Below are 57,515 nucleotides of genomic sequence, written 5' to 3' on the forward strand. Positions count from 1 at the left end.
CCGGCGTCACCGCGGAGGATGTGGCCAAGCGCCTTATCGACTACGGCTTCCACGCCCCCACCCTCGCCTTCCCGGTTGCGGGCACGCTGATGGTGGAACCGACGGAGTCCGAGGATCTGGTGGAGATCGACCGGTTCATCGACGCGATGATCACCATCCGCCAGGAAATCGACCAGGTGGCCAACGGCGACTTCACCGTGGAGAACAGCCCGCTGCGCCACGCACCCCACACCGCGTCCGCCGTCGTCTCCTCCGACTGGACCCGCCAGTACCCGCGGGAGCAGGCCGCCTTCCCGATCGCCTCGCTCAAGCAGGACAAGTACTTCCCGCCCGTAGGCCGCATCGNACCCATCGAAGAATTCGCGAACTAGTTTCCTCGTGGTTGAGCTTGTCGAAACCGATCTGACAAGCTCGATCACCAGGGACAGGCGCGACCACCGGGGATGTCGCCCGGCCACGAGGATGCCGGGGACCTACCGCCCTAACCGGAGGCTTTAGACTTGTGGCTACATGTCCGCCCGTAGCCACGAGTACAGAACCGCGCACAAACCCCTGAGATTGGACACGGCCCACTTGCGAGAATTCACCGCCCGCTTTGCCACAGCGGAGGAAATTGAGAACTGGGACAAGCACGTCACGGCCAACCCGAACGGCGGCAACATGTTGCAGTCTGCCGCCTACGCGTCCGTAAAGAACGGCAGTGGCTGGACCGCCCGCTTCCTGGTCCTGGAGTCTGCCGGGACCGCCAGCTACAACCTGGTGCTGGAAAAGAAATTCCCCTTGCTGGGCCGCCTGTGGTACCTGATCAAAGGCCCTGACTTGGGTGCTGTCGAGGACCTGAAGCCGGTGTTGGACGCGTGCGCTGCATTCGCCCGGAGCCGGAAGCTCAATGTCTTCACCATCAAGATTGAGCCTGACATCGTGTCCAACCCGGAAGCCCCGGCACAGCTCGCCGCCGTCGGACTGGTGAAGGCCCCGAACATCCAATCCAATGACTCCACCGCGCTGCTGGACATCGCGGCACCGGATAACCAGGTGTTCCGGTCCGTCTCCTCCCGCGCCCGCAACGCGATCCGCCGGGCAGAACGCGAAGGCTGCGCAGTGGTGCAGCAGGAGCCAAGCCCGGACACGTACCGGGCGCTGTATGACCTGATGGCGGACACCGTCAACGCCAAGGGCTCCATGCCGTTGCGCAGCCTCGAGTACTACACCCGGTTCTGGGACGAATTCTGCACCCGCGGCCAAGGCAGCTTCTTCTTTGTTTATGAGGACGGCAAACCCAGTGTGGGCGCCTTTGTGATCAACTACGGATCCAAGGCAACCTACAAGGACGGCGGCTCCACCCAGAACCGGAAGCAGTACGGCGATTCGCACCTGGTCCAGTGGTCGGCCATCCGGAAAATGCAGGAACTCGGCTGCACCGAGTACGACTTCTGCGGCACGCCGCCATCCGGCCTGATCAAGGACAAGTCCCACCACCTGTACGGCATGGGCATGTTCAAGACAAGCTTCACGAAGACGGTTACGGACTTCGTCGGCTGCTACGACTACGTGCTGTCGCCCGTCAGGCACGCCCTTTGGGTCAAGGGCGCGGAACGGATCTTCCGCCGGCTCGAAACCGCACGCACCGGCCAGCAGTTCTACTGACAGCCCACCCGCCACGCTCACCATCCACACCACGAAGGCCAGCGCATGCCCCAGGCGGCAGCGCAGCCATAGATGAGGTTACTTCTGTGAATCCAACCAAGGCCGGAGCCGGCCTCGAGCTCAGCGTCCTCAGCGATGCCGAGTTTGAGTCCTTCTCCCTCAAGCACCAGCAAAACAACTTCATCCAGTCCGCTGACTTCACCCGCTTCCAGCGTGCCCGCGGTCAGGCAGTGGAGCTGTTCGGTGTCAGGCGCGACGGCGACCTGGTCGCCGCCGGCAAGCTCAACTACACCACCAACCGCTGGGGCTACAAGGTTTGCGAGTGCGCCAAGGGCCCCCTCATGGACTACACGGACCCCGCACTGGTGCGTGACGTCGTCGGACTCCTCAAGGAGCGTGCCGCGGAACGCAAGGCTGCCGAACTGCGGATTTCCCCGAACCTGACGTACATCGCCCGCGATGCCGACGGCGCCGAACACCCCGAGATCGTGGACAACAGGCCGCTCGTGGCGGAACTGGCGGGCCTGGGTCTTGAACACCAGGGCTCGGACATGAACTTCGCCAACGTGAACTGGATGTTCATCAAGCAGCTCGACGGCATCACGGACGCCGAGGAGCTCATCATGGGCACCAGCTACCGGACACGGAAGGCCATCCGGAAGGCTGAAAAGAACGGCGTGTTCCTGGAGCAGGCCACCCTTGAAACCCTCGACGAGTTCTACGATTCGCTGAGCACGGCGGGGGACGAGAAGGGCTTTTTCTACCGGGAACGCGAATACTACGAACAGCTCCTGCGGACCACCTCGGCCGAGTTCACCAGACTCATGATGGCCAAGATCGACATCCCCGAGTACCGGAAGTCCATCACCGAACGCCTGGAAGCGGAATCCGCGTCCGCAGCCGAACTCCGCCGTGAAGTGGAAGAGACCGGCAGCAAAAAGAAGGCCAACCGCCTCAAAGTAGTCCAGGATCTCGTGGACAGCTACGAACGCAGCCTCAAGGACATCGAGCGGTTTCCGGACTCGGTGGGCGTGGCAACAGTGGCCGCCATCCACTTCGTCTGCTTCGGGGACGAGGTGGTCTGCGTTATCGGGGGGACCAAGCAGGACTACATCTACTTCAACGGCGCCACGTCCCTGTACTGGGGGATGCTGCTGCACGCGCTGGACAAGGGCTACTCGCGCTACAACTTCTACGGCACTTTCGGCATCCAGGGACAGGACGAAGAAGGCCACGGCGGCTACGAGTTCAAGAAGGGCTTCGGCGGCGACGTGGTCCAGCTGCTGGGAGACTTCGTGATGCCGGTGCGGCCCGTAGCCTTCCAGGCCAACCGGCTGGTCCGTGCGGCCATCGGCGCGGCCCGCACGCTGCTGGGCAAACTGCCACTGAAACGTCAGGCCTAGCACCAACCCACGAAGTGCAAGAAAGGGATCAGCACCAAGGTGACCGATCGACCTGAAAATCCAAGGCGCAGGCCACCCACCGACGGCCTGCCCAAAACAGAGCCGCTTACAGCGTCCCAGCTTCGCCAGGACGCGGCGGCCACGCGGATGCTGCGGCGCCTGGTCCGGGGGGAAAACCCGCCGACGGCGCCGATGAGCATTGTGGACAGGCTCGCCGGAAGCCCCTACGCCAACCCCATGATCCAGGTGGGAGGCGTGGACACCTCCGCACGCAAGACCCTGGACTTTGCCCTGCACCTGGCCGAGACCATGTTCCGGTACGGGGCAGGCGCTTTGGAGGTGGAGACGAGCATCATTGCCGTCACAGCGGCGCTGGGGCTGAAAAACATCGAAGTGGACATCACCAACCAGTCGGTGGCCATCAACTATGCGCCCAAGGACCAGACGCCCATCTCGCTGCTTCGGGTGGTGCGGTCCTGGACGAACAACTATGCCGGGCTGGCCAAGGTACACCGGCTGGTGACTGACATCGTGGCCGGGGGAGTGGGCCGCGATGAGGCCATCCGCCGGCTGGACGAGGCCATCACCAGCCCCAAGCCCTTCCCGCGCTGGATGGTCACCATAGCCTTCGGCGTGTTCGCCGCGGTCTTTGTGGGCGTGCTCGGCGGAGACCCGGTGTCCTCGGGTATCGCCTTCGTAGCCAACATCGGCGTCAGCCTGCTCGCCCGCCAATTGGGCCGGTGGCGGGTTCCGGACTTCTTCACGACGGCGGCATGCTCCTTCGGCGTTACGCTCTCCGCGTTGCTGTTGTGGCGCTTTGACCTCACCAATGCACCGGCGATTGTGGTGGTGGGCGGCATCCTCCTGCTGCTGCCCACCGGACGCCTCGTCTCCTCGGTCCAGGACGCGATCAACGGTTTTCCCGTGACCGCAGCGGGACGGTTCCTGTCCACCCTGCTGACGTTCGGCGCGATTGTGGCCGGGATTGCGGTGGCCTTTGTGGTGGGCGCGATGACCGGAATGCAGCCCATCAGTGTCACGCAGACGTTCCCGCCTTCCTACGACCTTTGGGTCCTGGTGATCTTTATCGCCGTCGCCGTGATGGCCATCGGCGTGACGGAGCAGACCTCGTGGGAGCTGCTGCTCCCTACCGCAGGCGTGGGCGTGGTGGGCTATTTTGTGCTGCTGGGTGCTGCGTCCCTCGGCGTCGGTGACAGGTTCTCCCCGGCGCTCGCCGCAGTCGTCATTGGCCTGCTGGCGCGGGTGGTGGCGCTGAAGATGGGGGCACCCCAGCTGGTGGTGGCCGTCCCGGCGGCCCTGATCCTGCTGCCCGGGCTGACCATTTTCCGGTCCATGTATGTGCTGACCATCGAGGAATCCGAGATCCTCCTCGGCGCCGGCGGCATGCTCAACGCCGGCGCGATCGTCCTGGGCACCGCAGCCGGCATTGTCCTCGGCGACACCCTGGCCCGGCCCCTGACACGCAGCCTGGCCAGCAACGAACGCCGCCGCGCCCGGCGCCGCTAACGCTCAATCGCGAAGGCATCGGTGAAGGTGAACCCGGCGGCCGGCACAAAACGTGCGTCCAGGCGTGAGTCCGTCACCATCACGTCCAACGTTCCCAGGGCCCGATCGTCGTTTTTTCCTGACCAGACAGCAAACAGGCCGGCCTCAGGATCGTCCGCCTGGACGTCGTGAAGCCCGGCGCCGCCCACACCGACCGTGACAAAGACCGTGCCCCGCCCTTGGGCAAGTCTGTTGTCGGCGTCGGCAACGCAATCGTCCCGGGCCGCTCCGGGCACCAGCACGGGGCAACGTGCAGTCAGGCTGAGCTGACGGGTTCGCTGATAGACATGTTCGTGGCCGGTGAGCACAAGGTCCACGTTCTTGCTGACCAGCATGTTCGTCAGTTGCTCCCCTGGCTGGCAGCCGTAGTGTCCCATGCTGAAGCACGGCGTGTGCATGCCCACCACCGTCCACGGGATATCGGCGGCACGGGCTCCATCAATGGCGGATTCGGTCCAGCCCCAGCGGTCACTGCCTGGGGAATAATCCAGGGGCTCTCCACCGGGGAAATCAATGCCGGGAGAAATAAGGATGAACCTCACCAGGGGCCGTTCCTGGGGGACGTCCACGTACCACTGGGTTCCGTACGCTCCCTGCAGCCCCGGGAGTCTGTTGGGCAGGCATTCGGCGAACTTGCCGATGTCGCCGTCGTGCCCGTCGCTTTCGTGGTTGCCCGTGATCAGCTCGTACGGAAAATCCTTGCCAAGTTTCCGCGTGACCATGTCGCAGAAGGCTTGCTCAGCGCCGGCCTGATAGGAAAGGTCGCCCAGCACTATGTTGAGATCCGGCTTCAACCCGGCGATCACATCGAGCACTGCCCTGGCTCCGCCGCCCATGCCGATGTCCCCGGCTGCGGTGAAGTGAACCGACCTCGAGTCGGAGGCTGGCTGTTCCTGTGGCGCGGGTGGGCCTTCTGATGCCGGCTGGCACGCTGAGCCGGCTAGGCAAATGAGGGTGGCCCAGGCCAAGGCCTCCCAGGTCCGGGCCGCCGCGGATGCTGCCCTGGCGGAATGGTTCCGGGCCGCCATGTCAGCCGGCAGGCTTCAGCGCGGCGCGCCAGGCGCCACTTGCCTTCACCGTGCTGAAAGTCCAGGTTGCGGTGCCCGTGGCGCCCGCTGTGGCCTGGGGCCGGTCTGCTGCTTGGGCTATCTGCCCGCCGGTGGCTTCCCAACGCTCGGTCCAGCCGCTGGGCGGGGTGGTTCCGGGCGTGCCGCTGTCGTAGCCGATGCCTCCGATGAGCATGGCGCCGTTGCTCGCCGTCGTGATGCTTGGAAGGGTGATGCTGGTGGCCGAATAGCTGGTGTCGACGGCGGTCGCCACCGGGCTGTCCAGCGGCGTGGCCTGGTTGACGCCGCGGTAGGCGGTGATGCCTCCACCCCATTTGGCGGCCGTGCCAAGGCTCCAGGTGTACGATGCAGGATCCGACGCACCCACGACGTGGTAATAGGCGAAGATCCGGGCGCCAGAGGTGGCGGAGCTGTTTACTGACAGGCCGTTCACCATGGCCGTCCAGCCCGCCGGAGCGGTGACGGCCGGATTCAGATCCGTCGTGATGGACGCGACCAGGACGTCGCCGGCCGCCGCCGCCGTCGGCCGTATGAGCGTCACGGATGGTGTGGCGGTGGTCGAGGAGTTGGTGGAGGTCCCGACGGCGGTAACGGCACCTGAACCTCCTCCTCCCGCGGTGACGGTGATCGTCGCGCTCGCCGACGTCGACCCTGCGCTGTTGGCCGCGGTCAAAGTCGCCGTGTAGGTGCCCGCGGCGGAGTACTGGTGTGAAGGCGACTGTGAAGTCGACGTACCGCCGTCGCCGAACGTCCAGGACCACGACGTCGGCGAACCGGTGGACGTATCCGTGAAGCTCACCGGCAGAGGTGCCGTTCCCGATGTGGGTGACGCCGTGAAGGCGGCTACCGGGGCGGTCGGTACGGGGGCGGTACCGAGCGGCCGGTCGGAGTACCAGTAGCGCTTGGTGACGTTGTTGGTTGCCATGACCACGACGCCGGTGGAGCTGTTGACGGCCTGCTTGGTGGAGGTGACGTCATTGATGTAGGCCGACGAGCCGTCCTGGATCACCGGTGTCCCGCGGCCGGCGCCAAAGACCGGCTTGTCCATCGATGCTATCTTCTCGTAGATGCTGCCTGCTGCCCCGGAAAAAGCGCAGCCGCTGGTGGACGGTGCCGTGTGGAATGCATGAACAGTGTTGTTCTGCGTGTCCAGAACTATCTGGGGGCGCGTCACACAATCCCCCACGGTCGCGATGGTGGACCTGGTGAACGAGCCGGTACCGGGTTTGAAGACGAGCAGCTGCAGCTGTGGCCGTGTCGGGTCCGAGGAGGTGACGTCCATGCTGGTTTTAGTTGCGGCGTAAACCCTCCCGGAAGGGTCTGCCAGCAGTGCCTTGAGGTTCAGGTGATCCTCGGCCTGCCCGGTGCCCTTGACTGCCGGCTGGACCCTCCAGGACGAGGTCGCCGTCGGTGCGGTGCCATCGGTACGCGTGGCCCACCACATGGCCCCGTTGAGTTGGTCACTCCACATCACGCCGATCTTGTTGTTCCCATAGGACACCACGGCCGAGATGTCGTCGGGGCCAGGGCGGGGGTTTACCACCGGCAACACGAAGGGTGTTGACCAGCTGGTCCCGCCGGGGGCGGAAACGTTCATGTAGACCGTATTGGTATACCCGGACGAGGAATTTCCTGCCACCTGCGTCCACGTGGCCCAGATCGCCCCGGTCGAATCCCGGTCGATCGTCATGGATTCGGTGCTGTTGTTGGAGATGGTGGTCGGGAAACCTGCGTCCAGTGTGTACTCGCCGGCGGCGTAGCTGTAGCGGTACAGCTTGGCTGGCTGCCCCGAAACCGAGGGCTTGGGCGCGGCATCCCCGGATACGGTCACGACGTGGGACGCGATGTAGAGGTGGGAGCCGTCCCACAAGGTGTCGGCCAGGGTATTTGCACGGCTATCGTTCCGCAACCCGGTGTCCACCCACTTCTTGGCCCCGCGGTCCAGGCGGTAGATGTGCCACCCACTGCCTGTGGTCCACATGTCGGCCCACCACGAACCGTCGTTCCACCAGAGTTTGCTCTGCGGCTTGTCGGAGGTGGGTGGGTTGGCTACACCGGAGTAGCTGATGCTTTGAGTGCCGTAGGTGGTCGCGCCCTGGGCCGCTGTCGAGGTGAACACCGCAGTTCCAGCCAGTGCGAGGCAGAAGGCAAAAACCTGGGTGAGGAAACGTTTGGTCGTTGAATTCATGACGGCTCCCAGAGACGCTCGAACGGCGTAACCGGCAGCCTGATCAGCGGTTGCCAGAGTGCCATCTAGGGTGAGCGTAGGCCGCTGTGAGCCGCTCCGCAAGGTTCCGGACCATCAATTAGGAGATGGCTTAGGGGTTAGGGGTTAGGGTGCGGGGCCGGCCAGGCCTGCGTGGTCAGATCTTCCCGACCGGGAGTTTCTTCTCGGCCTGGAAGTCGTCCTCCACTCGGCCCTGGGCCCAGTAGCCGGACAGCGATACCTGGCTCCGTTCAAGGCCGCGCTGGACGAAAAACACATCCCGCAGGCCCTTCATATAGCCGCGCTCGCCATGGGCAAAAACGCCAACCCGGCCGGTGGGCCACTCGGCGTCGGCCACCGCTGAGACCAGGAGGTCCCCGGCTCCGGCCGGAGCGCCGTTGCGGCGGAGCCAGGTAACCTGAACCCCCGCCGGGGACGCAAGGGGCTGGATGTCGGCATCGCCATCCACCTCGATAAACGCCAGGCCGGTCGCTTCCGCCGGCAACGATTCGATGGCGGCGGCGATCGCGGGCAGTGCGGCTTCATCGCCGGCAAAGAGGTACCAGTCAGCGTCGGGCGCCGGGTTGTAGGCACCGCCCGGGCCGGTGAAGGTGAAGGTGTCGCCCGGCCTGGCGGCAGCCGCCCACGGGCCGGCCAGCCCCTCGTCGCCGTGGATCACAAAGTCAATGGCGAGTTCCTGGGCCTCGGTGTCCACCCAGCGGACCGTGTAGGTGCGGGTGAAGGGCCACTGCTCGCGGGGCATGGTTTCGCGGATGGTCCACAGGTCCAAGGGCTGGGCATAAGCAACGCCTGGCTGCGGGAAGACAATCTTGACGTAACGGTCCACGAAGCTGTTGTTCACGTAGGCGGCAAAACCTTCGCCGCCGGCCACGATCCTGACCATGCGGGGCGAGAGTTCTTCCCGTCGAATAACAGTGAGATCGATCTGCGGACGTGTATTTTTCGTGGCGCTGGTGGCGGCCGGAACAGTGCTCATAAGGTAACCCTAAGCTAAGGGACCGGGGGGAGTTCCCAGGTTACGCCAGGGCATCCCTGGTCCCGCAGCAGCTGGTTGATGGCGCTGAAGGGCCGGGATCCGAAGAATCCGCGCGACGCCGACAATGGGCTGGGGTGGGCGCTGGACACGACCGCCGTGTCCGACAGAAGGGGCAGGACACTCTCTGCGTCCTTGCCCCACAGCACTGCCACCAGCGGCGCCGGGCCGCCGTCGGACGTGCGCCGGCTGGCAACCGCGGTGACTGCCGCCGTCGTGATGGCCTCCCAGCCTTTGCCCCGGTGGGAGCCGGCAGCCCCGGCGCGGACGCTCATGACCCGGTTCAGCAGCAGTACCCCTTGGCTGGCCCAGGCGGACAGGTCGCCGTGGGCGCGCCCGGGAAGGCCGAGATCGGCCTCCAGTTCCCGGTAGATATTGGCCAGGCTCCGCGGGATGGGGCGGGTCCGCCCGTCAACGGCGAAGGACAGGCCGATCGCGTGGCCCGGCGTCGGGTAGGGGTCCTGGCCCACTACCAGGACCTTCACGCCAGCCAGCGGCTGCCGGAAGGCACGCAGAACGTTCGACGGCGCCGGCAGCACCTGGTGCCCCGCGGCAATTTCGGTGGCCAGGAAGCTCAGGACGCCGCGCAGCTCACCCTCTACGGGGCCCAGCGCCTCCGCCCAGTCAGCCGCCATCAGCTCACTGAGCGGCAAAGCGGCCATCTCGGCAAAGCCAACGGCCTCCGCCGGCAGTTCGAACAGCGCGTCAGAATCAAACACGCTCCCATTCTCGCAGGGTTACCGGCCACTGCAGCCGGGACGCAAATGACAACCGTGTTATTCACGCCGTAGCATGGGGAGGAGATTTTGAAACTTAACCGGTGATTCAGCGAGACCAGCGAAGGAGTGTGCCGTGGCGGAACCTGCTCGGGAACACGTGCCGGAGCCGGAGGAGCGCGACTCTTTGCTGGCGGAATTTACGCTCCGTGACTCCCCGTTGAGCGAGCGCGACCAGCAGATGCTGGCACTGGAGCGGCAGTGGTGGAAGTACGCGGGGGCCAAGGAACAGGCCATCAGGGAGCTGTTCGATCTGTCCGCGACCCACTACTACCAGCTACTCAACGCCCTCATTGACACCGAGGCCGCACTGGCCCATGACCCCATGCTGGTCAAGAGATTGCGTAGACTACGTACGTCGCGTCACCGGGCACGCACTGCACGACGTCTGGGTTCCGACGCCTGACCAAGCTCGTGCTGAGCCATCAGCAGCAATCAACAAGGACGTCTCCCCACCATGACCAAATACGCTCGGGATGAATTCGATAAGGTTCCGGAGTCTGCCTCGCGGCAGGGCGTCCACCGTGCGGCCTCAGCGCCCGCCCGCCGCAAGCTGTGGCCCATCCTTGCGGTGGGGATTCTGGCATTGGCCATCGGAGTGGTGTCCTTCCTGATCCTTCCCAAGCTCGGGTTCACCCAGGCCGGCAGTGAAGCCTCCACCAGCCTGGAATCAACCGCGGCACCCGAGGCAAGCGCGGCGCCGTCGGTCACCGCTGAAGCTTCCGCGAACCCGGAGCCCTCTGAGAGCCCGGACGCCGAGCCCAGCGCTTCGCCCAGTAACATTCCCTCCGCGGTTGTGCTGGACAAGACCCAAGGCGTAGCCATCTACAACGCCGCCGGTACGGCCGGGCTCGCCGGACGCATCAGCTCGATGGTCCAGGCCGATGGCTGGACGCTGGGCCAGGTGGGGAACTGGGGCGGCGCACCGCAGCAGACATCCGCAATCTTCTATTCAGGACCGGCGCAGAAAGCCAACGCCGAAGCAGTCTCCGAACTCCTAAGCATCCCTACCCTGGTGGAGAGCCAGGAGTTCCAGGTTCCGCTGGTTGTTGTCCTGGGCCCGGACTACCGGTGACACTTCCCGGTTACGCCTGAATAACTTTTGGGCACCGGAGCGGCCGTGTGGCTCGGCCCGCCGGATGGCTTGTCGCTAGAGTGATTTCAGGCTTCGGTCCGTAACAAGCGGCACACTTCCGACGGGGACCGACGGCACGACGGAAAGAGTGGACATCATGGCAGTGGGAACGGTTAAGTGGTTCAACGCCGAAAAGGGCTACGGCTTTATTACGGTGGACGGCTCCGGGGACGATGTCTTTGTGCACTGGTCGGCCATTGAGGGCGAAGGTTACCGGGCCCTGGACGAGGGACAGCGCGTCGAGCTTGAAGTCGGTGAAGGCGAGAAAGGCCCGCAGGCAGAAAACGTCCGGCCCACGCAGTGATCTCCCGCAGCTTGCGCTCAACTGTTGTCCGCACAACTACGGGGGCGGCAGTCCTATTGGCCTTGGCCGGCTGTGCCGGAGCAGGCGGCAACGCCCGCGTTGAATCCGCTGAAGCATCCGGTGACGGGACGCTGCGGATCGGGCTGATCCAGGACAGCACAGGGGAGCAGGCCTTCCTCAACGACTCGCAGCTCGCCGCGGCCCAACTTGCCATCAAGGAAATCAGTGCGGCCGGCGGCCACAAGGGCAGGCCTGTTGACCTGGTGGTGGGCTCCGGTGATGGCGCAGATGCCCAGGCCAGGAATCTGGCCTCAGCCAAGGTTGATGCGGTGATCGGACCCACGGATTCGAGTCACGCCGCCGCCGCCATCGACGTCCTCTCGGCCGCGCGCGTCCCGCTCGTCTCGCCGGCCAACTCCGCTGCCGGCCTGTCCCGCTACAAGAGCGGCGGCTATTACTTCAGGACGGCGGCGGCGGACGTTGCCCAGGCCTCGGTGCTGGTGAAACTGGCCAAGGATGGCGGCGCCAAGAGCCTAGCCGTGGTCCACCAGGACAGTGCCTACGGCAAGGACGTTTCGGCCGCGGTGACCGGCGCCGCCAAGAACGCCGGCCTGAAGACGGTCTCCACCACCGCATTCAAGCCCGGCGACGCCGGGAACGCGGCAGTCGCTGCCAAGGCCGCCACGCCTGACGCCGTGGTGTTGATCGCCAGGGACGATGCCCAGGGCACCCTCGCAGAGCTCAATAACGCGGGGCTGTCGGGCAAGAGCATCATCCTGAGCGACGGCGCCTTCGCCCAATACGGTTCGGGGCTGGGATCCAAGGCCCTCGACGGCGCCCGTGCAGTGGTGCCTGGCCTGCTGCCGTCCGCGGACTTCCAAGCCCGGCTTGTTTCGGTCGACTCTTCATTGAAAGACCTTTCGTTCGCCGCAGAGACCTACGACGCCGTGAACCTCGCGGTCCTGGCGGCCGCGAAGGCTGACGACGACGCCGGCCGCTCCATCGCCGCCCACCTGATCGCCGTGTCCGGCGGGACAACCGGCGGGCAGCCCGCCGCGCAGGCTTCCGGCCCGGCCACCAAGCCTTGCCTGTCCTACGCCGACTGCCTCGCTGTCCTGAAGACCGGGGAAGACATTAATTACGACGGCGAATCGGGGCCGGTTGCGTTCGATTCCAACGGTGACATCACCACGGCCAACTACATGGTGTTCACCTACGGCGCAGACAACAGGGCAGTGCTCAGCGGCCGTGAGGCGGCAGGCCGGGCCGCAGGCTGATCGCCAGTGGCGAACGGGGCGCCCTGACAGCGCGATTTGCGGGGTCTTTCGCTTGCACTCTCACCTAGGGAGTGCTAATTATTGAGTTAGCACTCCTACGTACCGACTGCTAAAGCAACGTCCGGTTTGTCCGGCAGCGGAGTTTGGCGGCGGTCGTGGAGCGAGAGAAATACCTACCTGGAGTGAGATTCCCAGCCGCGGCATACAGAGGCCGCCGGTGAAGGATCGTCCGTCGCGGGCACTGCAGTGAGGTTCATTCTTAACGACTGTCCCGAAAGGACTACTGCCGTTATGGCCAAGATCATTGCATTTGATGAAGAGGCACGCCGCGGTCTTGAGCGGGGCCTGAACATCCTCGCCGACGCCGTCAAGGTCACCCTCGGCCCGCGTGGACGCAACGTCGTCCTCGAAAAGAAGTGGGGCGCCCCCACGATCACCAACGATGGTGTTTCCATCGCCAAGGAGATCGAGCTGGACGACCCTTACGAAAAGATCGGCGCCGAGCTGGTCAAGGAAGTTGCCAAGAAGACGGACGACGTCGCTGGCGACGGCACCACCACGGCTACCGTGCTGGCGCAGGCCCTGGTCAAGGAAGGCCTGCGCAACGTCGCGGCCGGCGCTGACCCGCTGTCCCTCAAGCGCGGTATCGAGAAGGCTGTCGCGGCCGTCACGGTTGAACTGCTGGCCTCCGCCAAGGAAATCGAAACCAAGGAAGAGATTGCGGCTACTGCCTCCATCTCCGCCGGTGACGACGAAATCGGCGCGCTGATCGCTGAAGCCCTGGACAAGGTGGGCAAAGAAGGCGTCATCACCGTCGAGGAGTCCAACACCTTCGGCCTGGAGCTCGAGCTCACCGAAGGCATGCGCTTCGACAAGGGTTACATCTCCGCTTACTTCGTTACCGATACTGAGCGCCAGGAAACAGTCCTTGAGGACCCGTACATCCTGATCGTCAACTCCAAGATCTCCAACGTCAAGGAACTGGTTGCTGTCCTGGAAAAGGTCATGCAGTCCAACAAGCCGCTGCTGATCATTGCCGAGGACATCGAGGGCGAGGCCCTGGCCACCCTGATCGTCAACAAGATCCGTGGCACCTTCAAGTCCGTTGCCGTCAAGGCTCCGGGCTTCGGCGACCGCCGCAAGGCCCAGCTGGCCGACATCGCTGTACTCACCGGTGGCCAGGTCATCGCCGAGGAAGTCGGACTCAAGCTGGAGACCGCCGGACTGGAACTCCTGGGACGCGCCCGCAAGGTTGTTGTCACCAAGGACGAGACCACCATCGTTGAAGGTGCCGGCGACGCCGACCAGATCGCTGGCCGCGTTTCCCAGATCCGTGCCGAGATCGAAAACTCCGATTCGGATTACGACCGCGAGAAGCTGCAGGAACGCCTGGCCAAGCTGGCCGGTGGCGTTGCAGTCATCAAGGCCGGTGCCGCAACCGAGGTTGAGCTCAAGGAACGCAAGCACCGCATTGAGGACGCTGTCCGCAACGCGAAGGCTGCCGTTGAAGAAGGCATCGTCGCCGGTGGCGGCGTTGCACTGATCCAGGCCGGCGCCAAGGCGTTCGCGAACCTGAACCTGACAGGTGACGAAGCGACCGGTGCGAACATCGTCCGCGTTGCCATCGACGCCCCGCTGAAGCAGATCGCTTTCAACGCCGGCCTCGAGCCTGGCGTTGTTGTCGACAAGGTCCGTGGCCTGCCTGCAGGCCACGGCCTGAACGCAGCAACCGGTGAATACGTCGACCTGCTGGCTGCCGGCATCAACGACCCCGTCAAGGTAACCCGCTCTGCCCTGCAGAACGCGGCTTCCATTGCCGGTCTGTTCCTCACCACCGAGGCCGTTGTGGCCGACAAGCCGGAGAAGAACGCTCCGGCCATGGGTGGCGGCGACGACATGGGCGGCATGGGCGGCTTCTAGCCCCCAGCGCCCGGAATCCGTTCCGCGCAAACCATAATGCGGCCCCCTCCACTGGAAGGGGCCGCATTTGTTTTTGCCTGGCTGATGACCTGTGGGCCGGCGCCTGGTTGCCTGGCGTGCCCGGTGACCTGGCTTGCCGGCGAGCTCCGCTACTTGCCGCAGCCTGTGGCAAGCAGTTAAGCAGCGACGGCGACTGCGCCGAACTGGAACTTCCTGCGGCTGATGGCCCGAATCTTCATTGATGAGCCTTCCTCAAAAGGGTGAAGGTCCACCACACGCGTGTTCCCGTGACGGCGTCGGTGCCGGTGGGGAAGCCTCGACTGAGAAAGCGCTTTCCTGGTCAGGATTCCGATTCTGCCGCGCTTCGACTTCAGCGTCAAGACATTTCGGTAAGCGGTTTCCCGAAAGTTGGCTGAACCGGTTGCCGGCGCCGTCTGGCAGGATGGTTCCGTGACAATTACTGCAGCGGCCGACGGTTCGGCTTTAGGAAATCCCGGCCCGGCCGGTTGGGCCTGGTACGTGAACGACGACTGCTGGCGGGCCGGGGGATGGCCGCACGGCACCAACAACCAGGGCGAGCTGATGGCCGTCCTTGACCTGTTCCGCGCCACCGCCCACGTCCCGGAGGAGGATTTGCGGGTCCTGTGCGACAGCCAGTACGTGATCAACTCCATCACCAAATGGATGCCGGGCTGGAAACGCAAGGGCTGGCGCAAGGCCGACGGCAAACCCGTCCTGAACGTGGAGCTGCTCAAGGAACTGGACCGCGAAATTTCCGGCCGGAAATACACGTTCGAATGGGTCAAGGGCCACGCAGGCCACGACCTCAATGAGGCAGCCGATGTCCGCGCGCGTGCCGCCGCCACCGCGTACCAGCAGGGTGTGGCTGCCCGTTCCGGCCCAGGATTCGCGGGAGCCCCGGCAGCGGTTGACCCGGCGGTTGATAGCCGGGTCGCCGTCAGCTCTGGGGCAGGCACTGCAGTGACCAGCCCCGCCGGTCAGAGCTCGTACGGCCAGGACCTCTTCAACCAAGGCCCCTACGACGAGCCGGACCTCTTCAGTGAGCTGGAGAGCGACTCCTTCGTCCCGTCGGAGTCCGCCGGGACTGAGATGAGCCCCGAAGCGATGGTCGAGGCCCTCGAACACGAATTGTCGGGCCCCGACATCCGTGGCGACATCGGCCGCACCGGCGTCCTCCTGCACCCTGATTTTATGGAAATCGGAACCTCGGGCAGAGTATGGACCCGTGATGCCACGATGATGGCGCTGGAAGAGGAACCCGGCCAGCACACTGAACTGGAGATCCTGGGCGCGGACCGCATCGGCACCAGCGCGATCCTGCTGACCTGCCGAAGCTACTCGCGCTCAGGCACGGCTCTTCATAGCTCACTGTGGGTCTTGGACGGCAACAGATGGCGGCTCCGATTCCGCCAGGAGACACCGGAGGCTTAGAGGCCATTTCGGCTGCGGACTCAGCTGAAACGCTGGGTGTTGCCCTGCTCGGCCTGGGCATAGGTGGACGCTGCTGATGCTAGAGCCATGTTGATGGATGCCAGCGACGCCTCCACCTTGCCCTGGGTGAGTGTCCACTCGGTCACCAGGGCCTGGAAGTTGTTGGCAGCCGAGCCCCGCCAGGTGGACTGCAGCTCGTCTAGGCCGCGTTTCATGGTCTGCACGTCGGAGCTGATCCGGTCCACGGTTGCTTTGACGTTGGCCGACTTGAGCTGAAGGAGTTCGGTGTCGACGGAAATGATGCTCATGGCTTGCTGCCTCTCGAAGTAGTGGGACAGCATCTGCTGCCCGCCCGGCTGCTCCGGGCCACTACAGCGAGCCTACGGACGGGCACTGCCCGCACGCCACGCTCCATGGCTATATGTGGATAACTTTGCCATCTCCGTGGCCTCCGTCCAGGGGATCTCCATCCTGCGCGGCCGATCCACCCGGATGGGCCTCCCTCAAGCGGTCGCCGCCGGCGTGAGCCTCGTCGGTGGCGTCGTCCCGGACAGGCAGGCTGACCACCAGCGTGGCCCCGCCGCCGTCGGTCTTTTCCACCCTGACGGACCCGCCGTGCGATCCCACGATGGCAGCCACAATCGCGAGCCCCAGGCCGCTGCCACCGGTCTCACGCGTCCGAGACGTGTCCGCGCGGTAGAAACGCTCGAACACCTTGGACGCGTCCTCTTCGGAGATGCCAGGGCCGTGGTCACGGACCTCGATCACGGCGAGCGGCGGCCCGCCGTCGGAGGTCCGGACCCCGACGGCGAGTTCGATCGGGCTGCCGTCCGGGGTGTAGCGCAAGGCGTTCCCCACGAGGTTCCCCACCACCTGTCGCAGTTTTGCTTCGTCACCGAGCACCGGCGCGGGGGCGGCCGGAACGTCACCAAGGCCTGTCAGGGAGATGGGGCGCGAGCGGTCGCTCGCCTGCGTGTCCACCACTGCATCGTGGGCAATCAGCTGCAGGTCAACGGGCTTTTGCTGGAGCGGGCGCTGTTCGTCCAGGCGCGCCAGCAGGAGGAGGTCCTCCACCATTGAACCCATCCGTTTGGCTTCGCTTTCGATCCGCCCCATGGCCGTGGCCACGTCCTCCTCGGTGGCCAGCGCGCCATGGCGGTAGAGCTCGGAGAAACCCCTGATGGTCACGAGCGGGGTACGCAGCTCGTGGGAGGCGTCGGCCGCGAACCGGCGCATTCTGCCTTCGGAGGCTGTCCTGGCGGCGAAGGCCGTCTCGATATGCGCCAGCATGGCGTTCAGCGAGCTGCCGAGCCGCCCCACTTCGGTGCCGGGATTTTCGACGTCCACACGCCTGGAAAGGTCGCCGGCGGCGATGGCAGCTGCGGTCTTTTCCACCTTGGCCAATGGCCGGAATGACCGTGACACGGTCCAGCTGGCGATCAGGGAGGCCAGCAGCAAGGTGAGCAGGCCAACGCCGGTGACCACCAGGGTGGCGTGCTTGAGGACGTCATCCACGCTTTGCAGCGGCAAGCCGATGACAACCACGGCAGGACGGCCGATATAGAGCACGGTCACCGCGACCACCCGCCAGTTCTGGCCGTCGGTGCCACGCACCTGGTAAGGACGCGCGCCCCGGTCCTGGGCGTCCTCAACGGAGATGGTTGAGATGTCGGGGTGGTCATCCGGATCGCCGCCCAGCAGCTGGGGGTCCTCATTAGGGGTGTATAGGATCAGCGAGTAGTCGGTGGGGACCATCGGGTTGGTGGGTGCCTGCAGCTGGGTGAACGAGCGCTGCTTGCTGGCGAGGTCGACGGCGGCGTACAGCTTGTCATCCACCTGCGCCTGGAGGTAGCTGTGCAGCAGGGTGAGGGTGCCGGCGCCGGTTGAGGTCAGGGCAACAATCAGCAGTGCCATGATCATGGCCACCAGCTGAGACCTCAACGAGGCCGATTTCCACCGCTGCAGCAAGGTCAGCGCTTCTCTGCCGTCCGGAGCACGTAGCCGACTCCGCGTTTGGTCTGGATCAGGGCCGGAGCGTCCGGATCGATGTCCACTTTGCGCCGGAGATAGGAGATGTAGGACTCCACGATCGAGGCGTCGCCGTTGAAGTTGTACTCCCAGACGTGGTCAAGGATCTGGGATTTCGACAGCACCCGGTTGGGGTTCAGCATGAGGTACCGGAGGAGCTTGAACTCCGTGGGGGAAAGTTCGATCACGGTGCCGCCGCGGCGCACTTCGTGGGCGTCGTCGTCGAGCTCCAGGTCGTCCACCCGGATCACTGCGTCGTCGTCGAGCAGGGGCTGCGTGCGGCGCAGGACCGCGCGGATGCGGGCGACTACCTCGTCCAGGCTGAACGGCTTGGTGACATAGTCATCCCCGCCCACCGTGAGGCCGGTGACCTTGTCCTCGGTGTCGTCCTTCGCCGTGAGGAACAGGACCGGGAAGTGCTTGCCCGAAGCCCGCAGCTTGCGGGTGACGGTGAAGCCGTCCATGTCCGGCAACATCACATCCAGCACCGCCAGATCGGGCGCGTGGAGCTCGGCGGCGGCCAGCGCGTCACGGCCGTTGGCGGCAGAGACCACCTCGAAGCCTGCGAAGCGGAGCGAGGTGGACAGCAGCTCGCGGATGTTGGGTTCGTCATCAACAACTAGCAGCTTGGCTTCTGGGCCGGTCTTCTTCATGCTCCCATCATGCTCCCAGAAACTGTGAGTTTTCTGGATGGATGGTGGGTGTTCCATGGGGAGCCCGCTCGTGGCGGTGACCATCCGGATCGCTGGACAGGAACAACGGCCAACATTTAGGCGGCGCCGACGTCCTTGGCATCCATGATCCGGTACGCATAGCCCTGCTCTGCCAGGAAGCGCTGCCGCTTGGCCGCGAAATCCTGGTCCAGGGTGTCCCGGGCCACCAGCGAGTAGAAGCGGGCCGCCCGGCCGTCCTTCTTGGGGCGCAGCAGGCGGCCCAGCCGCTGGGCTTCCTCCTGCCTCGACCCAAAAGAACCGGAGACCTGGATGGCCACCGAGGCCTCCGGCAGGTCGATGGAGAAGTTGGCCACCTTGGACACCACCAGGGTTTTCACGTCGCCGGCGCGGAATGCGTCGAAGAGCTTCTGCCGTTCCTTGACGGACGTATCGCCCTTGATGACGGGAGCCTGCAGGCGCTCGCCGATCTCGTCCAGCTGATCTATGTATTGCCCGATCACCAGCAGTTGCTCGCCCTGGTGCCGGGCCACCAGCTGTTCGACAATCAGGGTCTTGGACTCGGACGTGGCGCACAGCCGGTACTTGTCCGCGTCCTCGGCCATGGCGTAGGCCACGCGTTCGTCCCGGGGGAGGTCAATGCGGACCTCCACACAGTCCGCGGGGGCGATGTAGCCCTGGGCTTCGATGTCCTTCCAGGGTGCGTCGTACCGCTTGGGCCCGATCAGGCTGAAGACCTCGCCTTCGCGGCCGTCCTCGCGGACCAGCGTGGCGGTGAGGCCCAGCCGGCGGCGTGCCTGCAGGTCCGCGGTCATCCGGAAGATCGGAGCCGGCAGGAGGTGGACTTCGTCATAGATGATGAGGCCCCAGTCGTGGCCATCCAGTAGCTCCAAGTGCGCGTACAGGCCGCCGCGTTTGGTGGTGAGGACCTGATAGGTGGCGATGGTGACCGGGCGGACCTCCTTGACCGCGCCCGAGTACTCGCCGATTTCATCCTCCGTCAGGGACGTCCGCTTGAGCAGCTCGTCCTTCCACTGCCGGGCGGCCACCGTGTTGGTCACCAGGATGAGGGTGGTGGTGGAGCTCGTGGCCATGGCTGCGGCACCCACCAAAGTCTTTCCCGCACCACAGGGCAGCACCACCACGCCGCTGCCGCCAGCCCAGAAATTCTCGGTGGCGAGCTGCTGGTACGGGCGGAGCTTCCAGCCGTCCTCGTTCAGGGCGATCAGGTGGGGTGTGCCGTCCACGTAGCCGGCCAGATCCTCCGCCGGCCACCCGATTTTCAGGAGCAGCTGCTTGAGCTGGCCGCGCTGGGAAGAGTGGATGACAATGGTTTCGCCGTCGATCCGCGGCCCCAGCAAAGGCTGGATTTTTTTGGCCCGGATGACCTCCTCCAACACCGGGTAGTCGTCCGTGCGCATCACCAGGCCGTGCTGCGGGTCCTTCTCCAGCCGCAGCCGCCCGTACCGGGACATGGTCTCTTCGACGTCGATCAGTAGCGAATGCGGCACGGGGAACCGCGAGTATTTGAGCAGGGTGTCCAGGACCTTCTCCGCGTCCAGGCCGGCGGCGCGTGCGTTCCACAGGCCCAGGGGCGTCAGGCGGTAGCTATGCATGTGCTCCGGGGCGCGTTCCAGTTCGGCGAAGGGGGCGATGGCGTGGCGCGCCTCGGTGGCCAGTTCGTGGTCCACTTCGAGCAGGATGGTTTTGTCACTTTGGACGATCAGCGGGCCGTCGTTCACGCGGGGGAGTCCTTCACTGGCGCAGTTCTTCTGCGGCCTCAATGTCGATAATGCGGTGGATGGAGAGTACCCGCTCGGTTTCCTTGGCAGGATCGAAGACCCTGACGCGTCCGCCGTTTACGGAGAGGGGAACAACTGTCTCCAGGCAGGAATTCCCCTGGCTGTCCACCACGTTCATGCTCACGCGCTGCTTGAACCGGATAGCCCGCTGCAGGGTCTCCAGACCAAGCTGGGTCGCAGCTTCGCCGGAGCCAGGCACTGCATTTGTGTGGTTTCCGTTGGCTTCGGCCCGCCTGGTCCGCAGGACGGCCAGCTGGGCAGCGACGTCGTCCTCGGCGGGCGCGGTCCGCGGCGCTGTGTAGACGGGGCGGGCGCTGCCCGGAACGCCTGTGGTGCGGCGGAGCCGGACCACTCCGGGCTCGGCCTGGTCCACCGACGGCGAGAGGCCTAATCCGCGCAGGACGTGCACTGTTTCCCGCGGCGGAGCAGTGGAGATCAGCACCGTAGGCGCAATCCGGGCCAGCCCCAGCCCAGCGGCTTTGGACTCCGCCGCCAGCTCCAGCACCGTTGCCTCATCATCGCTTTGGATAAAGCTGGCGGCCGTTCCCACCCGGAGCCGGCCGTGCCGGGACGCGGTGTCCTCCACCAGGTATTCCAAGGGTTGGGGCACGGTCGTTGCCGAATGCTCACGCAGGAACTCCAGCAGGCTCGACGCGTCATGCCCGGCGTCCAACGCCCGCCGGACCGAGGTGGCGGAGAACCGGTAGATGGTGGCGGGCCCCTGCCCCTCGGCGTCGGCCATTACCAGCAGCTTTTCGGCCAGCTCCGGAGCCAGATAACCCGGGGCAACTGCCGTCAGGTCCGCCTGAAGCAGGACATGATTCAGTGCCGCAGGCAGATGCTCGCCCAGGATGCCCAGGGCTTCGTCCGGGTTGTCTTCGGCAATGGCGCTACCCAGTTGGCTCAACGCACCGGAGCCGATCAGTCCCAGCAGCTCCGCTTCCGCCAGCACCCCCCTGATCAGGGAACTGAACCGGCGCGCCATCCGCGGCTGCGTCCATTCAGCCCGCTGGAGCACTGCCGCGGCATCCAGGACCGGTGCCGTGCCGTCCGAAGCGGCAGCCTCCTGGGTGAGCTCGTCCAGAATTTCCAGGATCCGCTTCCTGACCACCGGGGCGTCCGGGCGCTGCGCCTCGGCTGAAAGGGCATTGACGGTGTTCCCGGGCAGGGCGCGGTGCGGGGCGGGGACGCCGCCGGGGCCGTTAACGGGCTGACCCACCAGTGAGGGCACACGCTCGCTCGCGAGCCATGCGGTGACCAGCCACAGCCACTGCTCCTGGCGGGGGAGGGCCAGCCACTCCAGCTGCGGGGGCTGCACCCAAAAGGAAGAGTCCACATCAAGGCGCAACAGGCCGGAGAGGGCGCTGAGCTCCAGCAGCAGGCCCGCCCGGTGCTGGTCGATGCGCAGCCTCTCGGCGAGCCGCTTCATTTCCCGGACACCGACGCCGCCGCTGCGCAGCGTGGCCAGCGGCTGTTCGCGGACGGCATGGAGGAGATCACCCACCAGCCGGAGGGTTTCGGCGATGGCGCCCAGCGCCGCGTTCCGGCGAAGCGCAGCGGTGGTGCTGCCCAGCTCCGGAACAGGAGGGGAAAGGGAGAAGTCATTGATGATGGCGCCGCCGCGGAGCGACAGCCCCACGCTGTGCGGCAGTTCCACGTGCGCGGCGTCCAGGGGGACCAGCAGGCCCCGGGCCAGGAGCCAGTCAACGGGCCCGACGTCGGCGCCCTGGTTCGAGACCGACGCTTTCCGTTGCGCCTGGGGGACGGCACCCATGGCCCAGTTGCGGAATTTGGCGAGCAGCGCCGTCGTGCGTTCCGGGGCTCCGGCCAAAGCCTCGCTGAGTGCCTCGGGCGAGGACGTCCAATGCTGCAGCGCAAGGGCTGCCTCCATGGGTGTGGTGGCGTTCTGGATGGAGACGCCGCTGCGGTGCAGCTCGGCAACGAGCTGGACTACCCGCTGGGCAAACGCGGGCTGAAGCCTGACCAGTTCGGTGTAGCTGCGCCCCAGCCCCGCAGGATAGATTCCCACCACGTCCTTGAGGCTTCCCACCGGCAGGTAGTACCGCTGCCGGTGGCCCGAAACCGCCGTTCCATGCGGCGGCTCTGCCCGGTGCACCAAAGCCAGTTCCTGCAGCGAGGCCAGGATGCGTTCCAGCGCCGCCACCGTGGATCCTGCAATAAGTTTCCGGACGCCCGCCGCCGAGGCGCTGTGTTCGGTGTCTGTGTTGGTGCAAAGATGCAGGGTTTCCAGCACCTGCATCTGTGGCCTATTAAGCCGCTCGAGCGCGCGCTGGACGCTGACCCGCGCGCTGGCCCGGGCGGCCAGGGCGGAAAAGTCAGGAACTGCGGGGGACATAAGGTCCGGCCGCGCTGCGAAGAGCGCCCGCAACGAGTCATCGCTGCGTGCTTCCAGTTCTTTGCTGAGTGCGCGGATAAGGGACATCAGTCCAACGTTACCGCCCGCTGGACTTTCCTGCCCGGCGCCGGCCAGCCACGCTGTCCAGGACCAGGAAAAGCATCAGCAGGAACGCAACAGGCAACCCGTACAGGGCAGTGGCGGTGACCCAGGCAGGAGCAGCGGAGCCTGCGAAGGCCAGTGCCATAACTGCTCCCACCGCCACGAGGGAAAGCATGGCAACAACCGCTGCGCAGATCATCAGTGGGCGCCGGTATCGCGAGGGTGTCATGCAGGTAACGCTAACAGCCGGGCGACCGGTAACCTTAGGAACAGACCAACACGGTCCGTCGCTGTCATACCCTGAACCCGCACATCAGTGCGGATGCTGTGACTGCCGGCCGTGTCAGAAGACGTCAGAACGAAGAAGGTTGATTACGTGCCTACCGGCAAGGTCAAGTGGTATGACAAGGAAAAAGGTTTTGGATTCCTCGCAGGCGAGGACGGCCAGGAAGTCTTCCTGCCCAAATCATCGCTGCCCGAAGGCATCACGGAGCTGAAGGCCGGCACGCGGGTTGAGTTCGGCGTTGCCGACGGCCGCAAGGGTGCGCAGGCCCTGGGCCTGCGCGTCCTGGACAAGACGCCGTCCATCGCCAAGGCCAAGCGGTCCAGCGCCCGGGACCTTGCGCCGCTCGTCCAGGATCTGGTCAGCGTGCTGGACAACCTCTCCGGAACGCTGTCCGCGGGCAAGTACCCGGAAGGCAACAAGGGCAAGGCCATCGCGGGTGCCCTGCGTAAGGTTGCCGACGAGCTGGACGTCTAGGTCTTGGCCATGAACGCGGAAGCTGAACAGCCGGACACCACGGCAGCGGAGAAGGTGAGCGCCAAGGCCGAGGCCAAGCGTCGTGCTGGCGTGCCCGTGTGGCGTACCGGTAAGCCAGATGCCTTCCTCGCTGCTGCCGTTGGCGAGGCGCGAACCGCCATCGAAGGCATCACGGCGGCGTCGGACATCGGTGCGCACCTGGCTGCCAAAAGTGAGGGCGACCGCCTGGTCACACACCTCTTCGAATCAAAGCTGCCCGGTTACCACGGCTGGCAGTGGTACGCGGTCCTGACCAGGAACTCCCGCTCCAAGGTGGTCACGGTCAGCGAGCTTGGTCTCCTGCCGTCGGAGGACTCCACGCTCTCCCCGGAGTGGGTGCCGTGGGCCGAGCGCGTCCGACCCGAGGACGCTAGGGCGGCAGAGGAAGAGGAGTCACCCGCTGCGGAAGCTTTCGCTCCGGAGCCTGACGCTTCGCAGGCTGAGGCTGACACTCCCGGGTCCGAAGGCCAGGACGAAGGATCCGAAGACGACGACACTGCCGGCGAGGCTGACTAGCAGTTGACACTGCGCAGGGTTGAGAATCAAGAGGGCCGGCAGTGATGTCCACCTTCAAATCCCTGCACATCCTCAACTACCGGATCTGGTTCATCGGCGCGCTGGTTTCCAACATCGGAACCTGGATGCAGCGCACGGCTCAGGACTGGCTGGTGTTTGACCACCTCACCGATCACGACGCCGGAGCCATGGGCATCACCATGGCACTACAGCTGGGGCCACAGCTGTTCCTGGCGCCCGTCGCCGGCCTCGTGGCGGACCGCTTCAGCCGCCGGCAGCTGCTGGTCATCACGCAGTCGCTGATGGCACTCCTGAGCACCGGCCTTGGCATCCTGGTGGTGCTCGGCGCCGGCCAGCTGTGGCATGTCTACGCCTTCGCCCTGCTGCTGGGCATGGTCTCCGCCCTCGATGCCCCGGTCCGGCAGACCTTCGTTTCTGAACTCGTGCGGGACGACTACCTGCCCAACGCCGTGGCCCTGAACAGCGCCTCCTTCAATGTCGCCCGGATGATCGGGCCCGCTGTGGCCGGGGTCCTCACCGTGGCGGTAGGTCCCGGCTGGGTGTTCCTGATCAACACCTGCACCTTTCTGGCCATGCTCCTGAGCCTGTGGAAGATTCCCCCCGCGTCACTGCGCCAGCTTCCCCGGGCGGCCCCGGGGAAGGGTCGCATCCGGGAGGGGCTGCGTTATGTCAGGTTCCGGCCGGACATTGTGGTGGTTCTCGTCGCCGTGTTCATCGTCGGAACACTCGGGCTTAACTTCGTGCTGTTCATCGCCGCCATGGTGGGCACGGAATTCGGGCTGGACGCCAGCGCCTTCGGGCTCATGAATTCCATCATGGCCATCGGTTCCGTCGCCGGCGCGCTGCTCTCCGCCGGCCGCGGAAAGCCCCGCTTGCGGATGATCTTTGGCGCGGCAGCTGCCTTTGGGATGACGTCGGGACTGGCCGCGCTTGCCCCGGACTACTTCTGGTTCGGCGTCGCGCTGGTGCCCGTCGGCCTGTTCGCGATCACCATGATGACCAGTGCCAACGGTTATGTCCAGACCACCACCGACCCCGTCATGCGCGGAAGGGTAATGGCCCTGTACATGGCCATCTTCATGGGCGGCACACCCATCGGCGCCCCACTGGTGGGATGGGTGGCCAACGTCGCCGGCCCCCGGTGGTCGCTTGCCGTGGCGGCCGCCTCCGGGATCATCGCCGCCGTGATCGGAATGATTTGGATCATCCGCGCCCAGCAGCTTCGGCTCACCTTCAACAGGCGCGCCCGCGGCCTGCGGTACTTCGGCGTTGAGTCCCTTCGTCCCGCCGCAGGCATTAACGACGACGGCGCCGCCCGGGTTGCACACCCGGACGACGCCGACCAGCCCTGACCGCGGTAGCCCGCGCCGAGCGCTACTTGCGCAGTTCGCCCACCACGTAATCGATGCTTGCCAGCAGCGCGGAGACGTCAGCCGGCTCGATGGCCACAAACGTGGCGATCCGGAGCTGGTTGCGGCCCAGCTTGCGGTACGGCTCGGTGTCCACGATGCCGTTGGCGCGCAGCACCTTGGCGATCGCGGCGGCGTCGATCGAGTCGTCGAAATCGATGGTGGCGATGACGTTGGAACGGTCCTCCGACTTGGCCACAAACGGGGTCGCGTACTCGGAGGCCTCGGCCCAGGAGTAGATCCGGCCGGCGGAGTCAGCAGTGCGGGCGGACGCGAAGTCCAGGCCACCGTTGGCGTTCAGCCACTGCACCTGCGCGTCGAGGGTCACCAGCGTGGAGAGCGACGGCGTGTTGTACGTCTGGTTCAGCTTGGAGTTGTCGATGGCGGTCTGGAGGTCGAGGAAGTCCGGGATCCAGCGGCCGCTGGCCTTGATCCGGGCGGCGCGTTCCAGTGCGGCGGGGGAGAAGAGGCCCAGCCACAGGCCGCCGTCGGACGCGAAGTTCTTCTGCGGGGCGAAGTAATAGACATCAGCCTCGGAGACGTCCACGTCCAGGCCGCCGGCCGCGGAGGTGGCGTCCACCAGGACCAGGGAACCGGCGTCGGCGCCCGCCACGCGCTTGACCGGAGCCGCGACACCGGTGGAGGTTTCGTTCTGCGGCCAGGCGTAGACATCCACGTCGGCCTCGGCGGCCGATACCGGGCGGGTGCCCGGCTCGGACTTGATGATGGAGGAGGCGTCCAGGAATGGGGCCTTGTTGGTGGCTGAGGCGAACTTGGAGCCGAACTCGCCGAAAGACAGGTGCTGGGCCTTCTTCTCCACCAGGCCGAAGCTGGCGACGTCCCAGAAAGCGGTGGAGCCGCCGACGCCGAGGACCACTTCGTAGCCTTCGGGGGCGTGGAAGAACTGGCTGAGGCCTTCGCGGACGGAGCCTACGAGGTTCTTGACCGGAGCCTGGCGGTGGGAGGTACCCAGGATGGTCTTGGACGCCGCTGAGAGCGCTTCGAGCTGCTCCGGCCTGACCTTGGACGGTCCTGCGCCGAACCGTCCATCCTTTGGCAGGAGGTCGGCAGGAATAGTGATGCTGGTTTCGCTCACGGGGGCTCCAATTTCGGCATGGACGTGGCTCACGTCCGGACGGTGGGGTGGCCGGTAGTCGGCAGTGACTGCATAGGACCTTCTTCATTCTGCCTGAACCCTCGATTGGGCGGGAACCGGCGCCGTCATAGTCCGGCCAATGAGACCGTTTGTCCCCGTCCGGGGATTATCCGGACAAATTCAAAATAGGCTAAGCTTTTTACCGGACCTCGCCGCTGCTGGACGCGATACGGTGGGACAACGCAAGGTACTGTGCTCGAGGAGCTGAGCTGGATGACGGATCTGATCGATACTACGGAGATGTATCTTCGGACCATTTTGGAGCTTGAAGAAGAGAACATCGTTGCTCTTCGCGCACGCATCGCCGAACGGCTGCGGCATTCCGGCCCCACGGTGTCCCAAACCATCGGCCGGATGGAACGCGACGGACTGGTGGTGGTCTCCGGAGACCGTCACCTGGAGCTGACCGAAGCCGGGCGGAAACGCGCTACGGAAGTGATGCGCAAGCACAGGCTGGCGGAACGGCTCCTGGCGGATGTGATTGGCCTGGACTGGGCCTACGTCCACGATGAAGCGTGCCGCTGGGAGCACGTGATGAGTGAACGCGTTGAGCAGCGCATCTACGAATTGCTCAACCATCCCACCGAGTCTCCCTACGGCAACCCCATCCCCGGGCTGGCCGCCCTGGGCGGGCCGGCGCCCGCACTGCCTGACGCCGATGTGATTAATCTCCTTGATGCGATGCAGGGCTACGGGCCGGCGTCGAACGTGACAGTCAGCCGGCTCGCTGAGCCTATCCAGGTGGAACCTGAGCTGCTGATTCAGTTGGACGAAGGCGGAATCAGGCCCGGCGCCTCGATGTCTCTGGAGCGCGTGGGAGAGTACATTTCCGTGCGGGTTCCGGGGATAGAGGGGGCGCTCGAACTGCCCCCGGAAGTGGCAGCGCACGTCTTCGTTTCGGTCCGCTGACGGGACGGCGGTCCCCCCCGCGTGGGCCGCGCCATAGCGCAGTGACGCCATGTTCGCAAAGATAACGGAATTGTTACTGTCCAACTTAATCACCTATAGTTGAAGCTCAGCGTCGATACAAAAGCGTTACCTGATCCGGAGCCGAGCTCTGCCAGCGGATCAGGTGCACGAGTCACCACTGGCAGAGGCGGGGGAACCACAATCGGCAGTCGCAAGACTGCCTTGGGGTGAAGTCCGTCAGCAGCAAGCCTCTTCCAGCGAAGGATCCTCACGGGATATCTCTGCGCAAAGTGCTTGTCACGGCGGACCGGGTCTTTGAACTCTCTGACCCGAATCCGACAGCTAACTTCGCAGGCTATCCAGAGAGGAACATTCTTGACCACGCAATACTCCAGGGGCCGCCGTCGCGCGGTGGGTCCCGCTTCGGCGCCCAGAGTGGCCGAGGATTTCACCGCGGAGAGGCCCCGCGACCCACAGCGGGAAGCACGCCGCCGCCGGGGACCCTTCAGGCAGATGACGGATTTCGCCGCTGCCAGTGGCCTCGGCCAGAAGGCCGGTATCGCCTTGGCAGCAACAGGCCTGGCTCTCACCGTGACGGTTCCTGTGACCGGCCCCGTGATGGCCACTCCGGCACCCGGCCAGGCGGCGTCGTCCGTTTCCGCCGCTCCGCAGCCCGAAGTTACCGCCGAAGCCGCCGCCCAAATTGATTTCAGCCGCTCGTCCGTGGTTACCCAAGGTGATCCCGACGGTAAACTGAAGCAGCTGCTGAGCGCCCAGTCCGCAGGATCCATTACCCGCGCCGCCTCTGCCGGAAGCCTCGGTTCGCCGCTGGCCCAGCTGGCTACGGCGTCACCCTTCGGATTCCGGGTCAGCCCCATTACCGGCGGCTCCGGCGACTTCCACCGTGGCCAGGACTTCGTGGCACAGTGCGGAACCTCTGTCCTGGCTGCTGCCAGCGGCACCGTGACCTCTGTTGGGTGGCACCAGTACGGCGGCGGCAACCGCGTGGTGGTGGATCACGGCAATGGCCTTGAAACCACGTACAACCACCTCTCCTCCGCTAGCGTCAGGGTGGGCCAGACGGTCGCCCGCGGCGATGTGGTTGCCCTGAGCGGCACCACGGGCGCGTCCACGGGCTGCCACCTCCACTTCGAGGTCCAGGTCAACGGCGAAGTCGTTGACCCCAGTGGCTGGCTCTGACCCAAGTGATGGCAAACTCTCGAATCGCAGCGACGTGCCGTGACCTGAATGTGACATTGGCTCGGAACTCCTGTAACGTCTAAAGCGCGTCAACTTTTCCGAAGTTGACGTTCTTGAGTGGATTGCCTAGCTCTGCCACCGCTCAAGGTCCGTTCGCATGACATCGTCTGGCAGGGGCGGGGGAACCAATTTTGGTCTTCGATTCTGAAGGCCTTGGGGTTAAGTCGCAAAGCTTCCACTGTGAAGCAGCGCGGCCGGGTGACTCCCATCCGAATCCGACAGCTTACCTCGCAGGCATTGGGAGAGGCTACCTTCGTGTCTTCACGCCATAGTTCTGCGCGTCACCGCGCACAACCGGTCCGCACCAACCCCTTGGGCCCCGTGTCCAAGGCCGTTAGTGTCAATGCCGGGACCGTAGGTCGCCAGGCTGCTGTTATCGCAGCCGCATCAGGTCTGATCCTGAGCATGGGGCTTCCGGCAAACGCCGCGGACACCACCGCCGGCGTATCCGCCTCCACCGAGTCCGGGTCCGCGCAGACGGCACTTGCCGTAACCGCGGCGCCTACAGCTACCGTTTCCTTCGAGCGCCCCGTGATCAAGACCGCGCCGGCACCGAAGGTTGAGACGGTCCGTGCGCAGTCCACGGCCTCCCAAACCGGGGCTCAGAGTGCTGCCGCAACCGAGGCCGCGGCCTCCAAGCTCGCTGACACTGTCTCCTCCGCCGCCGCATCGGGTCTGGCAGCAATTGCCTACACCGGCATCGGCAACCCCTACCTCTGGGGCGGCACCACCCCCAGCGGCTGGGACTGCTCAGGTTTCACGCAGTGGGTCTACGCCCAGGCCGGCATCAGTATTCCCCGCACCAATGCCTGGACAGCCATGCGGCCCACCGCCACACCGGCTCCCGGTGACCTGGTCATGCAGAATGGCGGCGCCCACGTCGGCATCTACGTTGGCAACGGCATGATGATCAGCGCACTGAATCCGTCACAGGGCACGCTGCTCCACTCCGTGGCATCCACGGGCTCTTCCGCGTTCTTCACGATGGTCCCGTAGGTCCTGCAGTCCAGTAGTTCCTGCAGCCCAGCGCTGCCGGAACCGTTTCTTCGAGAGAAACTCTTCGCTAAATCCCCGTTCGGGGCGTGCCGGCGTACCCCCAAGATGCCGGCGCGTCCAAAGCCCTTGTGCTGCCCACGCGGTCCTAAGGAAAACGAAAGAGAGAAATTAATGACTACACGTGCAACTGTTGCACGGCACCGCGCCGAGGTCGCCAAGACCAACTCGCTGGCTGTCATTGCTAAGGCTGTCGGCGACAACGCCGGCGGCATGGGCCGTCAGGCTGCGGTTATCGCTGCTGCTTCCGGCCTTGTCCTGACCAGTGGTATTGCTGCGAACGCGGCAGACACCGGAGTCCAGCGTGAAGCTGCTTCCGCTTCGAACCTTGAGGTTGAGGCTTTCGCCCCGGCCATCATTTCGGCCGCTTCCACCATTGCCATCTCCTACGAGAAGCCTGCCGTGACCACCACGCCGGCTCCGGTTGAGGCTCCCGAGCCTGTTGTTGAGGCTCCAGCTCCGGCTCCCAAGGCCGCGGCCACCGTCAAGGTAGCGTCGGCAACGCCGGCCGCTCCTTCGGCTCCGGTCGCTGCCAGCGGCAAGGGTGCGGCCATCCTGTCCGCTGCGTACGCCCAGTTGGGTGTCAACCAGGACTGCACCATGCTGGTGACCAACGCCCTGGCCGCCGTGGGCATCAACTTCCACGGCTGGCCCGCCGGCTACCTGTCCCTGGGCAGCACCGTCAGTGCCGCCGAGGCACAGCCCGGCGACCTGATCTACTACGCCGACGGCGGCGCGGGCGTTGCCCACATTGCCGTGTACGCCGGCAACGGCCAGGCAGTGCACGGCGGCTACAACGGCAACCAGACCGTTGTCTTCAGCGCCAATGTTGGCTCAGGACCGGTCTTCATCCGCGTGTCCTAGCAACTGATTCAGCATTCAAGGACCCCCGCCTCACGGCGGGGGTCCTTTGCTGTCGCCGGGCTGCAGCAGTGCTCCGGACGGGTGCGCGGGGGCGGCGCCTGACCGCGGCCACTTCTGCGATTAGCTGATCCCGGGATTCTTTGTTTACTCTTGTGGTGTCGATCCATAGCCCGGATATGCCGGGGGCAGCCGGCCCTCGTGCCCCTGACGGGTGCGGCCACGAAGAGGTACGTGCATGCGCACTCTCGTTCTGAATGCTGGATATGAACCGCTGGCGGTAATCACCTTCCGCCGGGCGCTGGTCCTTGTGCTCACGGGCAAGGCCAGCGTTATTGCCGAAGGCGAAGACCCCGTGGTGGGGCCGCAGGAGATCCTGGGCCGCCCGTCCGTGATTCTCCTGAACCGCTATATCCGCCCCAGATACAACCAGAGCGCCGCGGTCAGCCGCCGCGGAGTCCTGCGGCGGGACGGTCACCGGTGCGCGTATTGCGGAAAAGGTGCCCATACCATCGACCATGTGCAGCCCAAATCACGTGGCGGCGCCGACTCCTGGGAGAACCTGGTGGCCGCGTGCCTTCGGTGCAACAACACCAAGGGCGATCACACGCCGGCTGAAATGGGCTGGAAGCTCAGGTTTGTCCCGGAACCGCCGCATGGCACCATCTGGCAGATCAAGGAGCTTGAGAAGCCCACGCCTGCCTGGGACCCGTTCCTCCTGCCTGAAAGGGCCGCCTGAATACCAGCCCGCACGGCATTCGAGCCCGCACGGTTAAGCTGGGAGGGTGGACGCTGACCCCCCCGACTTCGATGCCGTCATCCTCGCCGGCGGCCGTTCGTCGCGGCTCGGTGGCGTGCCCAAGCAGAGTCTGACGTACGACGGCGACTCCCTGTTGCGCCGCTCCGCCGCCGCTGCCGGGGGAGCCCGGGCCGCCGTCGTGGTTGGTCCGGACGCCGGGGAGGTCCCGGCCGGGTTACTCCGCTGCCGCGAGGAACCGCCGTTTGGCGGTCCCGCGGCCGCTATCGCAGCCGGGCTCGCGGCGCTGGCCGCTACGGGCGGCAACCGTCCCCGGCTGACACTGGTGCTGGCCTGCGACATGCCCAACGTGGGGCAGGCGGTGGCGGCGCTGAAGGCTGCGCTGCGTTCAGGAGGACCCGCTGCCGCAGGGACTGCCACCGTTGAATACGCCGCAGGGGGGCACTCCGCGGTACAGGCGGCGGGCCTGGAATCGGACGGCGTGGTGGCCACTTCTGAGGATGGCCGCCGCCAGCCCCTGGTCGGCTTTTATAGCACAGTCGCGCTACAACGTTCCGTGGCTGAATTGGAAAGCACAGGACGCTTAATCAACGGTTCGGTGCGGGCACTCCTTGCTAGTCTGGACGTGCAGCTTGTCGCCGTTCCGGCCGGCTCCACGGCCGACGTGGACACTTGGGACGATGCCGCCGCACTTGGAGTGGCCGGACCGGATCCCATGAGCGGGCTCCGGAGCAACACCGCCGCGGATGATTTGGGAGGCAGAGCGTGAAAAGCCAGGACGAGACGCTGGAAGAGTGGTGCAGGGCCTTGCTCCAGGCGTATGAGCTGGAGGAGGTCCAGATCGACGTCAACACCATTCTGTCGCTGGCCGGCGTGGCAGCCCACTCAGTGGTCCGCCCGGCCGCCCCGCTCACCACCTTTATTGCCGGTTTCGCCGCCGGCCTGGCTGCGGGATCAGGACAGGCCACGAACGCCGCCGCCATGACCGCTGCCATGGACCGTGCCCGCACCCTTGCTGCTGACTATGATGCCGAATCCGCCGGGACCCCCGTCGAATGACCCCCGTTCAGTGACCGCCGCCCCCGGCGACGTATCCGAAAGCTCCGAGCAGCAGCCAGCCCCGGCAAAGCACCTTGCCCACACCTGGGATGAGGCGCGCAAAGCCGCCTTTGACATCGCTACGCCGATTCCGCCGGGCCGGGTTCCCCTGAGCCAGTCCCTGGGCAGGGTCCTGGCCGACGACATCACCGCACTGCACGACATGCCGCACTATGCGTCGTCTGCGATGGACGGCTGGGCCGTCAACGGCAGCGGCCCGTGGATTGTGGCGGAGGCCGGCCAGCGGCTGGCACCACACCAGGCCAGCCCCATTGTCACCGGCGGACTGATTCCGCCCGGCGCCAAGGCGGTTCTGCGCAGCGAAAGTGCCGTGCTTGGAACGGACGACGACGGCCTGCCGCTGCTGATGACCGGCGGCACCGCCCGCCCCGGCGAGCCAGGGAACGGCCAGCACATCAGGAAGGCCGGCGAGGAAGCAGCCGCGGGGGAGGTGCTGGTCAAGGCCGGCGTAACCCTGAACCCGGCCCATTTGGCGGTCGCGGCCCTGGCCGGGCACGATGACCTGCTGGTCCAGGGCAAGCCGGTCGTTAAACTCCTGCTGACCGGCTCCGAAGTTGTGGCCCGCGGGCTGCCGGTCCCCGGACAGGTCCGGGACACCTTCGGCCCGCAGCTCGCGGCCGTCGTGGAAATGCTCGGCGGCATCAACGGCGGCCAGGAACGGATCGGCGATTCCTACGCTGAGTGGCTGGACGGTCTGGCGGACGTCCCACCCGAGATGCCGGACCCCTCCGCGTTGCCGGCCGACGTCGTGATCACCACCGGCGGTACAGGCCGCTCGGACACCGACCATCTCCGCCGGGCCGTGGCGGAACTGGGCGGGCGGCTGGTGGTCGACGGCATCGCGATGCGCCCCGGCCATCCGGCCGTCCTGGCCGAGCTCCCCGACGGGCGCTTTGTCCTGGGGCTCCCCGGAAACCCGCTGGCCGCCATGATGGCACTGTCCACGGTGGGCGAACCGCTGCTGGCGGCGCTGGGCCACGGCACCATGCCGCCGGTGCAGGAGGTCCCGTGCGGCACCACCATCGAGCCGGAGCCGGGCCGGACCAGGCTGATGCCCTTCCGCCTGCTGTACGGGATGGCGTCACCGGCCAAGCACACAGGTCCCGGGATGATGCGCGGACTGGCGTCGGCGCACGGGGTGATGGTTGTTCCGCCGCACGGCGTGCAGCTGGGCGAACCCGTCCCGGCGTTTGCCTTGCCGTGGGGACCGCCGGTGCCCGCGCCCGAACAGCCAGGCGCCAAGTCCAAGGGCCGGCCCGCCGCCAAGCCGGCCACCCGGGCAGCTGCCAAGGACGCTGCGAAGCCCGCCGGTCCGGTGGACTGGAGTGCCCTGCTGGGGTAGGCGCCGGGCTGCGGAAGCACGTACGCCACAGCACAGCCAGTGGTGCGATGATGGACCTATGAACAGCGCCAGCCGGCAGGTCCGGAACGTCCACGGGGCCCTTCGAGACTGTCTGGCGGTTTGCTGATGGGCCGTGTGACACAGCGCCGCAAGGTGCATAAGTACGTTTTGGATGGCTCGCCGAAGGCCCTTGAGTTCCCGGTCCGCCACCGCGAGGACGTCCTCGCCGTCGAAGAGCCGCTGGAAATCCGGATCGGTGCGCTGTCGTTTTCGGTGACCATGCGGACACCCGGGGACGACTTTGACCTCGTGGCCGGCTTCCTGGTGTCCGAAGGGATCATCTGGGCTCCCGAGCAGCTGGTGTCGCTGCGGTTCTGTGCCGGCGAGGACGAAAACGGCGTCCAGACGTTCAACGTGGTGGAAGCCCAACTGCGGTCCGACGTCGAACTCCCGGCGAAGGGACGGAACGTCTTCACCTCAAGTTCCTGCGGTATCTGCGGCACGGACTCGATCGAGGCAGTGCGCAAGTCCTCCCATTTCAGCCCGGCCGCGGATCCTTTGACCGTGGCCGCTGACGTTCTGGCTTCCCTGCCCGGGCGGCTCCGCGAAGCCCAGGACGTCTTTGACGTCACCGGGGGAGTTCACGCTGCGGGCCTCTTCCGCATAACGGACGACGGCGGCGTGCAGCTCCTGTGCCTCCGCGAGGATGTGGGACGCCACAACGCCGTGGACAAGGTGGTGGGCTGGGCCCTGCGGGAGCGGTTGCTTCCGCTGACCGGGCTGGTCCTGCAGGTGTCGGGCCGCGCGTCGTTTGAACTCGTCCAGAAAGCAGCGTTGGCAGGCATTCCCGTGCTGGCGGCGGTAAGCGCGCCGTCGAGCCTTGCTGTGGAGCTGGCGGAGGCCAGCGGCATGACCCTGGCAGGATTCAGCCGGGGCACCAGCCTGAATATCTACGCCGGACAGGGCAGGATCACGCTGCCCGCCGCGCCGGTTCCTGCGCAGGTCCCCGGGGAGGACCCGGCAGGGGTCCGCGCGAACGTACCCGGACAGAAAACATCGTCAGCACCTTCGGCGAAGATTTCCGGTGAGGCTTGGCTATTGAGCTACTAGCCGGTAGATTTTATCCATCGATTGGACGCGTTGGTCCGGATTCGAGAACTCCAGTTCAAGCACCTAAGAGGGTTTACATTGCATGACGACCGCCGGATCACCGAAGTCCGCCTGGACCGGTTTGTCCGCGAGCGGATCGTTCCCGCCGTTTACGCCCGCACCGTTCCGCTGAACCTGAGCAGCTGGGATGCTCCCGGCGAACCCGTGTCAGTGATGGAAGCACTGCGGAATCACTTCGCGCCTCAGGAACACGGTGCCGCCTGGGGCAAGCCGTGGGGCACCAAGTGGTTGCGACTGCAGGGCGACGTCCCGGAAGCCTGGGGCACCGGCCCGGACACCGCCGTGGAAATCGTGGTGGATCTTGGCTTCATCAACGAAGCCCCCGGATTCCAGTGCGAGGGAATCGCCTGGCGCCCTGACGGCACCATCATCAAGGCCATTTCGCCCCGGAACCAGTACATTCCCCTGAAGCTCCTGGGCAGCGGCATGTCCGTTGACTTCTACGTTGAAGCGGCTGCCAACCCGGACATGGCGCAGGGCTGGATTTTCGCCGCCACACCGTACGGAGATACGGCGACGGCAGGCACGGCACCGCAATACCGGCTGGGCAGGATCGCCATCGCCGAACTCAACCAGACGGTCTGGGAACTCCAGCAGGACATCTGGACCCTCGCCGGGCTGATGCACGAACTCCCGCCGGAGCAGCCGCGGCGCCATGAGATCCTCCGTGCGCTGGAGCGCATGATGGACCAGATGGATCCCGACGACGTCCCCGGCACCGCCGCGGCCGGGCGGGCAGCCCTGGCCGTGGTCCTGTCCAGGCCCGCCTACGCTTCCGCCCATCAGCTGGTGGCTACGGGCCACGCCCACATCGACTCCGCCTGGCTCTGGCCGGTGCGCGAAACCATCCGCAAATGTGCCCGGACGTTCTCCAACGTGGTGGCGCTGATGGACGAGGATCCGGGCTTTGTGTTCTCCTGTTCCTCAGCCCAGCAGCTCGCCTGGATGAAGGAATTCTACCCCGAGCTTTTCGGCCGGATCCGGGAAAAGGTCAAGGCCGGGCAGTTCGTTCCGGTGGGCGGCATGTGGGTCGAGTCGGACACCAACATGCCGGGCGGCGAGGCCATGGCCCGGCAGTTCATTGAGGGCAAAAGCTTCTTCCTCGACGAGTTCGGCGTCGAATGCCGCGAAGCCTGGCTCCCGGATTCCTTCGGCTATTCCGCGGCCCTGCCGCAGATCGTCAAGTCGGCGGGCAGCCGCTGGTTCCTCACGCAGAAGATCTCGTGGAACCAGGTCAACCGCATGCCGCACCACACCTTCAACTGGGAAGGCATCGACGGCACCCGCCTGTTCACGCACTTCCCGCCCGTTGACACCTACAACGCCGAGCTCAGCGGACGCGAATTGGCGCACGCAGAGCGGAATTTCCGCGACCACGGACGCGGCAACACCTCGCTCGTCCCGTTCGGTTACGGCGACGGCGGCGGCGGGCCGACGCGTGAAATGCTGGCTGCCGCCAACCGCACCGCAGACCTCGAAGGATCGCCCAAGGTCAGGGTGGGCTCCGCAGAGAGTTTCTTCACCCAGTCGGAGGAAGAGTATTCCTCCCTGCCCGTCTGGGTGGGGGAGATGTACCTGGAACTCCACCGCGGCACGTACACCAGCCAGGCCCAGACCAAACGCGGCAACCGGCGCAGCGAACACCTGCTCCGCGAGGCCGAACTCTGGTGTGCCACAGCTGCTGTCCGCGGCATCGGTGCCTTCGAGTACCCGGCGGCCGAGCTGAAGCGGCTCTGGCGGCTGGTGCTCCTGCAGCAGTTCCACGACATCCTGCCCGGCAGCTCCATCGCCTGGGTCCACCAGGACGCGGAACGTAACTATGCAGCCGTCAGCGCCAGCCTCGAAACCCTCATTGGGCAGGCCGCGGCCGCGCTCCTCGGCGAGGGGGCGCGGACCTTCCTGCTCAACGCCGCACCGCACACGCGTAACGGCGTTCCGGCCTTGGCTGCCGCTGAGCTTTCGCTGGCCAGCCAGCCGGTCCAGGCTGCCGCCGTGGATGGCGGCTATGTGCTGGACAACGGCATCATCCGGGCGGTCTTGGATGCCGATGGCCTGCTTGCCTCCCTCACCGACTACGCCACGGGACGGGAAGCCATCGCGCCCGGAGCGCGCGGCAACCTGCTGGAACTGCACCGGGACACGCCCAACGAGTGGGACGCCTGGGACATCGATGAGTTCTACCGCCGCAACGTCGTGGCCCTCACGGCGGCGCAGGCCATCCGGGTGGAACACGTCGGAACCAGTGCCGCTGTGGTGGTGGAACGGGTTGCCGGCTCGTCACCGGTCACCCAACGGATCACGCTGGATGCCGGCAGCGGCTCCCTCACTATCACCACGGCCGTTGAGTGGCAGGAGAGCGAGAAGCTGCTCAAGCTGGGCTTCCCGCTGGACGTCAGGGCGGACCGCTCCGCTTCAGAGACCCAGTTCGGCCATGTCTTCCGTCCCACCCACGTCAACACCTCGTGGGAGGCTGCCAAGTTCGAGATCTGCGCGCACCGCTGGATCCACGTGGCCGAGCCCGGCTACGGCGTCGCGATTTCCAATGCGGCCACCTACGGACACGATGTCACCAGATGCGTCAGGGATTCCGACGGCGGGACCACCACCTCGGTGCGTCTCTCCCTGTTGCGCGCACCGAAGTTCCCGGACCCGACGGCGGACCGCGGCCACCAGGAACTGACCGTGACCATCCGCCCCGGCGCCGGAATCGCCGAAGCTGTGGAAGAGGGGTACCGCACCAACCTTGCACCCCGGCTGGTGAAGGGCGCCCGCGGCGTGGAGCCGCTTTTCTCCGTGGACAACCCGGCCCTCGTGATCGAGGCGGTCAAGCTTGCCGAAGACGGGTCCAGTGATGTTGTGGTCCGCCTCTATGAGTCCCTGGGGCAGCGGTCCGCAGGCACACTCACGGCCAATTTCCCGGTCGCGGACGTCCAGGCCACAGACCTCCTGGAGCGGGCCACGGACGCCCCGGGCGTTAACACTGCCGCAGCAGAGCAATCGGTGGAGCTTTCGCTGCGCCCGTTCCAGCTGGTGACCCTGAGGTTCGCACGGTAGGTGCGGCATGGGTGCAAGCCGTCCGGTCAGTGGGCGGGTGGATGAGAAAACGGACGTGGCCGTTAAATGGCTGAGTGGGGGCGGTCCCCAACGGCCCGCCACCACTCATCCCCCCAAGGAATGCAAAGTTTCACCAGGCCCGGCGTCCAAGAATCAATCCCCGTTCGCAAACACCGGCACCCCACTTCACACATTCATGATTATGCCATGTCTAATGATTTTGTGAAAGATGTGAAGTTACTTTGCAGTAGAAGTCCTTGGCCGCGGGCCGCCCCGCCGGTGCCGGACACTGGCCACGGCGATTAAAGCCAGGCCAAAGACAAAGCACAGAACGGCGGTGTAGTTGATCAGGAACATCGCTGCTCCCCAGTTGGGCGGATAGAAGGGAAAGAGCAGCGTTAGCGCGATGGCCACCGAGCCTGTGCCCAGCAGGAAGGCGGCGATGCGAACCAGGGCGGGCAGCGTGCTGCTGACCGCGCGCACCATGGCCGGCAGCAGGACCAGTGAAACGTACGCAGGGTAAGCGCGGCCTGCAGCACCGTAGTACTCGACCAGCAGTCCGTGCCGGGCGTCCTTGGCTGACACCGAGCCCATGCCCGCGGAGGACCCCGCCGTATCCATCATCAGGAACACAACAAGCACTGTCAGCGAGGTCAGCGCCAGGACGGCCATCCCGATCCGTCCGGTGAGCAGCCGGTAGGCGTCGTCGGCCCCAAAACCCCGGGTGACGCGGATGCCCACGAAGAAAATAGCGGCGAAGATGACAAAACGGAGCAGGAGGTTGGCCGCATTAACGCCGCCGAGCGCCTGGTCGATGGCAAGGTACGGCGCCTGGATGCTGAGCAGAATGGCGAGCGTCATCAGCGCAAAGACATAGAAGAGTGTCCTGTTCATCCCCCTCACGGCACTGGGAACGCGCGCGATGGCCACCAGACCGCAGACAGTCAGCGTGGACCACTGCAGGATTTCGATCATCCCAGGTTCTCCCAGATCTTTTCGGTTTTCTCGTTGTCATGTTCCTGCCGGCGGAGGGCTCTGCCGAGAGTCTGCAGCCGGTCGCCGGCCAGCGTGGTCAGCTGTCCGTCGGACAGGCTGTCGAGCGCGGCCTGCCGGGCGTCGGGAGGCCAGCCGGCCTCCGCCTCCGTGACCAGCCCGGTGGCCACCAGGCCGCAGGCAGGGCCGACGCCGGCGGCAAGGGAGGTGGCAACCGCCAGTTCCGGAGCCAGCCGGTTTGCGGTCAGTTGTGCCGAATAGTTCTGCGGAGCGATTCCAGTGGCGGCGGAGACCCGGTGCCGCAGTTCACCGTCGTCGATTGCCTCCACCCAGTTCTTGACCGAGGTGGCGTGCGGGGTGGGGTCCAACGCAGACGAACCGGCAGTCGCGACAGTCGCCGGCACACCACCCGGGTCCGCGGCGGAACGGGCCAAGACTGCCCGCAGGAGGTCCGGGGTGGAGATCTGGCTGACCAGTTCGGACCTGGTGGGCGGGTGCGCATCCGCGAGCTGGCTGTAGGCATCAAACGCCGCCAGCGCCGAGACGGGGTTGACGTTGTACGCCCGGCTGATGCTCACCACTGTTGCCTCTGCCACCTTGCCCCGGACAAGCTGCTGGGCCAGTGTGGTCCGCTTGATGCCGGACACGCGGCAGATGTCGGACGTGCTCGTGTGGGGAGCGATACCGTGCAGCCAGCGCTGGAACACCTTGGCAGGAATGGGCATGACGCCTCTCTCCGCAGAACGGATGGTCGCTTCTGATTTTAGCCTGTTCTCCCGCAGGCGGTTTGGTGCGGCGTGCTGAGTCGACTATGCTTGATGGTCGAGCCCGTTGGTCCGTACACCCCCCAAGTCCGGACCGGCGGGCTCTTTAGTGCCCCGGCACTTAGCGGGGCGGCATATTGCGGATTTACCGCAGTTTCGGGCCGATTCAGGCGGGCTCCTCCGGCCGGGCGGCGGCGAGAGGATGGACCAACCTATGACTGCAACCCTTGTTGCCAAAGATCTTTCCGGCGGCCACGACCACCGGACGCTGTTCGCCAAACTCTCCCTCACGGTGGCCCCCGGCGACGTGGTGGGTGTGGTGGGCGCCAACGGCGCCGGCAAATCCACCCTGCTGCGCCTGCTGGCTGGCGTGGACCAGCCCCAGGGCGGCAGCGTCAGCCTCGCCCCCGCCGATGCCTTTGTAGGCTGGCTGCCCCAGGAACACGAGCGCGTCGCAGGCGAGACTGTGGCCGGCTACATCGCCCGCCGGACCGGCTGCGCCCAGGCGACCGTGGAGATGGAGTCCACCGCAGAGGCTCTGGGCTCCGGCGCACCGGGAGCCGATGACGCCTACTCCCTGGCCTTTGACCGCTGGATGGCGTCGGGCGCGGCAGACCTCGACGAACGCATCCCGCCCGTCCTGGCTGACCTCGGCCTGGACACGGGCGCAGACGCTCCCATGACCGGACTCTCCGGCGGCCAGGCCGCCCGCGTGGCCCTCGCTGCGCTCCTGCTCAGCCGGTTCGATGTTGTGCTGCTGGACGAGCCCACCAACGACCTTGACCTGGCCGGCCTGGCCAAGCTGGAGGCTTTTGTCCAGGGCCTGCGCGGCGGTGTGGTGCTGGTCTCCCATGACCGCGAGTTCCTGGCCCGCTGCGTGACCACCATTGTGGAACTGGATCTGGCGCAGAATTCCGTCGCTGTGTACGACGGCGGCTACGAGGCCTTCCTGGAGGAGCGCGCCGTGGCGCGGCGCCACGCGAGGGAAAAGTTCGAGGAGTTCGCCTCCACCAAGGCAGATCTGGTCTCCCGTGCCCGGACCCAGCGCGAGTGGAGCTCCCAGGGCGTGCGGAACGCCATGAAGAAGAGCCCGGACAATGACAAGATCCGCCGTGCCGCCAGCACCGAGTCGTCAGAAAAGCAGGCCCAGAAGGTCCGGCAGATGGAATCCAGGATCGCCCGGCTGGACGTGGTGGAGGAGCCGCGGAAGGAATGGCAGCTGCAGTTCACCATTGGCCAGGCGCCCCGGTCCAGTGCGGTGGTGGCCACCCTGCGTGACGCCGTCGTTCAGCAGGGAAGCTTCACGCTGGGCCCGGTGAACCTGCAGCTCAACGCGGGGGAGCGGATCGGCATCACCGGCCCCAACGGAGCCGGAAAGTCGACGCTGCTGCGCCTGCTCCTGGGCGTGCAGGCGCCGGACGCCGGAAACGCCGCCATGGGCGCCTCGGTGGCCATCGGCGAAATTGACCAGGCCCGCGGACTGCTGGCCGGCCACCTCAACCTTGGCGACGCCGTCGAAGCCGTGCTCACGGACCTGACGCCGGCGGAGGTCCGCACCCTGCTGGCCAAGTTCGGGCTGAAGGCGGACCACACCACACGCCCCGTGGATTCCCTGTCGCCGGGGGAACGCACCCGCGCTGCATTGGCGCTGCTGCAGGCACGCGGGGTGAACCTGCTGGTCTTGGACGAACCCACCAACCACTTGGACCTGCCCGCCATCGAGCAGCTGGAAGAGGCCCTGGAAAGCTACGAGGGCGCGCTGCTGCTGGTGACCCACGACCGGAGGCTGCTGGAGAACGTGCGGCTGGATGTACGGTGGAATGTGGACAACGGAACGGTAACTGAACTGATGGCACGCGCGACGGAGCAACAGCGATGAGCATGGACGGCGTTGCCTGGCACTCCCTGTACAACATTTCCCGGGCCAAGAGCGGCTCCCGGCCCTTCTCCAAGGCCACCCTGAAGCGGGTCCTGGGTTTCGCGCGCCCCCACCGGACAAAACTGATCGCGTTTGTGGCGCTGTCCATTGTGATGGCGTTCCTGGCTGTGGCCACGCCCGTGCTGGCCGGCCAGGTGGTTGATGCCATCGTGGCCAAGGCCGGCACGGACGAAGTGATCCGGCTGGCCATGCTGATCGCCGTGGTGGCCGTGGCCGAAGCCGGCCTGGGACTCGTCAGCCGCTGGCTGTCCTCCAACATCGGCGAAGGCGTGATCGTGGACCTGCGCACCAGGGTCTTTGATCATGTGCAGAAGATGCCCATCGCGTTCTTCACCCGCACCCGCACCGGCGCCCTGGTCAGCCGCCTGAACAACGACGTCATCGGCGCCCAGTCCGCGTTCGCCGGCACCCTGTCCGGCGTGGTCAGCAACGTGGTGGCCCTGGTCCTGACGCTGATCGTGATGCTGGGGACGTCCTGGCAGGTCACCGTGCTGGCGATGGTCCTGTTGCCGATCTTCCTTATCCCCGCCCGCCGGATGGGCTCCCGGCTCGCGGACCTGCGCCGTGAGGCCGCAGACCACAACGCAGCCATGGGCACCCAGATGACCGAGCGGTTCTCCGCTCCGGGCGCCACGCTGGTGAAGCTCTTCGGCCGGCCGGATGAGGAATCCCGCGAGTTCGCTGTCCGGGCCGGCCGGGTCCGGGACATCGGCGTCCGCACGGCCATGCTGCAGTTCACCTTCGTCACCGCGCTGACGCTGGTATCCGCCCTTGCCCTGGCCCTGGTCTACGGCCTGGGCGGCTGGCTGGCCATCGGCGGGCAGCTCGCCGCGGGCGACGTCGTGGTGCTGGCACTGCTGCTGACCCGCCTGTACGCCCCGCTCACCGCCCTGTCCAACGCCCGGGTGGAAATCATGAGTGCCCTGGTCAGCTTCGAGCGGGTTTTCGAGATCCTGGACCTCAAACCCCTGATCCAGCAGAAGCCCGACGCCGTGGCCATCCCGCCGGGACACGTTTCGGTGGAGTTCGACGGCGTCCGCTTCGCCTACCCCTCGGCGGACAAGGTCTCGCTGGCCTCGCTCGAGGAAGTGTCCACCCTGGACACCCGCGGCGGCGAAGAGGTGCTGCATGGCATCAGCTTCAGGGTGGAACCCGGGCAGACCGTCGCCCTGGTGGGCTCCTCGGGTGCCGGAAAGTCCACCATCGCGCAGCTGCTTTCCCGGCTGTACGACGTCGATTCCGGTGCCGTGCGGCTCGGTGGCACTCTGCCGGGGTCGGGTCTGGACGTCCGGGACGCCACCTTCGATTCCCTGCGGGACACGCTGGGCATGGTCACCCAGGACGGACACCTCTTCCACGAATCCATTGCCTCAAACCTCCGGCTCGCCCGGCCGGACGCCACCGAAGAGGACATGTGGGACGCCATCCGGCAGGCCCGCCTCGAGACCATGATCCGGTCCCTGCCCGACGGCCTGGACACCGTAGTGGGGGAGCGCGGCTACCGGCTCTCCGGCGGTGAACGCCAGCGCCTGACCATCGCGCGGCTGCTGATCTCCCAGCCGCGGGTGGTTATCCTCGACGAGGCCACCGCCGCACTGGATTCCACGAACGAAGCCGCCGTGCAGGCGGCCCTGGGCGCCGCGCTCGAGGGGCGCACCGCCGTCGTGATTGCCCACCGGCTGTCCACCATCCGTGCCGCAGACGTCATTCTGGTGGTGGAGGACGGGCAGATCGTGGAACGCGGGAACCATACCGATCTACTCGCCGCCGAGGGCCGGTACGCCGAGCTCTACCGGACGCAGTTCGCCGAGGCTACGGCCGTGGCAGCCGAAGCCGTTCCGGAGTTCTAGCCCCATCGAGGGGTGAGGTTTCGGCGCTTAGCCCGGGCTGAAGCGCCGGGATCTCACTCCTCAGCGGCGGAGTGCGGCCAGTTCGGGCAGGATGTGGTCCGTCAGGAGCGGGGCGAGGTCCGCGGGCAGCGGTGCGCCCCGATCCAGCGCTGCCAGGTCCAGCCAGCGGATCTCGGCGATCTCAGCGGAGGGGTGCGCCGTCCAGGTTCCGGGTGCCGTAAACACTGTCGCTTCGATGTCCGTGGCGGCCTCGTTGGCGGCGTCGGCGATCCAGATGCCCATCAGCTCCAGCTCGCGCGGTTCCACCACGATCCCCACTTCCTCCAGAAGTTCCCGCGCCGCGGCGTGGACGGCGGTTTCACCGGCCTCGGGCTTGCCGCCGGGGTGCATAAACATGCTGGTGCCGCGCTTGCGGACGGTCAGGAGCCGGCCGGCGTCGTCGAAGACACAGACGGCGGAGACAACAATGCGGGCTTTCACGGTTCCGAGCCTAGCCTGTTCAGGGCAACCTGTTCAGACCTGCCGCTTCAGGGTGGACGTCAGTATCAGGTCCTTGCGCGGGCCGGTCACATCCCACGTGTAACTGAACGTGTCCGGGCCTTCGTAGTTGTAGGCCACGCGGTAGGTATCAGGATCGCACCAGTGCTGGTCCAGGTTGGCCTCGGGTGTGAAACTCATCCGGTGGAAGGGCCGCCCGTCGGCAAAAACCACGTCCAGGGCGTCGGGCCGGTCGGCGGGTTTCAGGACGTATTCACGCGAGGCGGGGCCGGTAAAGGTGGGCCAGCGCATGGTGCCGTCTTCGCGGAAGGCCAGGCCGCCGTCGTCCCCGGGGGAAAAACGCACGACGCCGGAAAAGGTTCCGTGGGTGCCGGCCGCCCGGTCCACCAGCTGCCGTTCAACGGCCCAGTGTCCCTCAACGGACAAGTTCCCGGCCTGCGGGGGGCCGAGCAGGTAGGCGCGGAGGTCAAACTCCGGTGAAGGAAGGTTCAAGTGCCCTCGATTGGAATCGAACCAACGACACCGGCTTTAGGAGAGCCGTGCTCTATCCACTGAGCTACGAGGGCGCGCATCCGCTTTACCGGCAAGGCCGGTCCGTCCGGACACGGATACAAGCATACAAGGTGGGAGCCCGTACTACGCTCTTGGCATGAGATCAGCCCCGACATCCGCCCCCGCCGTGGCCTACCTCCCGGATACGGCCTCCACCCGCCAGTACATCGGCGCCTGGTCCGTGCTGAGCGTCCTGCAGTATTTTGTGGCGGAATCGGCCGTGATCGGCGCCTGGGCCGGCCCGCAGCCCTACGACCGCCGGACCGGCTACATCAGCGACCTCGGCGCGCTTAACTGCGGGATCTACGACGGGCGGGACGTGTGTTCGCCGCTGCATTGGCTGATGAACGCCTCGTTTGTGGTCCAGGGGCTGGGGATGCTGCTCGGTGCGCTGCTGCTGGGTTCGGGGCTGCTGTGTGTCGCCGCGCGGGGCGGGGCCCGGGTCCAGCCGGGGCGTCGGAAGCCCTGGCTGGCGGCCGTGGGTGTGCGGATCCTGACCGGCACCGCCGGTGCGGGGACCATGATCGTGGGCTTGGTGCCGGAGGACGTCGGCTCCGGCTGGCACTTCACCGGGGCGCTGATGTACTTCGTCGCCGGCGCGCTGGCCCTGCTGCTGCTCGGTGCGCTGTGGCTGCGGCAGACGCCCCTGGGGTGGTTCGTGCTGGTGTGCGGGCTGGTGTCGCTCGCCGCGCTGGTGACCGGCGGTCTCACGGGGATGGACGTGCCGGAGCCGGGCACCCTGGAACGGCTGATGGGCTACCCCGTCACTGTGGGAGTGGCGGCCGCGGGCCTGGTGATCGCCCAACGTGTGCACCGACAGCGCAAGGACCGGCGCGCCTCTGTCACCTCGTCGACTGCTCCGTAAGCGCCGTTTAGGGGGCTCAAAAGGGCCGTTACGGAGCAATCGATGAGGCGGAGCGAGTCAGCTGGCCGCCTTGCCTCGCCGGAAGTTCAGCACCACCACGGTTGCCCCTGCCAGCAGGCTGAGGACGAACAGAACCCACCCCGCAACGGTGAGCGTGGACGCCAAGGCGACCTGGCCGGCGTCGGCCGTTTCCGACGCCAGTGCGGCGTCGATGGCGGCGTTGCCCCACAGCCGGACCACCACAAACAGCAGCGGGACAGCCCAGAGTGCCCAGCGGAGCGTCTTGCTGGCTACGTTGGTTCCGATCAGGAGCAGCCACGTGAAGCCGAAAATGAGCGGGAACAGCGTGCCGGCAGTCTTGTGGACGTAGTTGAGCTGGCCGCGGGCGTCGTTGTCCATGGCGGCGTGCAGTTGGCCCACATAGCCGGTGTCAAAACCGCCCACCAGGGAGTCCGGCATGGCCAGGCCGCCGGAGAGCTGGGTGAGCTGCTGCAGCGTGAGCAGGTGGACGTACCAGAACAGGAACAGGCTGGCCACCACGCCCGCGATGAGAATCAGGTTGGTGTTGTTCTGGGCCTTCTGCGGCGAACGGCTGGTGGTGGGGTTGATGACCGGCGGAAGGCTGTGCTGCGGAACAGCCGCCTTGGAGCCGTGCTTCTTGATCCGCTGCGCTGGGGTTTTGGCCATGGCACCATTATCCCGCCACCTAAACTGGGTCCATGACCACTGGCCGGCACAGCGCCCTTGAACTTGACCCCGCCCTGGACGACTCCCAGCTGGCATCCGCGCTGGTGCGCGAGGCCGGGCAGCTGGCGCTCCTGATGCGCATGGCCGGGCTGCAGTCCCAGCAGAAAACCTCTATCTCCGACGTGGTGACCGCCGCGGACCACGCTGCGGAAGCATATGTGCTGGGGCAGTTGCAGCGCTGCCGGCCGGAGGATGGCATCCTGGGGGAGGAGGGCGCCTCGGTGGCCGGCACCAGCGGCCGCACCTGGGTGATCGACCCGGTGGACGGCACCTACAACTTCCTGCACGGATCCACGTACTGGTGCTCGGCCCTCGCGCTGAAGGACTCGTCCGATGTCCTGCTCGGCGCGATTTTCCAGCCCGACGAGGACAAACTCTGGCTCGGCGGCAAGGCCCACGCAGCCACGCTGAATGGCGAAGTGCTGACCGCCTACCGGGACAAGGGCGCTGTCCAGGGCGGCGTGGCCCGCAACGTAACCGCGCTCGCCGAACTCGGCGCAGCCACCTACATCCACCCCACCTGGCTGATGGATCCGCTCTGCGCCATGCCGTGGCACGCTGCTGCCACCTCCGCCGCGACGCTGCGGATGTTCGGCTCCGGGTCCTGCGACCTGGGCAGGGTGGCCGATGGCCAGCTGGGATGCTGGTTCCAGCACAGCTGCCCGGAATGGGACTGGCTGCCGGGCAAGGCGATCGTCCGCGCCGCCGGCGGCGCCACGGACACTGTCTGGATCAACGGCCTGGAATGGTTTATGGCGGGAGGCACGACGGCGGTGCGGGAGTTGCGTGCGGCCCTCGAGTCGGGGTCAGTGGCCTGAGTCCGGGCCGGCCTTTGCGCGCTTCCGGGGTTGGGCTAGCGGTGTTATCCACAGGCTGGACCTGACTGTCAGCCCCACCGCCTAGACTTGTAGGCACCATGGATATGTTGTTTGACCCGTACTCTGACGGACCGTTCAAGGCCGCCGCGCCAGCCTCCGCACGCACCAAGTCGCGCCCGGAAGGCCTTGCCGCGGCCGCCGAATTCGGTGGTGGCGGGCCTGGCAGCGGACCGGGCGGCGGGGCCGTTGGCGGGTCCGCCAACGGCCCCGAACACGCAGCAGAACAAGGTGCCCAGCGCAATGGCGGCTGGGCGAACCAGCAGCCCGCTCATGATGGCAACGGCGAGCCGGCCCACCACAGGCCGAATGCCGAGGAACTCCTGCAGGGACTTAACCCGCAGCAGGAGGAGGCCGTCACGCACGCAGGCGGCGCCCTGCTCATTGTGGCCGGCGCCGGCTCGGGAAAAACCCGCGTCCTCAGCAACCGGATCGCGTACCTTATTGCCACCCGCCGCGCGCATCACGGTGAGATCCTGGCTATCACGTTCACCAACAAGGCCGCCGCCGAGATGCGGGAGCGCATCGCTGCGCTGGTGGGTGGTCGGGCCAAGATCATGTGGATCTCCACGTTCCACTCGTCCTGCGTGCGTATCCTGCGCCAGGAGGCGGCCAACGTTGGCCGGAAGTCGAACTTCTCCATCTACGACTCCGCGGACTCGCTGCGGCTGGTCATCCAGGTCTCCAAGAGCCTGGACCTGGATCCCAAGCGGTTCGCGCCCAAGGCCATCCAGCACAAGATCTCAGCACTCAAGAACGAGCTCATCGACGCCGACTCCTACTCGTCGTCCGCGAACTACAACGATCCGTTCGAACAGGCAGTGGCCGAGGTCTTCAAGGGCTACACCCAGCGGCTGCGCCAGGCCAACGCCATGGACTTCGATGACCTCATCGCCGAGACCGTCTACATGTTCCGTGCCTTCCCGGCGCTCGCCGATTCCTACCGGCGGCGGTTCCGGCACGTCCTCGTGGACGAGTACCAGGACACCAACCACGCCCAGTACGCGCTGGTCCGCGAGATGGTGGGTGAGGGCCCCGGGGCGTCCGAGCTCACCGTCGTCGGCGACTCCGACCAGTCCATCTACGCCTTCCGCGGCGCCGACATCCGCAACATCGTCGAATTCGAGAAGGACTACCCGGACGCCCGCACCATCAAACTGGAGCAGAACTACCGCTCCACCCAGAACATCCTCAGCGCGGCGAACTCCGTGATCTCACGCAACCCGAACCGCCCCGAGAAGCGGCTGTGGACCGCCGAGGGCGAGGGCCACAAGATCATCGGCTACGTGGGCGAGAACGAGCACGCCGAGGCCCAGTTCATTGCCAAGGAGATTGACCGGCTCCAGGACGAGGACAACCTTCGCCCCGGTGACGTCGCCATTTTCTACCGCACCAACGCGCAGTCCCGTTCCATTGAGGATGTGCTGGTCCGGGTTGGCCTGCCGTACAAGGTGGTGGGCGGCACGCGCTTCTACGACCGCAAGGAAATCAAGGACGCCCTCGCGTACCTCCGGGTATTGGTGAACCCGGACGACGACGTCAACCTGCGCCGGGTGCTCAACGAACCCAAGCGCGGCATTGGTGACCGCGCCGAAGGTGCCGTGGCCGCGCTGGCCCAGCGCGAACGAATGTCGTTCATGGCCGCCGCCCGGCGGGCTGAAGAAGCTCCCGGCATGGCCACCCGTTCCGTCAACGCTGTCCTCGGGTTTGTGAAACTGCTGGACGACCTCGCAGAGGTTGCCTCCGGTTCGGGTGCCGCCGCTGCGCTGGAGGCCGTCCTGGAACAGACCGGCTACCTTGCCGGGCTGCGTTCCAGCACTGATCCACAGGATGAGTCCCGCGTGGAGAACCTGGCGGAACTCGTCGCCGTCGTACGTGAATACGAACAGGAGAACCCGGAAGGGTCCCTGGGCGCCTTCCTGGAACAGGTGTCCCTGGTGGCTGATGCCGACCAGATCCCGGACGCACCGGGAGCGGACATCGACGCCGCCGTCGCGGAAGCCAAACGCCTGGGCGTGGTCACGCTCATGACCCTCCACACCGCCAAGGGGCTCGAATTCCCGGTGGTGTTCCTGACCGGTATGGAACACGGCCTGTTTCCGCACCAGCGCTCGGCCACGGACCCCAAGGAACTCGCCGAGGAACGCCGGCTGGCCTACGTGGGCCTGACCCGCGCGCGCAAGCGCCTCTACGTCACCCGGTCCGAGGTGCGCAGCATGTGGGGCCAAAGCCAGTACAACCCGGCCAGTCAGTTCCTCGAGGAAATTCCCGCCGAGTTGCTGGAGTGGAAACGCGAAGGCACCAGCCGGCAGTCCGGCGGGTGGGGGAGCAGTGCGTCGATCGGCTCCAGCCGTTACGGCGGATCCTTCTGGGGCGCCGGCACGTCCCGCGGTGCGGCGGCCGACTCGTCGGCGGGCTTCAACGCGGACGTTCCCGCGGCCATCGCCAAGAACCGGGTCCAGCCGCAGAAGGAGATTGTGGCCGTCAGTGTGGGCGACAAGGTCAACCACACCAGCTTCGGCAACGGCACGGTGCTGGCGCTGGAAGGCGCGGGGGACAAGACGGTCGCCAAGGTGAAGTTCGACGTCGGCGAGAAGCGTCTCCTGCTCCGGTACGCGCCGCTGACGAAGCTCGACGCCTAACCACGCTGGCCCTTGTCCGCGGACCCCGGCTGGCTTACAGTTCAGGAACGCGCCCGTAGCCGGGAAACCAATGAAGCGCAGGCCATTTGAGCACAGCAGATTCGGGGCACCACCGTGAAGATTCTGTTCGCCAGCCAGGCCATTGACGGCCATTTCAACCCCATGACGGGCGTGGCGATGCGGCTCAAGGGCCGCGGCCACGAGGTGGCCTGGTACACGGGTCCCGTCTATGCAGACAGGCTCGCCGGAATGGGAGTCCAGCACTTCCCCTTCCGCAGAGCCATCGAGCACCGCGCGGACAACCTCAATGAGCTCTATCCGGAGCGGGCCAAGCTCAAGGGCCCACGGGCCATCGGCTTTGACGGCGAGAAAATTTTCGCCAGCAACGTCAGCCACTTCTTCGAGGACATCCGTGAGGTCGCGCAGCAGTATCCGTTCGACGTTGCCGTGGTGGACAGCTCCATGTTCATTCATCGCCTCGTCTCCCATTTGATGGGCAGGCCGGTGGTAAATTTTGCCGCGATCCCCAACCTGGAAAGCGACCAGCAGGTACCCCCGCTCTTCTTCGGATTCAAACCACCCCGCAATCCTGTGGAGAAGGCGGTCCAAGGCCTGGCGGGGCTGCTGTCGGACAAGGTCATCCTTCGGCCGGCCAGCCAAAGCTACCGCCGGCAGCACGCCGCCTACGGCCAGGCTGTTCCGAGGGAAGGCCGGCTGACGGACGAACCCTATCGGTGCTCAGACGCCATTATCCAGACCGGCCCGGAATCCCTCGATTTCCCGCGGCGCCGGGTCAACCCCAAAGTGCACTACGTCGGTGCGCTCCTGCCGTACCGGGCGGCTGGGCAGGCCGCCACGGGTTCTGGCGGGGACGGCGGGTTTCCCCGGTCCTATCCCGCAACACTCGTTGTCACCCAGGGAACTGTGGACAACCTCGACCAGGACAAACTCATCGTTCCGTCACTTGAAGCGGTCAAGGACATGGATGCGTTGGTCATCGTCGCAACCGGCGGGCACGGCACCGAGGCGTTGAAAGCCCGCTACGCGCAGCCCAACGTGGCGGTGCGGGACTACGTGGACTTCGCGGAGGTCTTTGACTTCACGGATGTTTTCATCACCAACGGCGGATTTGGCGGTGTGCAGCTGAGCCTGTCCAAGGGTGTTCCGTTGGTGGTGTCGGGCATCAACGAGGGCAAAAGTGATGTTAACGCCCGGGTGGAATACGCCGGCGTCGGCATTAACCTCAGAACGGAGTCACCCAAGCCCGCCGACATTGCCGCTGCAGTGGGAAAGGTCTTGGCGGATCCCGGCTGGAAAAGCCGCGCACGGAAGATGCAGGTGCAGTTCGACCGTGAGGATCCCGCTGAAGCTGCCGCCGCAGTCGTGGAGGCCGCGGGCAGGCGTACGCCGGGCTGAGACCGCTACCGGGGCATAATGGGTGCCATGCGACGGACTGTATTGGGGATCCTGGCCGCCTTCTTCCTGCTGGCGGGCACTGCCTGCAGCATCACCACCGAGGACCCGGGGTACGTGGTTCCGCCGCCGCTGCCGGCTATGGAGCAACTCGAACAGGCAGCGCTGGCCGACCCCGCCGCGTTCAGGGCCAGCGGAGACGTCCTGTCCTTCATCACGGAGGACCGGAGCATTGTGTGTTCCCTGACGTCGGCCCGCGGGGAACATCTCAACCTCCCGTATGAGTCGAACAGCTTCAGCGACGCGGCCAACAACAAGCTCGCCACCGTCCCCGTGGCGCATTGTGAGCTTGCCGGGTATCCCAAGCCTGCCGCGGGCGACATCAAGGACGATTGTGCCGGCACCGGGCTGGGCTATCTGGGCGGAACGGCGCTACTCAGCCCGGACAAGGCAAAATACGGGGAGTGCCGTTCCGGCGTCACACAAATGGAGGCAGCCTACGGTCCGAAAGGAACCAAGAGCGGTCCGCTGACGGAACTGCCGGTCCTCGCGGAGGGCCAGAACCTGGAACGGAACGGGCTGCGCTGTTCGGCCTATAACGGCGGCGTGGCATGCGGAAACGTCTCGGCGGGCGTCGGATTCTTTGTGGCCCGGGACCGCTACGAACTTATTTCCAAGGAAGCGGCAACAGCATCCCCGCCACCCGCGGAGGCCTCAAAAACCCCGTAATCTAGGCGTTTTTCTACGCTCCATAGAATAGTGTCGTTACTCACATAAGCGGTACTGTGGAACGGCCGGTCCTTATAGAGGACTAGAGTTCCGAATGGAGCATTGCGCAGTGGGGCCCGTTTCCGAACTGGCTTCAGGTGCAGGCAATCCGCAGCCCGGTCATCGTCTTCGACGGTGCCCGACTGTACAGAAACTACTTCGACGTAGAAGGACACTAAACCGTGGACCTGTTTGAATACCAGGCGCGCGATATGTTCGAGGCGCACGGTGTACCCGTGCTTGCCGGCATCGTGGCGTACACCCCAGAAGAAGCAAAGGCAGCTGCCGAGAAAATCGGCGGCGTAACTGTCGTTAAGGCCCAGGTTAAGGCCGGTGGCCGCGGTAAGGCTGGCGGCGTCAAGGTTGCCAAGACCGCCGATGAGGCGTTTGAGCACTCCACCAACATCCTGGGCATGGACATCAAGGGCCACACCGTTAACAAGGTGATGATTGCCCAGGGTGCCGACATTGCCGAGGAGTACTACTTCTCCGTTCTGCTGGACCGGGCCAACCGCAACTACCTGGCCATGTGCTCGGTAGAAGGCGGCATGGAAATCGAACAGCTCGCCGTCGAACGCCCCGAGGCGCTCGCCAAGATCGCCATCGATCCCGCTGTGGGCATCGACCAGGCCAAGGCTGACGAAATCGTCGCAGCTGCAGGCTTCGATGAGGAACTGCGCGGCAAAGTCGCCGCCGTGATCCTCAAGCTCTGGGACGTTTTCAAGAAGGAAGACGCCACCCTCGTTGAGGTCAACCCGCTGGTCAAGACCGGCGCCGGCGACATCGTGGCACTGGACGGCAAGGTCTCCCTCGACGAGAACGCCGACTTCCGCCACGCCAAGCACGCCCTCCTTGAAGACAAGGACGCTGCAGATCCGCTCGAGGCCAAGGCCAAGGCGCAGGACCTGAACTACGTCAAGCTGGACGGTGAAGTGGGCATCATCGGCAACGGTGCAGGCCTGGTCATGTCCACCCTGGACGTTGTTGCCTACGCCGGCGAAAACCATGGCAACGTCAAGCCCGCCAACTTCCTGGACATCGGCGGTGGAGCTTCCGCCGAGGTCATGGCCGCCGGCCTCGACGTCATCCTGGGCGACCCGCAGGTCAAGTCCGTGTTCGTGAACGTTTTCGGTGGCATCACCGCGTGTGACGCCGTTGCCAAGGGCATCGTTGGCGCGCTGGCTGAGCTGGGCCACTCCGCGAACAAGCCGCTGGTAGTCCGCCTCGACGGCAACAACGTTGAAGAAGGCCGCCGCATCCTGGCCGAGGCCAACCACCCGCTGGTTACCCTGGCCGCCACCATGGACGAGGGCGCCGACAAGGCCGCCGAGCTCTCCAACGCAGCTAAGTAAAGGGACGCACCATGTCTATCTATCTGAACAAGGACTCCAAGGTCATCGTCCAGGGCATCACCGGCGGCGAAGGCACCAAGCACACCGCCCTGATGCTGAAGGCCGGCACCAACATTGTTGGTGGCGTCAACGCCCGTAAGGCCGGCACCACGGTCCTGCACAGCGGCACCGAAATCACCGTCTTTGGCACCGTCAAGGAAGCCATGGCCGAAACCGGCGCCGACGTCTCCATCGTCTTCGTCCCGCCGGCATTCACCAAGAACGCCGTGGTTGAGGCCATCGAGGCAGGCATCGGCCTGGTCGTAGTCATCACCGAAGGCGTGCCGGTCCAGGATTCCGCCGAGTTCTGGGCCCTGGCCCAGGCCACGGTTGACGCCGACGGCAAGCAGGTCACCCGCATCATCGGCCCGAACTGCCCCGGCATCATCACGCCGGGCGAGGCGCTGGTTGGCATCACGCCGGCCAACATCACGGGCAAGGGCCCCATCGGCCTGGTTTCCAAGTCCGGAACCCTGACCTACCAGATGATGTACGAACTGCGCGACCTCGGCTTCTCCACCGCCGTCGGCATCGGCGGCGACCCCGTCATCGGCACCACGCACATCGACGCCCTGGCCGCGTTCGAGGCTGACCCCGAGACGAAGGCGATCGTGATGATCGGCGAAATCGGTGGCGACGCTGAAGAGCGTGCTGCCGACTACATCAAGGCACACGTCACCAAGCCGGTTGTTGGCTACGTTGCCGGCTTCACCGCTCCCGAAGGCAAGACCATGGGCCACGCCGGCGCCATCGTCTCCGGTTCCGCCGGAACCGCCCAGGCCAAGAAGGAAGCCCTCGAGGCTGCGGGCGTAAAGGTCGGCAAGACGCCCTCCGAGACCGCCAAGCTGCTGCGCGAAGTTTTCGCAACGCTTTAGCACCCACGCAACGCTTTAGCACCCAAAAGTACAGCGCGGGGTCACTTAGGGCCCATTCCACAGGGTGGGATGGGCCGTAAGTGACTCCGCGTTTTTTGTTTAAGTACGACGACGGATGGGCACTTTGTCCGCGAGGGTGAGCGTCCGTCGTCGTACTTTAATCTGAAGTTTTTTTATGTGAGTTAAGGCAGGAAGATCCCCGGGTTTCCGGGGATCCTCCAGTCTTTTGGTGTTTGGCTACTTTCTGTGGTTGTTGATGTGGTCTTGAATGAGGACTGCGGCTTGGTGAAACGCCGGGGGTGTAGCGGCGCAGGGGCGTGAAGTGGGCGCTGACGAGAGCGAGGTGGTCCTCGAAGGCCGGCCTGGTCAGTTCCTTGGCGTGGGCGATGCTTTCGGCCAGGGATTCCCCAGCCGATGGCTGTTTCGATCGCGGCGAAGTGGTCTTCACCGTTTTCCCTGGCCTCACAGAGGCATCACCCAGCCTTGAGTGAATGCGCATCATGGCTGCGACGGTGGATCGGGACGCCAGGGTGTGCTGGTTTTGTTTGTTCTGCGCGGTCCGGATAAGCCGGCCAATGATCCTGTCGTGCAGATCGATGATTTCGTCGGTGACCGTGGCCATGCTTTCCACGGCCATGGCAAAGAGGGTCGCGTTCCGGCACGCTGGTTCAAACTTGGACAGATCAGCCGCCGAAATGGATGCGCCCTCACGGGCGAGCTTTGACAGCCTGTTCCGGTGAATCAGTTTGCCAGCGTCCCAGGGGAGATCAAGGGCACGCCAGGTAGTGAGCCGGTCGATGTGCTCCTTCATCGCCGTGCGTTGGGGCGCAGCGGTGCTTGCCGTAGCCAGCCGATTTCGGTCGATGAGCTGTCGGGGCGACGGAGAAGCAACCCGTCCAGTCGTTTTTGGTGCTCGACCGAGAGGTGGCCTCACAGCGTTGCGTAAATGTTCCGGTTCGCCCTGGTCAGAGCCTGTGCGCAGGCCCGTTCAATGACGCTGACGCCAGGCAGAGCGACCTTCTTTGCCTGCAGGAAATCCCTCGCGCTTTCAACCAGGAGCAGTGTCTGTTTGCGCAGCCACATCGCCCACGTGCTCCACCAGCTGGCGGAAGTCTGCAATTCCGAACGCAGACATGCCCAGATACGCGCGGATCTCCCTTCCGTGCTCCTGCCGCGTTACCTCACGTTCCCCGTAGTCTGTCCACGCATCGGCGGGGACGACCAGACGGGAGGCCAGCCAGGAAACCAGTTCAGGCGGCACTTCAGTGTCTTCGGCCAGCACTATCCCCGGATATCGCAGCAGACACAGTTGGACGGCAAAACCCAGCCTGTTCGCGTCCCCGCGGCGGTGCCCGATCAAGGACATATCCACGTCACTGAGCGTGTAGTGGGCTGCAAGGTCCTCCTCTTCAGTGGGCATTGCCAGGATCTGGCCACGCTCGGGGACCGTGAGCAAGGAACGTAGAGCCACGGCAGAAGTCCTTATCCGTTAGAACGCCGTGCCCTGCGAACATGCCGTCGTTCTGCTGCGGCGCGCAAGGCACGGCGTTCATGGTTCGGCGAGGTGCCGGTAGATTGTAGGCCGGGTGACGCCGAATTCCTGGGCGATGTGTTCAACAGGGTGGGCGCGTTCCCGTCGGGGCCCTTTTCGTCATGCATGTCGCGGGCCAGTCCGACCTGGCGGGGGGCCGAGTTTTGGTTTCTGCCCGCCGGTCCGGCCCCGCGCGCGGGCGGCGGCCAGCCCGTCGCGGGTCCGTTCGGACAACAGGGCGTGTTCGAACTCGGCGATCGAGCCAAGGATCTGAAAGAACATCCGCCCGGTCGCGGTGGACGTGTCGATGCCCTGGTCCAGGACCACCAGGTCAACGCCACGCTCCTGCAGGGTGTTGGAGAGCTCGATGAGGTCTTCCAACGACCGGCCGAGTTTGGTGACGACAAGCTGATCGCCGGGCCGGTTGGCCGAGAGCAGCGCCTTGTCCAGTTCGGGCCTTCGGGCCAGCTTCCCCGACGCCTTGTCGAGGAAAATCTGCTCGCAGCCAGCCGCTCGCAGCCAGCCGCGGTCAGTGCGTCGTGCTGGGCTTCGGGGTGCTGATCGCGTGTTGAGACACGCCCGTATCCGATTCGCGTCACCGGAACGTATCACCAACCGGGTTGGACGTTACACAGACGCGTACACGGAAAGCATTACAGGCGGGGCCCGTAGTTCCGCCACTCTGCGCAGACCACTTGCGGTGCCTTGCGAACGATCGTTAGCGTACGCCATCTCGATAAGATCCTCTTGCCTGATTCGATAACTATTTGTTAGTATGTCAATACAAACTATTCAAGGAGACAAAATGCCTTTGGTGCGTATTGATGTGAACTCAGGCCGGACGCCGGCGCAGCTGCGCGGGATCAGTGACGGGATCCATGCCGCCATCTTGGGTAGCTATGCCATTCCGGAGCGGGACCTTTTCCACATTCTCACGGAGCACACCGCCGGGCAGTTGCGGGCGCAGGATGCCGGCCTGGGCTTTGACCGCACGGAGGGGGTGGTGATGATCCAGATCTTCACGCAGGGGGGTCGGAGCCAGGAGGCCAAGAGTGAGCTCTTTGAACGCATCGCCGCGGAACTGGCAGCCGTCGGAGTCGACGGTGCCGATGTGTTTATTGGCTATGTGGAGAACGGGCCCGGGGACTGGTCATTCGGCTTTGGCCGCGCGCAGTACGTCACCGGAGAACTCTCGGTTCCGGCCCGCTAGGTCTGCTTTTCGCTTCCCTTATCTCGTTGTCAGTATGTCAGAACAAATCTTTGACAGGACATGAGAAGTGGTGCACAGTAGTGACTGTGGCCGGAGTCACAAACCCCCAGCAGGTTCACCGAACCTCAGAACTGAGATTGCGACAGGAAGGTCAACGATGATCGAGACACATGATGTCCTCACCATCGGGCGCATCAGCGTCGACATCTACCCCAACGACATTGGAGTAGATCTGGAAGACGTGACAAGCTTCGGCAAGTATCTGGGCGGTTCGCCGTCCAATGTGGCCGTCGCCGCCGCCCGGCACGGGCGCCGCACCGCCGTCATCACCCGCACGGGGGAGGACCCCTTCGGAACGTACCTGCACCGGGAACTGCGCAAGTTCAAGGTCGATGACCGATTCGTGAGCT

Annotated in this window: 51 protein-coding genes, 1 tRNA gene, 2 pseudogenes and 2 riboswitches (1 of these 56 running past the window's edge); of the genes and pseudogenes, 34 read left to right on the forward strand and 20 right to left on the reverse strand. The window is 65.6% G+C overall.

Features of this window, described 5'->3' with window-relative positions:
* The 4 genes and pseudogenes from ACZYZ4_RS14980 to ACZYZ4_RS14995 all read left to right on the forward strand — a co-directional run.
* Positions 1-371, forward strand: a pseudogene (locus tag ACZYZ4_RS14980) (glycine dehydrogenase (aminomethyl-transferring)); the annotation flags it as partial.
* A gap of 202 nt (positions 372-573) precedes the next feature.
* On the forward strand, positions 574-1,647 hold the full coding sequence (locus ACZYZ4_RS14985; protein WP_463862144.1) for a lipid II:glycine glycyltransferase FemX: 1,074 nt from the start codon (positions 574-576) through the stop codon (positions 1,645-1,647).
* A gap of 86 nt (positions 1,648-1,733) precedes the next feature.
* Complete coding sequence (locus ACZYZ4_RS14990) at positions 1,734-3,050, forward strand: peptidoglycan bridge formation glycyltransferase FemA/FemB family protein (protein WP_463862146.1); 1,317 nt, start codon at positions 1,734-1,736, stop codon at positions 3,048-3,050.
* A 39-nt stretch (positions 3,051-3,089) separates the two neighbouring features.
* Complete coding sequence (locus ACZYZ4_RS14995) at positions 3,090-4,577, forward strand: threonine/serine exporter family protein (RefSeq protein WP_463862148.1); 1,488 nt, start codon at positions 3,090-3,092, stop codon at positions 4,575-4,577.
* Here ACZYZ4_RS14995 and ACZYZ4_RS15000 read toward each other — a convergent pair.
* The 4 genes from ACZYZ4_RS15000 to ACZYZ4_RS15015 all read right to left on the reverse strand — a co-directional run bounded on the left by ACZYZ4_RS15000 (position 4,574) and on the right by ACZYZ4_RS15015 (position 9,662).
* Complete coding sequence (locus ACZYZ4_RS15000; protein ID WP_463862150.1) at positions 4,574-5,644, reverse strand: metallophosphoesterase; 1,071 nt, start codon at positions 5,642-5,644, stop codon at positions 4,574-4,576. The genes ACZYZ4_RS14995 and ACZYZ4_RS15000 overlap by 4 nt on opposite strands.
* Before the next feature lies 1 nt (position 5,645).
* Complete coding sequence (locus tag ACZYZ4_RS15005) at positions 5,646-7,871, reverse strand: PKD domain-containing protein (protein ID WP_463862152.1); 2,226 nt, start codon at positions 7,869-7,871, stop codon at positions 5,646-5,648.
* A gap of 175 nt (positions 7,872-8,046) precedes the next feature.
* Complete coding sequence (locus ACZYZ4_RS15010) at positions 8,047-8,886, reverse strand: siderophore-interacting protein (protein WP_463862154.1); 840 nt, start codon at positions 8,884-8,886, stop codon at positions 8,047-8,049.
* A 14-nt stretch (positions 8,887-8,900) separates the two neighbouring features.
* Positions 8,901-9,662, reverse strand: a complete 762-nt coding sequence (locus ACZYZ4_RS15015) for a uracil-DNA glycosylase (RefSeq protein ID WP_463862156.1) — start codon at positions 9,660-9,662, stop codon at positions 8,901-8,903.
* Positions 9,663-9,795: 133 nt separating this feature from the next.
* Between ACZYZ4_RS15015 and ACZYZ4_RS15020 the strand changes: the two genes are divergently transcribed.
* The 6 genes from ACZYZ4_RS15020 (at position 9,796) to ACZYZ4_RS15045 (ending at position 15,807) form a co-directional block, all read left to right on the forward strand.
* Positions 9,796-10,125 carry a DUF3263 domain-containing protein gene (locus tag ACZYZ4_RS15020; RefSeq protein WP_463862158.1) on the forward strand — a complete coding sequence of 110 codons (330 nt, stop codon included), beginning with the start codon at positions 9,796-9,798 and terminating at the stop codon, positions 10,123-10,125.
* A 51-nt stretch (positions 10,126-10,176) separates the two neighbouring features.
* Positions 10,177-10,794, forward strand: coding sequence for a LytR C-terminal domain-containing protein (locus ACZYZ4_RS15025; RefSeq protein WP_463862160.1), 618 nt, complete (start codon positions 10,177-10,179; stop codon positions 10,792-10,794).
* A gap of 157 nt (positions 10,795-10,951) precedes the next feature.
* On the forward strand, positions 10,952-11,158 hold the full coding sequence (locus tag ACZYZ4_RS15030) for a cold-shock protein (RefSeq protein WP_463862162.1): 207 nt from the start codon (positions 10,952-10,954) through the stop codon (positions 11,156-11,158).
* A gap of 11 nt (positions 11,159-11,169) precedes the next feature.
* Positions 11,170-12,435, forward strand: a complete 1,266-nt coding sequence (locus ACZYZ4_RS15035; RefSeq protein WP_463862164.1) for an ABC transporter substrate-binding protein — start codon at positions 11,170-11,172, stop codon at positions 12,433-12,435.
* A 291-nt stretch (positions 12,436-12,726) separates the two neighbouring features.
* Entirely contained in the window at positions 12,727-14,355 is a 1,629-nt protein-coding gene (gene groL / locus ACZYZ4_RS15040) for a chaperonin GroEL (protein ID WP_058929984.1), read from the forward strand.
* A 450-nt stretch (positions 14,356-14,805) separates the two neighbouring features.
* Positions 14,806-15,807, forward strand: a complete 1,002-nt coding sequence (locus ACZYZ4_RS15045; RefSeq protein ID WP_463862165.1) for an RNase H family protein — start codon at positions 14,806-14,808, stop codon at positions 15,805-15,807.
* A 20-nt stretch (positions 15,808-15,827) separates the two neighbouring features.
* On the opposite strand, the gene ACZYZ4_RS15050 is transcribed toward ACZYZ4_RS15045, so the two are convergent.
* The 6 genes from ACZYZ4_RS15050 to ACZYZ4_RS15075 all read right to left on the reverse strand — a co-directional run bounded on the left by ACZYZ4_RS15050 (position 15,828) and on the right by ACZYZ4_RS15075 (position 22,995).
* Positions 15,828-16,115 (reverse strand): WXG100 family type VII secretion target, encoded by a 288-nt coding sequence (locus ACZYZ4_RS15050; RefSeq protein WP_058932786.1) that lies wholly within the window; start codon positions 16,113-16,115, stop codon positions 15,828-15,830.
* Positions 16,116-16,224: 109 nt separating this feature from the next.
* A complete protein-coding gene (locus ACZYZ4_RS15055; protein WP_463862168.1) occupies positions 16,225-17,775 on the reverse strand; it encodes a sensor histidine kinase in 1,551 nt (516 codons plus the stop codon).
* 2 nt (positions 17,776-17,777) lie between these two features.
* On the reverse strand, positions 17,778-18,488 hold the full coding sequence (locus ACZYZ4_RS15060) for a response regulator transcription factor (protein ID WP_058929981.1): 711 nt from the start codon (positions 18,486-18,488) through the stop codon (positions 17,778-17,780).
* Between the two features lie 116 nt (positions 18,489-18,604).
* Positions 18,605-20,248 carry a DNA repair helicase XPB gene (locus ACZYZ4_RS15065; protein WP_463862170.1) on the reverse strand — a complete coding sequence of 548 codons (1,644 nt, stop codon included), beginning with the start codon at positions 20,246-20,248 and terminating at the stop codon, positions 18,605-18,607.
* 13 nt (positions 20,249-20,261) lie between these two features.
* A complete protein-coding gene (locus ACZYZ4_RS15070; protein WP_463862172.1) occupies positions 20,262-22,751 on the reverse strand; it encodes a helicase-associated domain-containing protein in 2,490 nt (829 codons plus the stop codon).
* 10 nt (positions 22,752-22,761) lie between these two features.
* The gene (locus ACZYZ4_RS15075; protein WP_252564047.1) at positions 22,762-22,995 is read right to left on the reverse strand and encodes a hypothetical protein; all 234 of its coding nucleotides are present in this window, start codon (positions 22,993-22,995) and stop codon (positions 22,762-22,764) included.
* A gap of 147 nt (positions 22,996-23,142) precedes the next feature.
* Here ACZYZ4_RS15075 and ACZYZ4_RS15080 point away from each other — a divergent pair, with 147 nt between their 5' ends.
* Genes ACZYZ4_RS15080 through ACZYZ4_RS15090 form a run of 3 tightly spaced genes read left to right on the forward strand, consistent with a single transcriptional unit; the run spans position 23,143 to position 25,454 of the window.
* Positions 23,143-23,526: a cold-shock protein gene (locus tag ACZYZ4_RS15080; RefSeq protein ID WP_463862174.1), complete on the forward strand. Its 384-nt coding sequence runs from the start codon at positions 23,143-23,145 to the stop codon at positions 23,524-23,526.
* 9 nt (positions 23,527-23,535) lie between these two features.
* Positions 23,536-24,081, forward strand: a complete 546-nt coding sequence (locus ACZYZ4_RS15085) for a DUF3027 domain-containing protein (RefSeq protein ID WP_463862176.1) — start codon at positions 23,536-23,538, stop codon at positions 24,079-24,081.
* Positions 24,082-24,125: 44 nt separating this feature from the next.
* The gene (locus tag ACZYZ4_RS15090) at positions 24,126-25,454 is read left to right on the forward strand and encodes an MFS transporter (RefSeq protein WP_463862178.1); all 1,329 of its coding nucleotides are present in this window, start codon (positions 24,126-24,128) and stop codon (positions 25,452-25,454) included.
* 22 nt (positions 25,455-25,476) lie between these two features.
* Here ACZYZ4_RS15090 and serC read toward each other — a convergent pair whose 3' ends face one another.
* Complete coding sequence (serC, locus tag ACZYZ4_RS15095) at positions 25,477-26,607, reverse strand: phosphoserine transaminase (protein WP_463862180.1); 1,131 nt, start codon at positions 26,605-26,607, stop codon at positions 25,477-25,479.
* Positions 26,608-26,880: 273 nt separating this feature from the next.
* On the opposite strand from serC, the gene ACZYZ4_RS15100 reads away from it, so the two are divergent.
* The 10 genes from ACZYZ4_RS15100 (at position 26,881) to ACZYZ4_RS15145 (ending at position 38,192) form a co-directional block, all read left to right on the forward strand.
* A complete protein-coding gene (locus ACZYZ4_RS15100; protein WP_463862182.1) occupies positions 26,881-27,576 on the forward strand; it encodes an iron-dependent transcriptional repressor DtxR in 696 nt (231 codons plus the stop codon).
* 139 nt (positions 27,577-27,715) lie between these two features.
* A riboswitch (cyclic di-AMP (ydaO/yuaA leader) is annotated at positions 27,716-27,946 on the forward strand.
* A 5-nt stretch (positions 27,947-27,951) separates the two neighbouring features.
* Positions 27,952-28,776 (forward strand): M23 family metallopeptidase, encoded by an 825-nt coding sequence (locus ACZYZ4_RS15105; RefSeq protein WP_463862184.1) that lies wholly within the window; start codon positions 27,952-27,954, stop codon positions 28,774-28,776.
* A 148-nt stretch (positions 28,777-28,924) separates the two neighbouring features.
* A riboswitch (cyclic di-AMP (ydaO/yuaA leader) is annotated at positions 28,925-29,087 on the forward strand.
* Between the two features lie 70 nt (positions 29,088-29,157).
* On the forward strand, positions 29,158-29,832 hold the full coding sequence (locus ACZYZ4_RS15110; RefSeq protein ID WP_463862232.1) for a C40 family peptidase: 675 nt from the start codon (positions 29,158-29,160) through the stop codon (positions 29,830-29,832).
* A gap of 171 nt (positions 29,833-30,003) precedes the next feature.
* Positions 30,004-30,753 (forward strand): NlpC/P60 family protein, encoded by a 750-nt coding sequence (locus ACZYZ4_RS15115; RefSeq protein WP_463862186.1) that lies wholly within the window; start codon positions 30,004-30,006, stop codon positions 30,751-30,753.
* A 235-nt stretch (positions 30,754-30,988) separates the two neighbouring features.
* The gene (locus ACZYZ4_RS15120) at positions 30,989-31,489 is read left to right on the forward strand and encodes an HNH endonuclease (protein WP_463862188.1); all 501 of its coding nucleotides are present in this window, start codon (positions 30,989-30,991) and stop codon (positions 31,487-31,489) included.
* 46 nt (positions 31,490-31,535) lie between these two features.
* Positions 31,536-32,276, forward strand: coding sequence for a molybdenum cofactor guanylyltransferase (gene mobA / locus ACZYZ4_RS15125; protein ID WP_463862190.1), 741 nt, complete (start codon positions 31,536-31,538; stop codon positions 32,274-32,276).
* Positions 32,273-32,566, forward strand: coding sequence for a DUF6457 domain-containing protein (locus ACZYZ4_RS15130; protein ID WP_463862192.1), 294 nt, complete (start codon positions 32,273-32,275; stop codon positions 32,564-32,566). Before mobA ends, ACZYZ4_RS15130 begins: the two co-directional genes overlap by 4 nt.
* Positions 32,567-32,576: 10 nt before the next feature.
* On the forward strand, positions 32,577-33,968 hold the full coding sequence (locus ACZYZ4_RS15135; protein ID WP_463862193.1) for a molybdopterin molybdotransferase MoeA: 1,392 nt from the start codon (positions 32,577-32,579) through the stop codon (positions 33,966-33,968).
* A 126-nt stretch (positions 33,969-34,094) separates the two neighbouring features.
* Positions 34,095-35,078 carry a formate dehydrogenase accessory sulfurtransferase FdhD gene (fdhD, locus tag ACZYZ4_RS15140; protein WP_463862195.1) on the forward strand — a complete coding sequence of 328 codons (984 nt, stop codon included), beginning with the start codon at positions 34,095-34,097 and terminating at the stop codon, positions 35,076-35,078.
* Between the two features lie 78 nt (positions 35,079-35,156).
* Positions 35,157-38,192: an alpha-mannosidase gene (locus ACZYZ4_RS15145; RefSeq protein WP_463862196.1), complete on the forward strand. Its 3,036-nt coding sequence runs from the start codon at positions 35,157-35,159 to the stop codon at positions 38,190-38,192.
* Between the two features lie 237 nt (positions 38,193-38,429).
* Here ACZYZ4_RS15145 and ACZYZ4_RS15150 read toward each other — a convergent pair whose 3' ends face one another.
* The gene (locus ACZYZ4_RS15150; RefSeq protein ID WP_463862197.1) at positions 38,430-39,167 is read right to left on the reverse strand and encodes a hypothetical protein; all 738 of its coding nucleotides are present in this window, start codon (positions 39,165-39,167) and stop codon (positions 38,430-38,432) included.
* Entirely contained in the window at positions 39,164-39,910 is a 747-nt protein-coding gene (locus ACZYZ4_RS15155) for a hypothetical protein (protein WP_463862198.1), read from the reverse strand. Before ACZYZ4_RS15155 ends, ACZYZ4_RS15150 begins: the two co-directional genes overlap by 4 nt.
* Before the next feature lie 253 nt (positions 39,911-40,163).
* On the opposite strand from ACZYZ4_RS15155, the gene ACZYZ4_RS15160 reads away from it, so the two are divergent.
* A complete protein-coding gene (locus ACZYZ4_RS15160) occupies positions 40,164-41,828 on the forward strand; it encodes an ABC-F family ATP-binding cassette domain-containing protein (protein ID WP_463862199.1) in 1,665 nt (554 codons plus the stop codon).
* Positions 41,825-43,738 carry an ABC transporter ATP-binding protein gene (locus ACZYZ4_RS15165; RefSeq protein WP_463862200.1) on the forward strand — a complete coding sequence of 638 codons (1,914 nt, stop codon included), beginning with the start codon at positions 41,825-41,827 and terminating at the stop codon, positions 43,736-43,738. Before ACZYZ4_RS15160 ends, ACZYZ4_RS15165 begins: the two co-directional genes overlap by 4 nt.
* A 60-nt stretch (positions 43,739-43,798) precedes the next feature.
* Here the strand turns inward: ACZYZ4_RS15165 and ACZYZ4_RS15170 are convergent, their stop codons facing one another.
* The 3 genes from ACZYZ4_RS15170 to ACZYZ4_RS15180 all read right to left on the reverse strand — a co-directional run bounded on the left by ACZYZ4_RS15170 (position 43,799) and on the right by ACZYZ4_RS15180 (position 44,802).
* Positions 43,799-44,218, reverse strand: coding sequence for an NUDIX hydrolase (locus tag ACZYZ4_RS15170; RefSeq protein ID WP_463862201.1), 420 nt, complete (start codon positions 44,216-44,218; stop codon positions 43,799-43,801).
* 33 nt (positions 44,219-44,251) lie between these two features.
* The gene (locus tag ACZYZ4_RS15175; RefSeq protein ID WP_463862202.1) at positions 44,252-44,728 is read right to left on the reverse strand and encodes a DUF6314 family protein; all 477 of its coding nucleotides are present in this window, start codon (positions 44,726-44,728) and stop codon (positions 44,252-44,254) included.
* A 1-nt stretch (position 44,729) separates the two neighbouring features.
* Positions 44,730-44,802, reverse strand: a tRNA-Arg gene (locus ACZYZ4_RS15180).
* Positions 44,803-44,885: 83 nt separating this feature from the next.
* Between ACZYZ4_RS15180 and ACZYZ4_RS15185 the strand changes: the two genes are divergently transcribed.
* Positions 44,886-45,653, forward strand: a complete 768-nt coding sequence (locus tag ACZYZ4_RS15185; RefSeq protein ID WP_463862204.1) for a DUF998 domain-containing protein — start codon at positions 44,886-44,888, stop codon at positions 45,651-45,653.
* A gap of 57 nt (positions 45,654-45,710) precedes the next feature.
* Here the strand turns inward: ACZYZ4_RS15185 and ACZYZ4_RS15190 are convergent, their stop codons facing one another.
* Positions 45,711-46,340, reverse strand: coding sequence for a hypothetical protein (locus ACZYZ4_RS15190; protein ID WP_463862205.1), 630 nt, complete (start codon positions 46,338-46,340; stop codon positions 45,711-45,713).
* Between the two features lie 32 nt (positions 46,341-46,372).
* On the opposite strand from ACZYZ4_RS15190, the gene ACZYZ4_RS15195 reads away from it, so the two are divergent.
* The 6 genes from ACZYZ4_RS15195 (at position 46,373) to sucD (ending at position 54,364) form a co-directional block, all read left to right on the forward strand.
* A complete protein-coding gene (locus ACZYZ4_RS15195) occupies positions 46,373-47,218 on the forward strand; it encodes an inositol monophosphatase family protein (protein ID WP_463862206.1) in 846 nt (281 codons plus the stop codon).
* Between the two features lie 98 nt (positions 47,219-47,316).
* Positions 47,317-49,917, forward strand: coding sequence for a DNA helicase PcrA (gene pcrA / locus ACZYZ4_RS15200; RefSeq protein ID WP_463862207.1), 2,601 nt, complete (start codon positions 47,317-47,319; stop codon positions 49,915-49,917).
* A 114-nt stretch (positions 49,918-50,031) separates the two neighbouring features.
* Positions 50,032-51,333 (forward strand): glycosyltransferase, encoded by a 1,302-nt coding sequence (locus ACZYZ4_RS15205; protein WP_463862208.1) that lies wholly within the window; start codon positions 50,032-50,034, stop codon positions 51,331-51,333.
* Between the two features lie 18 nt (positions 51,334-51,351).
* Entirely contained in the window at positions 51,352-52,059 is a 708-nt protein-coding gene (locus ACZYZ4_RS15210; RefSeq protein WP_463862209.1) for a hypothetical protein, read from the forward strand.
* A 221-nt stretch (positions 52,060-52,280) separates the two neighbouring features.
* Positions 52,281-53,450, forward strand: a complete 1,170-nt coding sequence (gene sucC / locus ACZYZ4_RS15215; RefSeq protein WP_463862210.1) for an ADP-forming succinate--CoA ligase subunit beta — start codon at positions 52,281-52,283, stop codon at positions 53,448-53,450.
* 11 nt (positions 53,451-53,461) lie between these two features.
* Positions 53,462-54,364, forward strand: coding sequence for a succinate--CoA ligase subunit alpha (gene sucD / locus ACZYZ4_RS15220; protein ID WP_463862211.1), 903 nt, complete (start codon positions 53,462-53,464; stop codon positions 54,362-54,364).
* 295 nt (positions 54,365-54,659) lie between these two features.
* Here the strand turns inward: sucD and ACZYZ4_RS15225 are convergent.
* The 3 genes and pseudogenes from ACZYZ4_RS15225 to ACZYZ4_RS15235 all read right to left on the reverse strand — a co-directional run.
* A pseudogene (locus ACZYZ4_RS15225) lies at positions 54,660-55,835 on the reverse strand (DUF4158 domain-containing protein); the annotation flags it as partial.
* A gap of 78 nt (positions 55,836-55,913) precedes the next feature.
* Positions 55,914-55,973 (reverse strand): hypothetical protein, encoded by a 60-nt coding sequence (locus ACZYZ4_RS15230; RefSeq protein WP_463862234.1) that lies wholly within the window; start codon positions 55,971-55,973, stop codon positions 55,914-55,916.
* A gap of 42 nt (positions 55,974-56,015) precedes the next feature.
* Positions 56,016-56,507: a recombinase family protein gene (locus tag ACZYZ4_RS15235; protein ID WP_463862212.1), complete on the reverse strand. Its 492-nt coding sequence runs from the start codon at positions 56,505-56,507 to the stop codon at positions 56,016-56,018.
* 193 nt (positions 56,508-56,700) lie between these two features.
* On the opposite strand from ACZYZ4_RS15235, the gene ACZYZ4_RS15240 reads away from it, so the two are divergent.
* Together ACZYZ4_RS15240 and iolC are read left to right on the forward strand one after the other, a co-directional pair.
* Positions 56,701-57,105: a tautomerase family protein gene (locus tag ACZYZ4_RS15240; RefSeq protein WP_463862213.1), complete on the forward strand. Its 405-nt coding sequence runs from the start codon at positions 56,701-56,703 to the stop codon at positions 57,103-57,105.
* A 157-nt stretch (positions 57,106-57,262) separates the two neighbouring features.
* Positions 57,263-57,515: the 5' portion of a 5-dehydro-2-deoxygluconokinase gene (gene iolC, locus ACZYZ4_RS15245; RefSeq protein WP_463862214.1), read on the forward strand. Its footprint extends 728 nt past the window's final position; the window shows 253 of its 981 coding nt (coding positions 1-253); the start codon lies at positions 57,263-57,265; its stop codon lies off the right edge, out of view.

This window comes from Pseudarthrobacter adonitolis (assembly GCF_055412845.1).

What these genes read in the sequence shown, in the direction of transcription:
- ACZYZ4_RS15000 (WP_463862150.1), bottom strand. Translation starts at nt 5,644, where the DNA reads ATGGCGGCCCGGAACCATTCCGCCAGGGCAGCATCCGCGGCGGCCCGG.
- ACZYZ4_RS15005 (WP_463862152.1), bottom strand. Translation starts at nt 7,871, where the DNA reads ATGAATTCAACGACCAAACGTTTCCTCACCCAGGTTTTTGCCTTCTGC.
- ACZYZ4_RS15010 (WP_463862154.1), bottom strand. Translation starts at nt 8,886, where the DNA reads ATGAGCACTGTTCCGGCCGCCACCAGCGCCACGAAAAATACACGTCCG.
- ACZYZ4_RS15025 (WP_463862160.1), top strand. Translation starts at nt 10,177, where the DNA reads ATGACCAAATACGCTCGGGATGAATTCGATAAGGTTCCGGAGTCTGCC.
- ACZYZ4_RS15030 (WP_463862162.1), top strand. Translation starts at nt 10,952, where the DNA reads ATGGCAGTGGGAACGGTTAAGTGGTTCAACGCCGAAAAGGGCTACGGC.
- groL (WP_058929984.1), top strand. Translation starts at nt 12,727, where the DNA reads ATGGCCAAGATCATTGCATTTGATGAAGAGGCACGCCGCGGTCTTGAG.
- ACZYZ4_RS15050 (WP_058932786.1), bottom strand. Translation starts at nt 16,115, where the DNA reads ATGAGCATCATTTCCGTCGACACCGAACTCCTTCAGCTCAAGTCGGCC.
- ACZYZ4_RS15060 (WP_058929981.1), bottom strand. Translation starts at nt 18,488, where the DNA reads ATGAAGAAGACCGGCCCAGAAGCCAAGCTGCTAGTTGTTGATGACGAA.
- ACZYZ4_RS15070 (WP_463862172.1), bottom strand. Translation starts at nt 22,751, where the DNA reads ATGTCCCTTATCCGCGCACTCAGCAAAGAACTGGAAGCACGCAGCGAT.
- ACZYZ4_RS15075 (WP_252564047.1), bottom strand. Translation starts at nt 22,995, where the DNA reads ATGACACCCTCGCGATACCGGCGCCCACTGATGATCTGCGCAGCGGTT.
- ACZYZ4_RS15085 (WP_463862176.1), top strand. Translation starts at nt 23,536, where the DNA reads ATGAACGCGGAAGCTGAACAGCCGGACACCACGGCAGCGGAGAAGGTG.
- ACZYZ4_RS15090 (WP_463862178.1), top strand. Translation starts at nt 24,126, where the DNA reads ATGTCCACCTTCAAATCCCTGCACATCCTCAACTACCGGATCTGGTTC.
- ACZYZ4_RS15100 (WP_463862182.1), top strand. Translation starts at nt 26,881, where the DNA reads ATGACGGATCTGATCGATACTACGGAGATGTATCTTCGGACCATTTTG.
- ACZYZ4_RS15115 (WP_463862186.1), top strand. Translation starts at nt 30,004, where the DNA reads ATGACTACACGTGCAACTGTTGCACGGCACCGCGCCGAGGTCGCCAAG.
- ACZYZ4_RS15120 (WP_463862188.1), top strand. Translation starts at nt 30,989, where the DNA reads ATGCGCACTCTCGTTCTGAATGCTGGATATGAACCGCTGGCGGTAATC.
- fdhD (WP_463862195.1), top strand. Translation starts at nt 34,095, where the DNA reads ATGGGCCGTGTGACACAGCGCCGCAAGGTGCATAAGTACGTTTTGGAT.
- ACZYZ4_RS15150 (WP_463862197.1), bottom strand. Translation starts at nt 39,167, where the DNA reads ATGATCGAAATCCTGCAGTGGTCCACGCTGACTGTCTGCGGTCTGGTG.
- ACZYZ4_RS15155 (WP_463862198.1), bottom strand. Translation starts at nt 39,910, where the DNA reads ATGCCCATTCCTGCCAAGGTGTTCCAGCGCTGGCTGCACGGTATCGCT.
- ACZYZ4_RS15160 (WP_463862199.1), top strand. Translation starts at nt 40,164, where the DNA reads ATGACTGCAACCCTTGTTGCCAAAGATCTTTCCGGCGGCCACGACCAC.
- ACZYZ4_RS15165 (WP_463862200.1), top strand. Translation starts at nt 41,825, where the DNA reads ATGAGCATGGACGGCGTTGCCTGGCACTCCCTGTACAACATTTCCCGG.
- ACZYZ4_RS15185 (WP_463862204.1), top strand. Translation starts at nt 44,886, where the DNA reads ATGAGATCAGCCCCGACATCCGCCCCCGCCGTGGCCTACCTCCCGGAT.
- ACZYZ4_RS15190 (WP_463862205.1), bottom strand. Translation starts at nt 46,340, where the DNA reads ATGGCCAAAACCCCAGCGCAGCGGATCAAGAAGCACGGCTCCAAGGCG.
- ACZYZ4_RS15195 (WP_463862206.1), top strand. Translation starts at nt 46,373, where the DNA reads ATGACCACTGGCCGGCACAGCGCCCTTGAACTTGACCCCGCCCTGGAC.
- pcrA (WP_463862207.1), top strand. Translation starts at nt 47,317, where the DNA reads ATGGATATGTTGTTTGACCCGTACTCTGACGGACCGTTCAAGGCCGCC.
- ACZYZ4_RS15210 (WP_463862209.1), top strand. Translation starts at nt 51,352, where the DNA reads ATGGGTGCCATGCGACGGACTGTATTGGGGATCCTGGCCGCCTTCTTC.
- sucD (WP_463862211.1), top strand. Translation starts at nt 53,462, where the DNA reads ATGTCTATCTATCTGAACAAGGACTCCAAGGTCATCGTCCAGGGCATC.
- ACZYZ4_RS15240 (WP_463862213.1), top strand. Translation starts at nt 56,701, where the DNA reads ATGCCTTTGGTGCGTATTGATGTGAACTCAGGCCGGACGCCGGCGCAG.